At 67.1% G+C, this 55,901-nt stretch carries 54 protein-coding genes (1 of these 54 running past the window's edge); 25 read left to right on the plus strand and 29 right to left on the minus strand.

Features of this window, described 5'->3' with window-relative positions:
• Positions 1-42: 42 nt before the first annotated feature.
• The 6 genes from ftsY to DBV10_RS21770 all read left to right on the plus strand — a co-directional run bounded on the left by ftsY (position 43) and on the right by DBV10_RS21770 (position 8,376).
• Positions 43-1,188, plus strand: coding sequence for a signal recognition particle-docking protein FtsY (gene ftsY / locus DBV10_RS21745; protein WP_370451208.1), 1,146 nt, complete (start codon positions 43-45; stop codon positions 1,186-1,188).
• 153 nt (positions 1,189-1,341) lie between these two features.
• A complete protein-coding gene (locus DBV10_RS21750; protein WP_124515638.1) occupies positions 1,342-3,996 on the plus strand; it encodes an EAL domain-containing protein in 2,655 nt (884 codons plus the stop codon).
• A 102-nt stretch (positions 3,997-4,098) separates the two neighbouring features.
• Complete coding sequence (locus DBV10_RS21755; RefSeq protein ID WP_124515639.1) at positions 4,099-5,175, plus strand: hypothetical protein; 1,077 nt, start codon at positions 4,099-4,101, stop codon at positions 5,173-5,175.
• 266 nt (positions 5,176-5,441) lie between these two features.
• Positions 5,442-6,383, plus strand: coding sequence for an RNA polymerase sigma factor RpoH (rpoH, locus tag DBV10_RS21760; RefSeq protein ID WP_124515640.1), 942 nt, complete (start codon positions 5,442-5,444; stop codon positions 6,381-6,383).
• A 117-nt stretch (positions 6,384-6,500) separates the two neighbouring features.
• The gene (locus tag DBV10_RS21765) at positions 6,501-7,532 is read left to right on the plus strand and encodes a tripartite tricarboxylate transporter substrate binding protein (RefSeq protein ID WP_124515641.1); all 1,032 of its coding nucleotides are present in this window, start codon (positions 6,501-6,503) and stop codon (positions 7,530-7,532) included.
• Between the two features lie 139 nt (positions 7,533-7,671).
• Entirely contained in the window at positions 7,672-8,376 is a 705-nt protein-coding gene (locus tag DBV10_RS21770; protein WP_124515642.1) for a Crp/Fnr family transcriptional regulator, read from the plus strand.
• A 3-nt stretch (positions 8,377-8,379) separates the two neighbouring features.
• Here DBV10_RS21770 and DBV10_RS21775 read toward each other — a convergent pair whose 3' ends face one another.
• From DBV10_RS21775 to DBV10_RS21805, 7 genes are all read right to left on the minus strand, one after another.
• On the minus strand, positions 8,380-10,083 hold the full coding sequence (locus DBV10_RS21775) for a putative bifunctional diguanylate cyclase/phosphodiesterase (protein WP_370451206.1): 1,704 nt from the start codon (positions 10,081-10,083) through the stop codon (positions 8,380-8,382).
• A gap of 95 nt (positions 10,084-10,178) precedes the next feature.
• Positions 10,179-11,753 (minus strand): PAS domain-containing methyl-accepting chemotaxis protein, encoded by a 1,575-nt coding sequence (locus DBV10_RS23350; protein WP_124515644.1) that lies wholly within the window; start codon positions 11,751-11,753, stop codon positions 10,179-10,181.
• A gap of 340 nt (positions 11,754-12,093) precedes the next feature.
• A complete protein-coding gene (locus DBV10_RS21785) occupies positions 12,094-12,705 on the minus strand; it encodes an SCO family protein (RefSeq protein WP_124515645.1) in 612 nt (203 codons plus the stop codon).
• A 5-nt stretch (positions 12,706-12,710) separates the two neighbouring features.
• Positions 12,711-13,613: a heme o synthase gene (cyoE, locus tag DBV10_RS21790; protein ID WP_124515646.1), complete on the minus strand. Its 903-nt coding sequence runs from the start codon at positions 13,611-13,613 to the stop codon at positions 12,711-12,713.
• Complete coding sequence (locus DBV10_RS21795; protein WP_124515647.1) at positions 13,610-14,791, minus strand: heme A synthase; 1,182 nt, start codon at positions 14,789-14,791, stop codon at positions 13,610-13,612. Before DBV10_RS21795 ends, cyoE begins: the two co-directional genes overlap by 4 nt.
• Entirely contained in the window at positions 14,788-15,543 is a 756-nt protein-coding gene (locus tag DBV10_RS21800) for a hypothetical protein (RefSeq protein ID WP_124515648.1), read from the minus strand. The genes DBV10_RS21795 and DBV10_RS21800 overlap by 4 nt, the downstream gene beginning before the upstream one ends.
• The gene (locus DBV10_RS21805) at positions 15,485-16,291 is read right to left on the minus strand and encodes an SURF1 family protein (protein ID WP_124515649.1); all 807 of its coding nucleotides are present in this window, start codon (positions 16,289-16,291) and stop codon (positions 15,485-15,487) included. Before DBV10_RS21805 ends, DBV10_RS21800 begins: the two co-directional genes overlap by 59 nt.
• A 15-nt stretch (positions 16,292-16,306) precedes the next feature.
• Here DBV10_RS21805 and DBV10_RS21810 point away from each other — a divergent pair, with 15 nt between their 5' ends.
• Positions 16,307-16,528, plus strand: coding sequence for a twin transmembrane helix small protein (locus tag DBV10_RS21810; protein ID WP_124515650.1), 222 nt, complete (start codon positions 16,307-16,309; stop codon positions 16,526-16,528).
• A gap of 121 nt (positions 16,529-16,649) precedes the next feature.
• On the opposite strand, the gene DBV10_RS21815 is transcribed toward DBV10_RS21810, so the two are convergent.
• From DBV10_RS21815 to DBV10_RS21845, 8 genes are all read right to left on the minus strand, one after another.
• Positions 16,650-17,531 (minus strand): cytochrome c oxidase subunit 3, encoded by an 882-nt coding sequence (locus tag DBV10_RS21815; protein WP_124515651.1) that lies wholly within the window; start codon positions 17,529-17,531, stop codon positions 16,650-16,652.
• 64 nt (positions 17,532-17,595) lie between these two features.
• Positions 17,596-17,823 (minus strand): DUF2970 domain-containing protein, encoded by a 228-nt coding sequence (locus tag DBV10_RS21820; protein ID WP_124515652.1) that lies wholly within the window; start codon positions 17,821-17,823, stop codon positions 17,596-17,598.
• A complete protein-coding gene (locus tag DBV10_RS21825; protein WP_124515653.1) occupies positions 17,820-18,446 on the minus strand; it encodes a cytochrome c oxidase assembly protein in 627 nt (208 codons plus the stop codon). The genes DBV10_RS21820 and DBV10_RS21825 overlap by 4 nt, the downstream gene beginning before the upstream one ends.
• Before the next feature lie 13 nt (positions 18,447-18,459).
• Positions 18,460-18,570, minus strand: coding sequence for a cytochrome oxidase small assembly protein (locus DBV10_RS23235; RefSeq protein WP_233590025.1), 111 nt, complete (start codon positions 18,568-18,570; stop codon positions 18,460-18,462).
• A gap of 11 nt (positions 18,571-18,581) precedes the next feature.
• The gene (ctaD, locus tag DBV10_RS21830; protein WP_124515654.1) at positions 18,582-20,213 is read right to left on the minus strand and encodes a cytochrome c oxidase subunit I; all 1,632 of its coding nucleotides are present in this window, start codon (positions 20,211-20,213) and stop codon (positions 18,582-18,584) included.
• Between the two features lie 30 nt (positions 20,214-20,243).
• Positions 20,244-21,413 (minus strand): cytochrome c oxidase subunit II, encoded by a 1,170-nt coding sequence (gene coxB / locus DBV10_RS21835; RefSeq protein WP_124515655.1) that lies wholly within the window; start codon positions 21,411-21,413, stop codon positions 20,244-20,246.
• A gap of 59 nt (positions 21,414-21,472) precedes the next feature.
• Positions 21,473-21,949: a DUF2244 domain-containing protein gene (locus tag DBV10_RS21840; protein ID WP_124515656.1), complete on the minus strand. Its 477-nt coding sequence runs from the start codon at positions 21,947-21,949 to the stop codon at positions 21,473-21,475.
• A 151-nt stretch (positions 21,950-22,100) separates the two neighbouring features.
• Entirely contained in the window at positions 22,101-23,003 is a 903-nt protein-coding gene (locus DBV10_RS21845; RefSeq protein WP_124515657.1) for a methyltransferase domain-containing protein, read from the minus strand.
• Positions 23,004-23,037: 34 nt separating this feature from the next.
• On the opposite strand from DBV10_RS21845, the gene DBV10_RS21850 reads away from it, so the two are divergent.
• Both DBV10_RS21850 and DBV10_RS21855 read left to right on the plus strand, forming a co-directional pair.
• Entirely contained in the window at positions 23,038-23,769 is a 732-nt protein-coding gene (locus DBV10_RS21850) for a ComF family protein (RefSeq protein WP_124515658.1), read from the plus strand.
• 99 nt (positions 23,770-23,868) lie between these two features.
• A complete protein-coding gene (locus DBV10_RS21855) occupies positions 23,869-24,399 on the plus strand; it encodes a tRNA (cytidine(34)-2'-O)-methyltransferase (RefSeq protein WP_124515659.1) in 531 nt (176 codons plus the stop codon).
• A 435-nt stretch (positions 24,400-24,834) separates the two neighbouring features.
• Here the strand turns inward: DBV10_RS21855 and DBV10_RS21860 are convergent, their stop codons facing one another.
• The 4 genes from DBV10_RS21860 to DBV10_RS21875 form a co-directional block, all read right to left on the minus strand.
• Positions 24,835-25,767: a LysR family transcriptional regulator gene (locus DBV10_RS21860; protein WP_124515660.1), complete on the minus strand. Its 933-nt coding sequence runs from the start codon at positions 25,765-25,767 to the stop codon at positions 24,835-24,837.
• A 32-nt stretch (positions 25,768-25,799) separates the two neighbouring features.
• Entirely contained in the window at positions 25,800-26,264 is a 465-nt protein-coding gene (locus DBV10_RS21865) for a MaoC family dehydratase (RefSeq protein ID WP_124515661.1), read from the minus strand.
• 96 nt (positions 26,265-26,360) lie between these two features.
• Entirely contained in the window at positions 26,361-26,978 is a 618-nt protein-coding gene (locus DBV10_RS21870; RefSeq protein ID WP_124515662.1) for a ParA family protein, read from the minus strand.
• A gap of 120 nt (positions 26,979-27,098) precedes the next feature.
• On the minus strand, positions 27,099-27,737 hold the full coding sequence (locus DBV10_RS21875; RefSeq protein ID WP_124515663.1) for a LysE family translocator: 639 nt from the start codon (positions 27,735-27,737) through the stop codon (positions 27,099-27,101).
• Between the two features lie 248 nt (positions 27,738-27,985).
• On the opposite strand from DBV10_RS21875, the gene kefC reads away from it, so the two are divergent.
• The 6 genes from kefC to DBV10_RS21905 all read left to right on the plus strand — a co-directional run bounded on the left by kefC (position 27,986) and on the right by DBV10_RS21905 (position 36,221).
• Positions 27,986-29,896 carry a glutathione-regulated potassium-efflux system protein KefC gene (gene kefC, locus DBV10_RS21880; protein WP_124515664.1) on the plus strand — a complete coding sequence of 637 codons (1,911 nt, stop codon included), beginning with the start codon at positions 27,986-27,988 and terminating at the stop codon, positions 29,894-29,896.
• 526 nt (positions 29,897-30,422) lie between these two features.
• Entirely contained in the window at positions 30,423-32,615 is a 2,193-nt protein-coding gene (locus DBV10_RS21885) for a TonB-dependent siderophore receptor (protein WP_370451207.1), read from the plus strand.
• A gap of 224 nt (positions 32,616-32,839) precedes the next feature.
• The gene (locus DBV10_RS21890) at positions 32,840-33,484 is read left to right on the plus strand and encodes a trimeric intracellular cation channel family protein (protein ID WP_124515665.1); all 645 of its coding nucleotides are present in this window, start codon (positions 32,840-32,842) and stop codon (positions 33,482-33,484) included.
• A gap of 124 nt (positions 33,485-33,608) precedes the next feature.
• Positions 33,609-34,070, plus strand: coding sequence for a PaaI family thioesterase (locus tag DBV10_RS21895; protein WP_124515666.1), 462 nt, complete (start codon positions 33,609-33,611; stop codon positions 34,068-34,070).
• A gap of 286 nt (positions 34,071-34,356) precedes the next feature.
• A complete protein-coding gene (locus tag DBV10_RS23240) occupies positions 34,357-34,935 on the plus strand; it encodes a helix-turn-helix transcriptional regulator (RefSeq protein ID WP_233590021.1) in 579 nt (192 codons plus the stop codon).
• Positions 34,932-36,221, plus strand: coding sequence for a type II toxin-antitoxin system HipA family toxin (locus DBV10_RS21905; RefSeq protein WP_124515667.1), 1,290 nt, complete (start codon positions 34,932-34,934; stop codon positions 36,219-36,221). The genes DBV10_RS23240 and DBV10_RS21905 overlap by 4 nt, the downstream gene beginning before the upstream one ends.
• A 30-nt stretch (positions 36,222-36,251) precedes the next feature.
• On the opposite strand, the gene DBV10_RS21910 is transcribed toward DBV10_RS21905, so the two are convergent.
• Entirely contained in the window at positions 36,252-37,145 is an 894-nt protein-coding gene (locus DBV10_RS21910) for a LysR family transcriptional regulator (RefSeq protein WP_124515668.1), read from the minus strand.
• Positions 37,146-37,276: 131 nt separating this feature from the next.
• Here DBV10_RS21910 and DBV10_RS21915 point away from each other — a divergent pair, with 131 nt between their 5' ends.
• Positions 37,277-37,882: a short chain dehydrogenase gene (locus DBV10_RS21915; protein WP_124515669.1), complete on the plus strand. Its 606-nt coding sequence runs from the start codon at positions 37,277-37,279 to the stop codon at positions 37,880-37,882.
• 72 nt (positions 37,883-37,954) lie between these two features.
• Here DBV10_RS21915 and DBV10_RS21920 read toward each other — a convergent pair whose 3' ends face one another.
• The gene (locus DBV10_RS21920) at positions 37,955-39,451 is read right to left on the minus strand and encodes a PLP-dependent aminotransferase family protein (protein WP_124515670.1); all 1,497 of its coding nucleotides are present in this window, start codon (positions 39,449-39,451) and stop codon (positions 37,955-37,957) included.
• A gap of 66 nt (positions 39,452-39,517) precedes the next feature.
• Here DBV10_RS21920 and DBV10_RS21925 point away from each other — a divergent pair, with 66 nt between their 5' ends.
• Positions 39,518-40,852 carry a benzoate/H(+) symporter BenE family transporter gene (locus DBV10_RS21925; RefSeq protein ID WP_124515671.1) on the plus strand — a complete coding sequence of 445 codons (1,335 nt, stop codon included), beginning with the start codon at positions 39,518-39,520 and terminating at the stop codon, positions 40,850-40,852.
• 10 nt (positions 40,853-40,862) lie between these two features.
• On the opposite strand, the gene DBV10_RS21930 is transcribed toward DBV10_RS21925, so the two are convergent.
• From DBV10_RS21930 to DBV10_RS21950, 5 genes are all read right to left on the minus strand, one after another.
• Positions 40,863-41,867 (minus strand): tripartite tricarboxylate transporter substrate binding protein, encoded by a 1,005-nt coding sequence (locus tag DBV10_RS21930; RefSeq protein WP_124515672.1) that lies wholly within the window; start codon positions 41,865-41,867, stop codon positions 40,863-40,865.
• Between the two features lie 147 nt (positions 41,868-42,014).
• On the minus strand, positions 42,015-42,758 hold the full coding sequence (locus DBV10_RS21935) for an SDR family NAD(P)-dependent oxidoreductase (protein WP_124515673.1): 744 nt from the start codon (positions 42,756-42,758) through the stop codon (positions 42,015-42,017).
• On the minus strand, positions 42,755-43,966 hold the full coding sequence (gene pcaF, locus DBV10_RS21940; protein ID WP_124515674.1) for a 3-oxoadipyl-CoA thiolase: 1,212 nt from the start codon (positions 43,964-43,966) through the stop codon (positions 42,755-42,757). The genes DBV10_RS21935 and pcaF overlap by 4 nt, the downstream gene beginning before the upstream one ends.
• Positions 43,967-43,997: 31 nt before the next feature.
• Positions 43,998-44,648 carry a 3-oxoacid CoA-transferase subunit B gene (locus DBV10_RS21945; protein ID WP_124515675.1) on the minus strand — a complete coding sequence of 217 codons (651 nt, stop codon included), beginning with the start codon at positions 44,646-44,648 and terminating at the stop codon, positions 43,998-44,000.
• A gap of 29 nt (positions 44,649-44,677) precedes the next feature.
• On the minus strand, positions 44,678-45,379 hold the full coding sequence (locus DBV10_RS21950; protein WP_124515676.1) for a 3-oxoacid CoA-transferase subunit A: 702 nt from the start codon (positions 45,377-45,379) through the stop codon (positions 44,678-44,680).
• 92 nt (positions 45,380-45,471) lie between these two features.
• Here DBV10_RS21950 and DBV10_RS21955 point away from each other — a divergent pair, with 92 nt between their 5' ends.
• Positions 45,472-46,275, plus strand: coding sequence for an IclR family transcriptional regulator C-terminal domain-containing protein (locus DBV10_RS21955; RefSeq protein ID WP_124515677.1), 804 nt, complete (start codon positions 45,472-45,474; stop codon positions 46,273-46,275).
• A gap of 52 nt (positions 46,276-46,327) precedes the next feature.
• On the opposite strand, the gene DBV10_RS21960 is transcribed toward DBV10_RS21955, so the two are convergent.
• Entirely contained in the window at positions 46,328-48,115 is a 1,788-nt protein-coding gene (locus DBV10_RS21960; RefSeq protein WP_124515678.1) for an amidohydrolase, read from the minus strand.
• A gap of 131 nt (positions 48,116-48,246) precedes the next feature.
• Between DBV10_RS21960 and DBV10_RS21965 the strand changes: the two genes are divergently transcribed.
• Together DBV10_RS21965 and DBV10_RS21970 are read left to right on the plus strand one after the other, a co-directional pair.
• Positions 48,247-49,212, plus strand: coding sequence for a LysR family transcriptional regulator (locus tag DBV10_RS21965; protein ID WP_158616842.1), 966 nt, complete (start codon positions 48,247-48,249; stop codon positions 49,210-49,212).
• Between the two features lie 96 nt (positions 49,213-49,308).
• Complete coding sequence (locus tag DBV10_RS21970; RefSeq protein WP_124515680.1) at positions 49,309-49,743, plus strand: DUF1841 family protein; 435 nt, start codon at positions 49,309-49,311, stop codon at positions 49,741-49,743.
• Positions 49,744-49,767: 24 nt separating this feature from the next.
• Here the strand turns inward: DBV10_RS21970 and DBV10_RS21975 are convergent, their stop codons facing one another.
• Entirely contained in the window at positions 49,768-51,030 is a 1,263-nt protein-coding gene (locus tag DBV10_RS21975) for a putative Na+/H+ antiporter (protein ID WP_124515681.1), read from the minus strand.
• Positions 51,031-51,243: 213 nt separating this feature from the next.
• The gene (locus DBV10_RS21980; RefSeq protein ID WP_124515682.1) at positions 51,244-51,906 is read right to left on the minus strand and encodes a cytochrome c; all 663 of its coding nucleotides are present in this window, start codon (positions 51,904-51,906) and stop codon (positions 51,244-51,246) included.
• A 106-nt stretch (positions 51,907-52,012) separates the two neighbouring features.
• Between DBV10_RS21980 and DBV10_RS21985 the strand changes: the two genes are divergently transcribed.
• The 5 genes from DBV10_RS21985 to DBV10_RS22005 all read left to right on the plus strand — a co-directional run.
• Entirely contained in the window at positions 52,013-52,867 is an 855-nt protein-coding gene (locus tag DBV10_RS21985) for a MoxR family ATPase (protein ID WP_124515683.1), read from the plus strand.
• 19 nt (positions 52,868-52,886) lie between these two features.
• Positions 52,887-53,120, plus strand: coding sequence for a hypothetical protein (locus DBV10_RS21990; protein WP_124515684.1), 234 nt, complete (start codon positions 52,887-52,889; stop codon positions 53,118-53,120).
• A gap of 22 nt (positions 53,121-53,142) precedes the next feature.
• Positions 53,143-53,745 (plus strand): GNAT family N-acetyltransferase, encoded by a 603-nt coding sequence (locus DBV10_RS21995; RefSeq protein WP_124515685.1) that lies wholly within the window; start codon positions 53,143-53,145, stop codon positions 53,743-53,745.
• An 18-nt stretch (positions 53,746-53,763) separates the two neighbouring features.
• Positions 53,764-54,951: a VWA domain-containing protein gene (locus DBV10_RS22000; protein WP_124515686.1), complete on the plus strand. Its 1,188-nt coding sequence runs from the start codon at positions 53,764-53,766 to the stop codon at positions 54,949-54,951.
• Positions 54,952-55,075: 124 nt separating this feature from the next.
• On the plus strand, positions 55,076-55,901 hold part of the coding region annotated (locus tag DBV10_RS22005; RefSeq protein ID WP_124515687.1) for an autotransporter assembly complex family protein (this coding region is incomplete at its 3' end). 914 nt of the annotated region lie beyond the right edge of the window; 826 of 1,740 annotated nt are visible.

Raw genomic sequence — 55,901 nt, forward strand, 5'->3', positions numbered from 1 at the left:
GCCGCTGCCGCGCCTGCTGCGGTGCCCGTGAGCCCGGCGGCGATACCGCCCGCTGTCACGCCGGTGGCAACGCCCGTGGCACCCACGGCAGTTGCACCGGCCACGACACCGGTCACGGCGCCCGTGGTGGCGACCCCGGTTGCCACGCCGGCAGCCCCCGTCCCGCCAGCACCGGCACCGGCGGCACCCGTGCCCGTTGCCCCCCCTGCCCCTGTGGCCTCCTCAGCGGCCCCGGTGCCTGCGCCGCCACCGCCCCTCTCCCCGCCCGCCCCGGCCCCCGTGGCGGCCGAGCGCAAGGGTTGGCTCGACCGCCTCAAGGCCGGCCTGCGCAAGACCGGCAGCAGCATCGCCACCGTGTTCACCGGCACGCAGATCGACGATGCGCTGTATGAAGAGCTGGAGGAAGCCCTGCTCATGGCCGACACCGGCGTCAAGGCCACGGCGCACCTGCTGGCCGACCTCAAGCGCCGCGTGAAGGAGGCCAAGGCCACCGACCCCGCCGCCGTCAAGGGCCTGCTGGCCGACGCGCTGGCCGACCTGCTGCGCCCGCTCGAAAAAGCGCTGGTGATTGGCGAACACACGCCCACCGTGATCATGGTGGCGGGCGTCAATGGTGCGGGCAAAACCACGTCGATCGGCAAGCTCACCAAGCATCTGGCAGACGAAGGCGCCGCCGTGCTGCTGGCGGCGGCCGACACCTTCCGCGCCGCCGCGCGCGAGCAGCTCGGCGTGTGGGCCGACCGCAACACCGTCGAGATCGTGAGCCAGGAGGGCGGCGACCCCGCCGCCGTGAGCTTTGATGCCGTCACCGCCGGCAAGGCGCGCGGCAAGGACGTGGTGCTGGTGGACACGGCCGGCCGCCTGCCCACGCAGCTGCACCTGATGGAAGAGCTGAAAAAGATCCGCCGCGTGGTGACCAAGGCCGACGCCACCGCCCCGCACGAGGTGCTGCTGGTGATCGACGGCAACACCGGCCAGAACGCGCTGGCCCAGGTACGGTCGTTCGACGACGCGCTGCAGCTCACCGGCCTCATCGTGACCAAGCTCGACGGCACGGCCAAGGGCGGCGTGCTGGCCGCGATTGCACAGGAGCGCCCCATCCCCGTGTACTTCATCGGCGTGGGTGAAAAACTCGAAGACCTGGAAACCTTCAGCGCCCGCGAGTTTGCCCAGGCCCTGCTGGCCTGACGGGGCCGGCCACCGCGCCCGACCACCCCACGGACCGGCGGACCCACGCGCCGCCCGGTTCGCCCCGGCATGGCCCCACCGGGGCCATTTCCGATTTACGGATCGCCGCAATTCCCCCATGATGGGCCTTCCCCAGGAAAAGCACGGAGGCCCATGTTCATTGAGCTGGTCAAAGGCGTTGCCTTGCTGTTGGCACTGTGCTTTCTGCACGGTTTCAACATCCGCCTGTGGCGCCAGCGCCCGCGGGTGGGCCAGGCTTTTTCGGGGCTGATCTTCGGCGGCATCTGCGTGGTGGGCATGCTCACCCCCGTGGTGCTGATGCCCGGCGTGATCTTTGATGCGCGCTCGGTCGTGCTCAGCATGGCCGGGCTGTTTGGCGGGCCCCTGGTGGCCTGCATCGCGGCGGCCATGGCGGCCACGGGCCGCCTGTGGCTGGGCGGCGCGGGGGCCGAGGTGGGCCTGATGGTGATCGCGCTGTGCACCGTGCTGGGCCTGGCCTACCGCACGGCCCGCGCGCACGGGCGGCTGGGGGTGCGGCCCGTGCCGCTGGCGCTGTTCGGGCTGCTGCTGCACACCGCCGTGCTGGCGATCTTCCAGCTGCTGCCCGCCGAGGCCGTGCACCGCATCAACCAGACCCTGGCCCTGCCCTTTTTGCTCACCTTCACCCCCGCCACCGTGGTGCTGGGCCTGCTGCTGCGCGACGTGGAAGAGCGAATGGCCACCGAGCACCAGCTCACCGGCATGGCGGCGCGCCTGCACGCGATCGCCCAGGCCATCCCCGACGTGCTGCTGGTGCTGGATGCGCGGGGGCGCTATGTGGAAGTGCTCTCGCCCGACGACACCGCGCTGGTCGCCGCCGCGCCCCAGCTCATCGGCAAGCGGCTGCACGAGGTGCTGCCCGCCGAGCAGGCCGACCGCTTCATGGTGCTGATCCATGACACCCTGCGGTCCGGCCAGACCAACACCATCGAGTACGAGATGCAGACCCTGTCGGGGCTGCGCCAGTTCGAGGGGCGCACCCAGCCCCTGGGCGTGCAGGTGGGCGGCCAGGCCGCCGTGGTGTTCCTGGCGCGTGACATCACCAAGCGCAAGCAGGCCGAGAGCGCGCTGCGCGAGTCGGAGCTGCGGTTTCGCTCGCTGCTGCGCAACATCCCGTCCATCTCGGTCCAGGGCTACCTGGAAGACGGCACCACCAGCTACTGGAACCAGGCCTCCGAGCAGCTTTACGGCTACACCGCCGACGAAGCGCTGGGCGCCAACCTGCTGCAGCTCATCATCCCGCCCCCCATGCGCGAGGCCGTGCGCAGCCATGTGCAGCACATGTTTGCCACGGGCGAGGTCATCCCCGCCGGCGAGCTGCAGTTGCAGCGCAAGGACGGGTCGCCGGTCCATGTGTTTTCCAGCCACGCCTACATCCAGGTGCCCGGCCACCCGCCCGAGATGTTCTGCATCGACATCGACATCTCGGGCCGCAAGGCCGCCGAGGACGAGGCGCGCTACCTGGCGTTCTACGACGCGCTCACCCAGTTGCCCAACCGCCGCCTGCTGGTGGACCGGCTGCAGCAGGTGCTGGTCAACGGCCTGCGCTCGGGCCTGACCACGGCCGTGCTGTTCGTGGACCTGGACAACTTCAAGACCCTGAACGACACCCGGGGCCACGAAGTGGGCGACCTGCTGCTCAAGGAAGTGGCCGACCGCCTGCGCGGCTGTGTGCGCGAGCAGGACACCGTGGCCCGCCTGGGCGGCGACGAGTTCGTGGTCGTGCTGCAGAATTTGGGCAGCGAGGCCCCCGAGGCCGCCGCCCAGACCCGCACCCTGGGCGAACTGATCCTGGCCCAGCTGCGCCTGCCCTACGACCTGGCCGGACACGAGCACCATTTTTCGGCCAGCATTGGCGCCACGCTGCTGCGCCAGCACCGTGGCTCGGTGGACGAGGTGCTCAAGCAGGCCGACATGGCCATGTACCGCGCCAAGGACGCGGGGCGCAACACACTGCGCTTCTTCGACCCCGACATGCAGCAGGCCGTGAACCGCCGCGCGCTGCTGGAGACCGAGCTGCACAACGGCCTGCGCCAGTCGCAGTTCCTGCTGCTGTACCAGCCCCAGGTAGACCGCCAGGGCCGCATCACCGGCGCCGAGGCCCTGGTGCGCTGGCGCCACCCCGTGCAGGGCATGGTCTCGCCCGCCGAATTCATCCCGCTGGCCGAAGAATCCGGCCTGATCCTGCCCCTGGGCCACTGGGTCATGGAAACCGCACTGCGCCAGCAGGCCCAGTGGCGGCAAGACCCGCAGTTTGCCCACCTGAGCCTCGCCATCAACGTGAGCGCCCGCCAGTTCCTGCAGGAGGACTTTGTGGCGCAGGTGCTGGCGCTGCTGCAACGCACCGGCGCCGCCCCCGCACAGATCAAGCTGGAGCTGACCGAAAGCCTGCTGCTGGACAACGTGGATGGCGTGATCGCCACCATGCACGACCTCAAGGCCCATGGCCTGGGCTTTTCGCTGGACGACTTCGGCACGGGCTACTCGTCGCTCAGCTACCTCAAGCGCCTGCCGCTCGACCAGATCAAGATCGACCAGGGCTTTGTGCGCGACGTGCTGCTCGACCCAAGCGACGCCGCCATCGCGCGCTCCATCATCGCGCTGGCCGGCAGCCTGGGCCTGGATGTGATCGCCGAAGGGGTGGAAACCGCTGAGCACCACCAGTTCCTGCTCTCGCACGGCTGCCTGGCCTTCCAGGGCTACCTGTTTGGCCGGCCCCTAGCACTGGAAGACTTCGAGCGCCAGGTTCAGCACGGCGCAAAGGCATAGCACCAAGGCGCGGCCCTCCCCACGGCCCTGCCCGCACCAGGGGCAATCAAGTTCTGCCGCCCGCTGGCCGATATCTCCATGTGGAAGCCGCGGAGGTGCCCCATGAAGATCGAATCATCCGCCCTGCAGATGCAGGCCCAGCATGCCGCCACGCGCATGCACACGCAAAGCAGCCGCCTCGAAGCCTGGGTGGGCGACCGCCGCCCGGCCAGTGCCCCCCATCCCGCCCGAGCGGCCCCCGCCGTCCAGATCTCCAGCGCCGCCCGCCTGGCCCAGGCCGCCCAGATGGCCAGCACCGCAGCCGCCGAGGCCCCCGCCGCCACGCGCGATGCCGAGGCCGACGAAGGCCTGACGCCCCAGCTGGCCCTGATCCGCGACCTCATCGCACTCATGACCGGTGTGCGGGTGCGCGTCTACACCGGGCCCGAAGCCTCGGCCGAAGCGCCCACTCTGCCCCAGCGCCCCGCCCAGGCCCCAGCAGACGCGCCCCCCGGGCGCCAGCGCGCCGGCTTTGGCCTGGCCTATGAACAGCACGAAGTCACCGAAGAAACCGAACGCACCCAGTTCGCCGCCCAGGGCGTGGTGCGCACGGCCGACGGGCGCGAGATCCGCTTCACCCTGCAGCTGGACATGCAGCGCAGCTACCGCCAGGAATCCTCGTTCAGCCTGCGCCTGGGCGATGCGGTGGCGGTGGACCCGCTGGTGATCAATTTCGACGGCACTGCCGCCCAATTGCAAGACCAGCGCTTTGCCTTCGACCTGAACGGCGATGGCCAGACCGAAGACGTGCCCCTGCTGGCCGGCAACCGGGGCTACCTGGCGCTGGACACCAACCAGAACGCCCGCATCGACAACGGCCTGGAACTCTTCGGCCCCGGCACCGGCAACGGCTTTGCCGAACTGGCCCGGCACGACAGCGATGGCAACGGCTGGATCGACGAAGCCGACCCCATCTACCAGCAACTGCGCGTGTGGACCCCGAGTGCCGACGGCACCGGCCGCCTGCAAACCCTGGCCGAACTCGGGGTGGGCGCCGTGCAGACCGCCGCATCGGCGGCTACCCCGTTTGCCCTGCGCACCACCGACAACACCCACCTTGGCGCCGTTCGCTCCACGAGCGTGTACCTGCGCGAGGATGGGGGGGTGGGGACGGTGCAGCAGATTGATTTGAGCGTGTAGGGCCGCCGGAGCTGGCGATCCCAGGTGCTTGGCACCGAGGACCACCTGCGCCCTGCCGCTTCCATGGCGCCGGTGGGCGAAACGCCTATAACAGGCCCATTAGCTACAAAATCAATAGCATCATTCGTATTCCAGGCAATAGATTGATGCCAATTTCATCCAAAGTCTAGAAAATCAACACCGCCAACAACCCAACGGGAACTCCGGGCTTAGCACTCAATCAGAGAGAGTGCTAACATCTTGGCTTAGAGGAAAGGATTCCTGGAATGAACATTCAGTCTGGAACCGCGACGATGACCCTGGCGTCCGCCAACCCCTGGGCGCTGGTGCCTGCCTTGGGCAACCTGGACGCCTACATTTCGGCCGTCAACCGCCTGCCCCTGCTCACGCACGACGAAGAGCAGACCTATGCACGCCAGCTCAAGGACAACAACGATGTGGACGCCGCCGGCCGGCTGGTCATGTCGCACCTGCGCCTGGTGGTCTCGATTTCACGCCAGTACCTGGGCTATGGCCTGCCCCACGGCGACCTGATCCAGGAGGGCAACGTGGGCCTGATGAAGGCCGTCAAGCGCTTCGACCCAGACCAAGGCGTGCGCCTGGTGAGCTATGCCATGCACTGGATCAAGGCCGAGATCCACGAATACATCCTGAAGAACTGGCGCATGGTGAAGGTGGCGACCACCAAGGCCCAGCGCAAACTGTTCTTCAACCTGCGCTCCATGAAGCAGGGCTTCAAGGCCGATGCGGCAGCAGCGGACGCTGCCACGCACCGCGACACGCTGTCGGACCGCGAGATCGACTCCGTGGCCGCGCAGCTCAATGTGAAGCGCGAGGAAGTCATCGAGATGGAAACCCGCATGTCGGGTGGCGATGTGCTGCTGGACCCCAGCCCTTCGGACGACGGCGAGCAGGCCTTTGGCCCCATCGCCTACCTGGCCGATGGTTCGCACGAACCCACGGCCATGATCGAGTCGCGCCAGCGCGACGCACTGGCCACGGATGGCATCGCCACGGCGCTGGCCAGCCTGGACGACCGCAGCCGCCGCATCGTGGAGGAGCGCTGGCTCAAGGTCAACGATGACGGCACGGGCGGCATGACGCTGCACGAGCTGGCGGCGGTGTACGGCGTGAGCGCCGAGCGCATCCGCCAGATCGAGGTGGCCGCGATGAAGAAGATGAAAAAGGCCCTGGCCGAGTACGCCTGAGCCTGTGCGGCGGCGGGGTTAACATCCCCGGCTGCAGAAGAAGTTGCCTCACGGGGCCCCAGTTCTGGGGCCCCGTGTCGTTTTGGCCCCTGAATATTCCTGAGGAGTTCCCGCCCCATGTTGTCACGCCCTGTTGTTTCGCGCCGTGCTGCACTGCTGATCGCGCTGGCTGCCACGTCCCCCTGGGCCCTGGCCCAGAACAATGCCAAGACCGCCGCTGCGGCTGCGGCGGCGCCCCTGGCATGGCCCACCAAGCCCCTGAAGATCATCGTGGGCTTCCCTGCCGGCTCGTCGCCCGACCTCACGGCCCGCACGTTCTCGGAGCCCCTGTCCAAGGCCCTGGGCCAGCCCGTGATCGTGGACAACAAGGTGGGCGCGGGCGGCAACATCGGTGCCGACGCGGTGGCCAAGGCGCGCGACGACCACACCATCGGCCTGATGATCAATGGCAACATGACCATTGCCAAGCTGCTGAACCCCGCCGTGCCCTATGACCCGATCAAGGACCTGGCCCCGCTCAGCCTCATCGGCACCTCGCCCCTGATCCTGACCGCGCCGGTCAGCCAAACGGGCGTCCCCGCCGGTGGCAGCGCCCGCGACTTCTTTGTGGCGGCGCGCAATGGGGGCGACAAGTGGAGCTATGGCACGCCCGGCGTGGGCACGGTGGGCCACATCGGCACCGAGCTGCTCAAGTCGCGCAGCAACATCAACCCGGTGCATGTGCCCTACCCGGGCTACCCCCAGGTGGCCAACGCCATGCTGGGCGGCCAGCTGCAGATGGCGCTGCTGCCCCCGGCCCTGGCCCAGGCCCAGGTGCGGGCGGGCAAGCTGCGTGCAATTGGCGTGACCTCTTCCGGCCGCAGCCCGCTGGCGCCCGAGGTGCCCAGCCTGACCGAAGCCGGCATCAGCAACTTCAACCTGGAAATCTGGAACGCCTTTGCCGCGCCCTCGACCATGCCCAAGCCCATCCAGGCCAAGCTGGCCGCGCTGATCAGCGAGATTGCGCGCAGCGATGAGGTGCGCAGCAAGCTGTTCCAGCAAGGCTGGCAGACCGTGGGCTCGTCGCCCGAGGGGCTGGCCAACCGCATCAAGGCCGACACCAATCTGCTGGGCGGGGTGATTGCCATGCGCGGCATCAAGGCGGAGTAAACCGCACGGGGCCTGCGGCATACATTTTGTTGCACTGCGCCACAAACCCGGGTAAGGTCTGAACACCTGCCCGGGTTTTTTCATTCCGGGCTCACTGACTGCCCCATCCCCTGGGGTGAATGCCCATTGCCACCGCTCCATGAAATCTGAACCCCTCGCCCGCAGCGGCGGGTGCACGCTGTGCGTGGGCCGGCAGGACTGCCTTCTGGGCCGGCAAAACGAGGAACGCCGCAACCACTGGGCCCCCCTGGTGGTGGAGCGGCCCATGTGCAAGGGCGAACTGCTTTTGCGGCAGGGCGAAACGCCGCACACCTTCCGGATTGTCAAAACGGGCACGGTCATGCTGCTGTGCAGCGGCGAAGACCGGGTGGAACGGCCCGTCGGGCTGTTCGGCCCAGGGCAGCCGCTGGGCACCACGGGGCTGGTCCAGCAGGCCGCCGCCGTGTCCTGCCGCGCGCTGACCGCCGGGCGGCTGTGCGAAGTCCCCATCGCGGCCGCCAGCCAGCAAGGTTTGCTTGACGCGGTGTTCATGCGGGGGCTGGCGCAAAGCTATGCGCAAACCAATGCCTGGCTGGCCGAATGGGCCCGCATCGTGCGCATCCGGGGCGTGGCGGGCCAGTTGGCGGCCACCTTGCTGCAGCTCGCCCGCATTCAGCGCAGCAGCCTGGTGCGCCTGCCCAGCCACGTGGTGCTGGCCGACCTGCTCTCGACCACGCGCGAGACCATTGCCCGCGCCCTGCGCCAGCTGGCGCTGCAGCAGGGGCTGGTGCGCCACGACCGCTGGCACTGCGAGATCCAGCGCGAGGTCCTGCTGGGCCTGGCCGGCGGGCACCGGCCGGCCTGACCTTCAGGCGGGCGCGATGGCCACGCCCAGCGGCGCAGGCCCCTGCCCTGCCAGCGTGCCCAGGGGCGCCTGCGCTGCCTGCAGCAGCTGCACCACATGGCCAGGCGCCACCGCGCGCGAGAACAACCAGCCCTGGTAGGCGTTGCAACCAAAGTCCGCCAGCAGGCGCAGTTGCTCGGCGGACTCCACGCCCTCGGCCACCACATGCAGGCCCAGGGTCTGCGCCAGCACGATGATGGCCTGTACCAGGGTGGCGTCGGCGCTGGTGCGCAGCAGGGGGCGCACGAACTCGCGGTCGATCTTGATGCGGGAAATGGGCAGCTGCTTCAGATACGCCAGCGAGGAATGGCCCGTGCCAAAGTCATCGAGTGCAATGCAAACGCCCAGCGCCTGCAGGCTGCACAGCACGCGCCGGGCCTGCTCGGGGTCGGCCATGGCCTCGGACTCGGTCACTTCGATCTCCAGCAGGTCAGGCCGGGCGCCGTGCAGGGCCAGGCTGCGCTCGATCTGCTCCACCAGGTCGGTTTGCCGCAGTTGCTGCGCAGACAGGTTGACGGCCACCCGCAGCGGCATGCCGGCATCAGTCCACTGGGCGATCTGGCGGCAGGCGGTGTCGATCACCCAGGCCCCCAGCGCCAGGATCAGGCCGGTGGCCTCGGCCACGGGCACGAAGCGGTCCGGCGGGATTTCGCCAAGCTGGGGGTCGGTCCAGCGCAGCAGGGCCTCGACGCCCTGCATGCGGCCGGTGGCCACGTCCACCTGGGGCTGGTAGTGCAGGGCCAGCCCCCCATAGGCCAGCGCCATCTTGAGGCGCTCGTGCAGCTGCAGCTTCTCGGCCATGCGGATGCCCATGGGCGGCGCATAGAAGGCGTAGTGCGCGCGGCCCGACTCCTTGGCGTGGTACATGGCCATGTCGGCGTAGCGCATCAGGGTGGCCGCGTCCTGCGCGTCGCCGGGGTACAGCGCAATCCCCAGGCTGGCCCCGAAATCCAGCTCGAAGCCATGCATCTGGTAGGGCCGGCACAGCGCATCCAGCAGCTTGGCGGCGGCCTGCTCGGCATCCTGCGCATGGGCGATCTGCGGCAGCAGCACCGTGAACTCGTCCCCGCCCAGCCGGGCCAGCGCGTCGCCTGCGCGCAGCACGCTCTTGAGCCGGCGCGCCACCTCCAGCAGCACCTGGTCGCCCGCGGCATGGCCATAGCCGTCATTCACCGCCTTGAAGTCGTCCAGGTCCAGCAGCAGCAGTGCAAAGGACTGGCCCGAACGGGCCGACTCGGCAATCGCCTGTTCGAGCCGCTGGCCAAACTGCCAGCGGTTGATCAGGCCGGTCAGCGTGTCGTGGGTGGCCTGGAAGTGCATGCGGGCCTCCAGCCGGCGCACCTCCGAGATGTCGCGCACAAAGGCCACGGCCGTGCCGCCGCGTGCGTCCGTGTGCCCCAGCGCGATGTCCACGGGCAGGGAGCTGCCGTCCTTGCGCATGATCCACAGGTCGCGCCCCATCCCCATGGGCCGGCGCGAGGGGCCCTGAAAGTAGCCCTCCAGGTGCCGGGCATGCGCCTCGCGCAGGTCCGGCGGCAGGAAGATGCTGACCGACTGGCCGCACAGTTCGTCGGCCGAATAGCCGGAGATGGTCTGCATCGCGGCATTGGCCATCACGATGCGGCCGGCGCGGTCCACCAGCAGGATGCCGTCCGGCGCTGCGTTCATGGCGGCCAGGATCAAGGAGGCGTTCTCAGCACCGGGTGGTTGCCGATCAAAGGAAGAGGGAGCCCCGGAAAAGTGCGGCCCCAGGCCGGCGGACCTCATCGCACCAGGCCCTGGGGCTGGAACACGGACGCGGCCTCGTCCAGGTGCCGCGCCTGCTGGGCGAGCGCACCGCTGAGCTCGGCACTGCGGCGCACCAGCACGGCGTTTTGCTGCGTCATCTGCTCCAGCTGGGCCACCGCGCTGTTGATCTGGCCCACGCCCAGGGCCTGCTCGCGGCTGGCCTGCTGAATGTCCTGCACCAGCTCGCTAAGCCCCTGCACCGATTGCACCGCGCTGTCCATGGTCCGGGCTGCCGCCACGGCGGCCTCGGTGCCGCTGCGCACCTCGGCCAGCGACGCGTCGATCAGCGCCTTGATGTCGCGCGCGGCGCGGGCGCTTTTTTGTGACAGGGCACGCACCTCGGTCGCCACCACGGCAAAGCCCTTGCCATGCTCGCCGGCGCGCGCGGCCTCCACAGCGGCGTTGAGCGCCAGCAGGTTGGTCTGGAACGCAATGCCGTCGATCAGCGTGCTGATCTCGGCCACGCGCTGGCTGGCGCTGGCGATGCCCTGCATGGTGTGCTGCACGCGCTGCACGGTGCCGGCCCCCTGCGTGGCCGCCTGCGCACCCAGGCCAGCGCGCTGTGCGGCGAGCGCGGCCTTGTCGCTGTTGGCACGGATGGCGGCGGTGAGTTCGTCCAGCGCGGTGGCGGCCTCTTCCAGGCTGCTGGCGGCTTCTTCGGTGCGCTCGGACAGGTGCGTGTTGCCGTCCTGCAGTTCGGTGGCGCATGTGCGCACCTGCAGGGCCTTGCCCTGGATGTCGCTCACCAGGGACATCATGTTGAGCCCGGCCTGCTGCACGCTGCGCATGAGCCCGCCGATCTCGTCCACGCGCTGCAGCATCAGGGCCTCGGCCTTCTGCCCGCTGGCCACGGCGCGTGCCTGGGCCAGCACCTCGCGCAAGGGTTGCACCACCCCGGCCTGCAGCCACCAGGCCGCAGCGGCGCCCGCACCACACCAGGCCGCCAGGCCCGCCAGCCACCACCCCGCCGGGGCGGCCTGCGCGCCGGCCCCCGCCACCAAGGCCACCGCACCGCCCAGCAGCAGCAAGCCCAGCGCCCCGTGCAAACGCGCGCCCAGCGACACAAAGCGCAGCCGCGCCCCCCAAGCGGCCAAGCCATGCACGCCCACCACCAACCCACGGTGCACCTTGAGGTGGCGGGCCCCGGCATTGATGCGCTGGTAGAGCGTTTCGTGGGCGCGGATCTCCTCATCGGAGGCCTTGGTGCGCACCGACAGAAAGCCGACCACGGCGCCATCCTGGCGGATGGGACTGGCGTTGGCGCGCACCCAGTAGTGGTCTCCGTCCTTGCGCCGGTTCTTGACCAGCGACGACCATGGGAGCCCGCCACGGATCGTGGTCCACATGTCCTCAAATGCGGCCGGGGGCATGTCGGGATGCCGCACCACGTTGTGGGCCTTGCCATACAGTTCGTCGCGCCCGAAGCCGCTGACCTTGATGAAGGCATCGTTGGCGTACACGATGCGCCCCTTGAGGTCGGTAGTGGAGAGCAAGGTGTCGCCCTCGGACAGCGGGTAGTCACGCTGGGTTACATGCCGGTTCAAACGCATGGAGGCCTGGGTCCTTCTTCACAGAGTGGGCGGGTCGGGGCGCGGGCGCGGCTTGCAGCCGCATCCAGCGCATACGGACGCCACCTGCCCGGCGCACCGGAGCAAATGGCTGGAACCACTCTAGGGAATCAGGTCGCAATCGGCATCAAGGAAGCCCCGGCAAGCGCCGGCAACTTGATGCGAATGTGATGCGCATCACATTCTTTCCCCCGCCTTGAGGCAAATCTGCGACAGCCGCTGCGAGCCCCCCGGGGCCACAGGGGCGGAGCGCCCGGCATGGCGGGACATGACGGACCGGCGCTGCCCGGGCCCGCACAGGCCGGCGGGCAGCCTGCCAGGCTCAGCCCGCTTCGGCGAGCAAGGCCTTCACATCCGCCGCCAGGGCCTGGGCGCCGCTGCCGTAGCGGTTGTAGACGCGCAGGCGCCCTGCGGGGTCGTACACGTAGCTGCCGGCCGAATGGTCCATGGTGTAGCTCGTGGGCGTCTTGCCATCGACCTTCTTGAAATAGATCTTGAAGTCCTTGGCCACGGCCGCGAGCTGCTCGGGCGTGCCGTGCAGCGCGAGAAAGCTGGGGTCGAAGTTGGCCATGTAGGCCTTGAGCACCTCGGGCGTGTCGCGCTCCGGGTCCACGGTCACGAAGATGCCCTGCAGGCGATCGCCGTCCTTGCCCAGCATCTGCTTGACCTCGGCCAGCTCTTGCATGGACGTGGGGCACACGTCCGGGCACTGCGTGTAGCCAAAGAACACCACCACCACCTTGCCCGCAAAGTCCTTGAGATGGCGCGCCTGGCCGTTGTGGTCGGTCAGCGGGATGTCGCGGGCATAGTCCGCCCCCGTCACGTCGACGCCACGGAACTCGGCCTTCTTCTCAGAACAAGCAACAAAAAGGCCTGCAGCGCCTACCGATAAAGCGCTAACAGCTATTGTTTTAAGAGCATTTCGTTTGAGCATGGTTCTCACAGCACGTAGTGGTCCACCAGCAGGGCGGCAAACAGCACGCTCAGGTGGATCAGGGAAAAGCGGAAGGTCTTGCGCGCCAGCGCGTCCGAGTAGCTGCGCCACAGCGCAAAGCCGTAGCCACAGAAGCCCGCGGAGAGCAGCACCGCCGCCACCAGGTAGATCCACGAACTCATGCCGTAGATGAACGGCATCAGGCAGCCCGCGAACAGGATCAGGGTGTAGAGGAACACCTGCAGCCGCGTGAACTCGTTGCCGTGCGTGACCGGCAGCATGGGCAGGCCGGACTTGCGGTAGTCCTCCACGCGGTACAGCGCCAGCGCCCAGAAATGCGGTGGCGTCCACAGGAAGATGATGAGGAACAAGATCAGCGCCTCAGGGCCCACATCGCCCGTCATGGCCGCCCAGCCCAGCACCGGCGGCATGGCGCCGGAGGCCCCGCCGATCACGATGTTCTGCGGCGTGAGCGGTTTCAGGATCACGGTGTAGACCACCGCATAGCCCACAAAGGTCGCAAAGGTGAGCCACATGGTCAGCGGGTTCACCCAGATGTACAACAGGGCCGACCCTGCGGCGCACAGCACGGCCGAGAACAGCAGCGTCTGGGCGTTGGACAGCTCGCCCTTGGCCGTGGGGCGCCAGGCGGTGCGCTTCATCTTGGCGTCTATGCCCTGCTCCACGATGCAGTTGAAGGCGGCCGCAGCCCCCGCCACCAGCCACACCCCGGCGCTGGCCAGTGCCATGTGGCCCAACTGCGCGGCCGTGGGCAGGCCAGGCACGGCCAGCACCATGCCGATCAGGGCACAGAAAACAATGAGCTGCACCACGCGGGGCTTGGTCAGTGCGTAAAACTGCTGCAGGCGCGAGGGCGGAACAGCAACGGCAGGGGGAGCGACACTCATGCAGATACTCTCGATGCGCCCGAGGGCGCGGAAAACTCTTGGGGCGCGGACGCCGCGCGGCTGGACACCAGGGCCCAGGTCAACACCACCACCAGGGCCGCAGCGCCGCCGGTGTGCAACACAGCGGCCAGCAGGGGCCAGTCCAGCACCACGTTCGACAGGCCGGTGGCCAACTGCAGCACCGACAGGCCCGCCAGCCACCGCGTGGGTGCGGGCAGCGCGCCGCTGCGTTGCAAGCGCCAGGCCAGCCATGCGAGCGCCGCCAGCACCGCATAGGCCATCAGGCGGTGGGCGTAGTGGATGGCCGTGAGGCCCGCAAAGCTGATGTGGCTGCCGTCCTGCAGCATGCCCAGCTTGCGCCAGACCTGGAAACCCTGGGCAAAGTCCATCGCAGGCCACCAGCTGCCCTGGCAGGTGGGGAAGGTGGTGCAGGCCAGCACGGCGTAGTTGGTGCTGACCCAGCCGCCCAGCACCACCTGCAGCGCCAGCAACAGCCCCGTCCAGACCAGGCCCTGGCGCAATGCGGGCGAGACCACAGCGAGCGAGCGGCCTTGCGCCGCATGGGTGTGGCGCACCGCCTGCACGCACAGCAGCGCCAGCAACACCAGCCCGCCGACCAGGTGCAACGTGACGATGGCGGGAAAGAGCTTCATCGTCACGGTGAGCGCGCCAAACGCCCCCTGCAGGCACACCCACAGCAGCGTCACCGTGGGCCACCAGGGGCTCAGGGGCGGCGCCTCGGCCGCGCCCCGCAGGGCCCGGCGCTGCTGCACCCACGACGACACCGTGAGCACGATGATGAGCACGCCCACGCTGGTGGCCAGGTAGCGGTGGATCATCTCCACCCAGGCCTTACCATGCGTGACCGGGCCGGTGGGCATGGCCTCTTGCGCCGCCGAGATTTCTGCGCGCGCGCCCACCGGGCTTGCGCTGCCGTAGCAGCCGGGCCAATCGGGACAGCCCAGGCCCGAGTCGGTGAGCCGCGTGAAGGCACCAAACAGCACCAGGTCAAAGGTCAGGAACAGGGTCAGCACCGTGAGCGCCTGCAGGCGCCGCAGGGACGAGCTGCGGCGGTTGCGCACCCACACCCAGGCCAGCGGCCCCAGCGCAATCACCAGGCCCAGGAGCATCAGCTCCAGCATGGGCGCCAGGTCGTACAGCGGTTGTGGTTCGCTCATGGCTTGCCCGGCCGCCCCGCCTCATCCCACGACGAGGAGGCCCGCAGCAGGCGCTCCAGGTCGCGCTTGGCCTTGGCAGCCCCGCTGGCGTCCATGGCAGCGGGGAACCGCATCATCCAGTTGCCCATGGGGTCTACCACGTACAGGTGCTCGGCCTGCTGATGGCCTTCGGCGGGCGCAAGCCAGGCATTGAGCGCTGCGCCATCCACGCGCAGCACGGTGGCCTTTTGCAGGGCCGGTGCCAGCGCATCGGGCACGGCCGCGCCGTCGTTGACCAGCCAGACCCAGTCCAGGCGGTCTTTCTCCTTGCCCAGGCTTTCGCGCAGCTGCCGCTGCAGGTACAGGTGCTTCTGGCACTGCGCATCGCAATCGCCCCCTGCCACGCTCACCAGCAGCCACTGGCCCTTGAGCGAGGCCAGGGGCACCGGGGCGCCATCCGGCGTGGTGGCCGTGAGGTCGGGCACGGTGCGCTGGGGGTCGATCAGTTCCCCATAGTTGCGGCGGCCTTCGGGGCGGATCACGTAGTACGTGAAATACGAGGCAATCACCGGTGCGGCACAGATCGCCAGCACACCCAGCATCTTCCAGCGGCCATGGCGCGCGCGCTGCGCGGTGGCCACCGCGTCACCGGCCTCGGGCAGGGTGTGCACGGTCAGCCCCAGCGGATGCGCGGCACGGGCAGTGGCCTGGGAATCAGGCGGCAGGCTGGCTGCGCGGGCGAATGAACCGTCGGACGATTTGGAACCAGACATAAAGAAGTGCCATCAGGCCGCAGAGCCCGAACCATTGAAATGCGTAACCGTAGTGTTTGTCGACGCCTGCGCCCACCACGGGCCAGTCGCGTTGCAGGCCATCGCCCGCATCCCCCGCTTCGCCCACCTGCAACACCGTGAGGGGTGCGAGCGCCAGGCCGGTTTCGGAACGAAACGCGGCCAGGTCGAGATTTTGCCGGATGCGGGAAGACCCCTGGGCGCCGTTGCCGCCATCGCCACCCTGGCCCCCACCGAACTCGTACAGGCGCGAAGGTGCGGCGGCCACGCGCCCCGCCACCCGCACCACCGCATCCTGCGGGGTGTGCACCTGCGGCAGCTGGGTGCGGTCCTGAAAGTTGCGTGGCACCCAGCCGCGCTGCACCAGCACCACGCCCGCAGGCATGCCCGCCAGCTGCAGGGGCGTGAGCACAAAGAAACCCGGCCGGCCGTTCATCTGGCGGTTGTCGAGGTACACCGTGTGCTCTGGCAGCCAGCGCCCCTCCAGCACCACTGCGCGGTGCACCAGGGCCTGGACCTCGTCGGCCGAGGCCGCTGCCAGGGGCAGCAGCACACGGCCCTCCAGGGCGGGCATCTGGCCGCGCGCGTCCAGCATGGCCTGCAGGGCCACCTTCTGCGCCGCGCGCGACAGCTGCCAGCGCCCCAGCGAGGCCGTGACCAGCATGCCCGCCACAGCGGCCAGCGTGATGAGCCAGAAACGCAGGCCCAGGGGGCGGCGGAAAGTGCTCACGGGATAATGTGCTCCATGAAATACCTCGTAGTGCTGGCGTTCATCGCCATTGTGGCCAGCCTGGCGTCGGCCTTGTTCTTCATGATGCGCAACGGCCAGGGCGACAAGAGCAAAGGCAGCCGCATGGCCAAGGCACTGGCGGTGCGGGTGGGGCTTTCCATCGCGCTGTTCCTGTGCATCCTGCTGGCCTGGCAGCTGGGCTACATCCAGCCCACCGGCCTGCCGGCGAGCCGCTGACCGGGCCCGCTTCCGGCGGCGCCTTCACCACCGCGGCAAGGGCCCATCCCGGACGGCACCCTGCCCTGCCTCCAACAAAAAAAGCGCCTGGTGGCGCTTTTTTTTGGGTGCCGTGCGCTGCTTACATCCAGTACACCAGCACGTACAGGCCCAGCCACACCACGTCCACAAAGTGCCAGTACCAGGCAGCACCTTCGAAGCCGAAATGCTTGTCGGCCGTGAAGTGGCCCTTTTGCAGGCGCAGCGTGATCACCAGCAGCATCAGCATGCCCAGGAACACGTGGAAGCCATGGAAGCCCGTCAGCATGAAGAAGGTGGAACCGAACACGCCCGAGTTGAGCTTGAGGTTCAGGTCGGTGTACAGGTGGAAATATTCGTAGCCCTGCACCAGCAGGAAGACGAAGCCCAGCAGCACCGTGGCCCACATGAAGCCGATGGTCTTGCCGCGATGGTTCTCGCGCAGTGCATGGTGGGCGATGGTCAGCGTCACGCCCGAGGTCAACAGCAGTGCGGTGTTGATGGTGGGCAGCCAGAAGGGGCCCACGGTCTGGAAGGGCTCAACGATGCCAGCGGGCGATGCCGTGACACCTGCCGCCACGCTGGGCCACACGGCCTTGAAGTCGGGCCAGAGCAGTGCGTTGTCCAGGCTGCCCAGTGCGGGCACCGAGTGTGCGCGGGCCCACCACAGGGCCGTGAAAAACGCGCCGAAGAACATCACCTCGGAGAAGATGAACCAGCTCATGCTCCAGCGGTACGACAGGTCGATCTTGTGGCCGTAGAGCCCACCCTGGCTTTCGCGGATGGCATCGCCAAACCACTGGTACAGCGTGAACAGCCACCACACCAGGCCCACGGCCAGGGAATACTTGCCCCAGTCATGGCCGTTGATCCACTGGCCTGCGCCAAGGATGACGAAGAACAGGCCGATGGCCGCCATCACCGGGTGACGCGACTCGGCAGGCACGTAGTAGTAAGGGGTTCCGCCGTGGGTTGATGCACTCATTTCAGCTCCTGAATCTCAAAATCTTTGTTTTCAGCTTTGTTGTTGATACGGTCCAACAACCGATTCACACTACCCAATTCACTAACGCAATCAGCCCCATCACCAGCAGAAAAACCGCCACCAGCCCCACCACGATGATGTGCAAGGGGTTGAGCTTTTCGACATCCTGCTGGTACTCACTGCCCTTGCGCAGGCCAATGAGCGACCAAGCCACCGCACGCACCGTGCGCAGCAGCGAGCCCTTGCGCTCCAGTGGCTTTGCCACGGGCGGCTGCTCCAGGGGGGTGTTCATGATCCGGCTCCTGGCAGGGCTACAGCCGGCAGTGCCACTGCCGCCGTGGATTCGGGGGCTGCGGGGGTCTTGCCCCCCACCTCGAAGAAGGTGTAGGACAGCGTGATGGTCGTCACGTCCTTGGACAGACGCGGATCGATCACGAAGGCCACGGGCCATTCCTTCTTTTCGCCGGGCTCCAGCGTGTACTGGTTGAAGCAGAAACACTCCAGCTTGTTGAAGTGCGCGGCGGCCTGGCGGGGCGCATAGCTCGGAATGGCTTGCGCGGCCATGCGGCGGTTCTGCACGTTCTGGAACTCGTACATCACCGTGGTCAGCTCGCCGGGGTGCACCTGCACCGAGCGCTGCGCGGGCTTGAAGTCCCAGGGGCCGCGCGCATTGGCGTCGAACTCGACGGTGATGGTGCGGCTCTTGTCTACCTGCGTGTTGGCCGGCAGCTTCACGTCTTTGCCCGCCACACCGTTGCCCGGCACCTGGCGCTCGGAGAGCGACAGGATGTTGATGCCCGTCATCTCGCAGATGTGCTTGTAGATGGGGATCAGCACATAGCCAAAGGCGAACATGCCGGCCGCAATCACAAGCAGCTTGCCGACCATCTTGGCGTTTTCGCGGTGCAGGCTCATGGCAGCAGCGGACTCAGCGGGACAGCAGGGCCACCTTGACCATGAACCCGACAAAGAACACCGCCGCCACAGACGCCAGGATCAGCGCCAGCCGCAGGTTGTTCTTCTTTTGCTCGGGGGTCATGGGCATGGCGATCAACCAATCACGCGGGTTGCGGTGGCGTCCAGCTTGGGCGGGGTTTCAAAGGTGTGGAACGGTGCGGGCGATGGCACTTCCCATTCCAGGCCTTCGGCGCCGTCCCATGGCTTGGCAGGGGCCTTGGCACCCTTGCCACGCATGGCGGGCACGACCACGGCCAGGAAGAAGTACACCTGCATCAGACCGAAACCAAACGCACCCACCGAGGCAATCGCATTGAAGTCAGCAAATTGCATGGGGTAGTCGGCATACCGGCGGGGCATGCCGGCCAGGCCCAGGAAGTGCATCGGGAAGAAGGTGACGTTGAACGTGATCAGCGAACCCCAGAAGTGGATCTGGCCGCGCGTTTCGGAGTACATGTGGCCGGTCCACTTGGGCAGCCAGTAGTACACGCCAGCAAACATCGAGAACAACGAGCCGGCCACCAGCACATAGTGGAAGTGGGCCACCACGTAGTAGGTGTCCTGCAGCTGGATGTCGATGGGCGCCATGGCCAGGATCAGGCCGGTGAAGCCGCCCATGGTGAACACGAAGATGAAGCCCACAGCGAACAGCATGGGGGTTTCGAACGTCATGGAGCCGCGCCACATCGTGGCGATCCAGTTGAAGATCTTCACGGCCGTGGGCACGGAGATCAGCATGGTGGCGTACATGAAGAACAGCTGGCCGGTCACGGGCATGCCGGTCGTGAACATGTGGTGGGCCCACACAATGAACGACAGGATGGCGATCGACGAGGTCGCATACACCATGGAGGCGTAGCCGAACAGCTTCTTGCGCGCAAAGGCGGGCACGATCTGGCTGATGATGCCGAAGGCCGGCAAGATCATGATGTACACCTCGGGGTGGCCGAAGAACCAGAAGATGTGCTGGTACATCACCGGGTCACCGCCGCCGGCGGGGTTGAAGAAGCTGGTGCCAAAGTGGCGGTCCGTCAGCGTCATGGTGATCGCACCGGCCAACACGGGCATCACGGCGATCAGCAGGTAGGCGGTGATGAGCCAGGTCCAGGCGAACATGGGCATCTTCATCAGCGTCATGCCGGGGGCGCGCATGTTCAGGATGGTCACGATGATGTTGATCGAGCCCATGATGGACGAGGCGCCCAGGATGTGCATGGCGAAGATGCCAGCGTCCATGGAGGGGCCCATCTGCAGCGTCAGCGGTGCATACAGCGTCCAGCCGGCAGCGGGCGCGCCACCAGGCATGAAGAACGAGGTCACGAGCATGATGGCCGCAGGGATCATCAGCCAGAAGCTGAAGTTGTTCATGCGGGCAAAGGCCATGTCGGATGCGCCGATCTGCAGCGGGATCATCCAGTTCGCAAAGCCCACGAAGGCCGGCATGATGGCGCCGAACACCATGATCAGGCCGTGCATGGTGGTGAGCTGGTTGAACAGCTCGGGGTTGACCAGCTGCAGGCCGGGCTGGAACAGCTCGGCGCGGATCAGCAGCGCCAGAACACCGCCCACCATGAGCATGGTGAAGGCGAACAACAGGTACAGCGTACCGATGTCCTTGTGGTTGGTGGCATACACCCAGCGGCGCCAGCCGGTGGGGCCATGGTGGCCATGGTCGTCGTGTGCGTGGTCGCCCGCGTGACCGTGGTTGTCGAGAACTGCGCTCATGTTGGATTCCTCAATACGATGGGGCGATGATTACTTGCCACGCAGGGCCACGATTTCAGCAGGCTGCACCAGCTGGCCGGTCTTGTTGGACCAGTTGTTCTTGGTGTAGCTGACCACGGCAGCGATGTCGGTGTCGCTCAGCTGGGCCCATGCGGGCATGGCACCGTTGGCTGCACCCTTGAGCACCACCTGGATCTGCTTGGCGTGGTCGGTATCGAGCACGATGGCCGAGCCATCCAGGGGCTTGATCGGGCCGGCGCCCTTGCCGTTGGCCTGGTGGCAGGCAGCGCAGTTGGCGGCATAGACCTTCTCGCCGCGCTTGAGGATGTCGTCCAGCGTCCAGACCTTGGACGGATCGTCGAGCTTGGCGGCGGCCTTCTTCTTCTGGTCACCCACCCAGGCCGAGTAGTCCTCGGCAGACACCACCTTCACGTGGATGGGCATGTAGGCGTGTTCCTTGCCACACAGTTCGGCGCACTGGCCGTAGTAGTCGCCGATCTTTTCGGCGCGGAACCAGGTGTCGCGCACGAAGCCGGGAATCGCATCCTGCTTGATGCCGAAGGCCGGCACCATGAAGGCGTGGATCACGTCGTTGGCCGTGGTGATGATGCGGATCTTCTTGCCCACGGGCACGACCATGGGATTGTCGACCTTGAGCAGGTAGTCGGCCGGGGCGTCCTTGACGTTGCCGCTGTCGGACATCACACGGTGGCTGCTGTCCAGCGTGGAGATGAAGCTCAGGCCTTCGCCTTCGCCGGTGATGTAGTCGTAGCCCCACTTCCACTGGTAGCCCGTGGTCTTGATGGTGAGGTCGGCATTGGTAGTGTCCTTCTGCGCGACCAGCACCTTGGTGGCCGGCAGGGCCATCAGGATCACGATGATGAAGGGGATGATGGTCCAGATCACTTCGACGGTGACGGACTCATGGAAATTGGCCGACTTGGCACCCTTGGAGCGGCGGTGCTTCCAAATCGAGTAGAACATCACGGAGAACACTGCCACGAAGATCACCGTGCAGATGATCAGCATCATCCAGTGCAGAAAATGCTGCTCTTCTGCGATCTTGGTGACGGGCGGCGCCAGGTTCAGCTGGTTGACTGCAGGGCCGCCAGGCAGGTCCTGAACGGCATGGGCTGCGGAGCCCACCCATGCACCGGCAATCAGCAGCAGAGAAGCCAGCTTGTTGGAAATGCTCTTCATAGTTCTCACTTACTTCTAAGCCTCAATTTAACCAATCCCTTGTGCGTGCCTGCGTGGGGTCAGGCGGCGCGCAAGGCCATGCGGATCTCCGATGCCAGGGCCGGTCGAAGTTCGGGGCGCACGTAGCGCCCCACTTCAACGGATCGGCCCTGCGCAGACAGCATGATGAGCGAGCGGTCTCCGGTCTTGGGCTCTACACGAACCCGGCTCCGGTCAAACTCTGCGCGCTCCAGGCGGCCTGCCGTCTCCCGTTCCACCACAAGGCGCGAGCCTTGCAATGAAATCCTCTCGCCATCCGCCGCATGGCGACCGTACATGGCGAATGCAATTCCTACAGCCAAGATTTCGAGCCACGCAAAGGGCATCACCAGGTGGGCGCCGAGCATCCAGAAGCACGTTGCGATCCCCAGGGACACCAGACACAAGGACAGATACATCCACCCCAACTGTGCCGGCGTGACCGAGCAATTGCGGGCAAGACGCCAGTCAATGCGCTGACCCGACACCGTGGCAAAACGAAAAACCAAGCCCGTCACCGGTCATGCTCACAACACTGCTGGCGCACCGTGCGTGGAGCCTTCGGCACCACAGGCGCAGCCCGCAAATTTGCGCGGGAAGATGCCCGAAATCTCAATAACCCTGAATTGTAGCGTGCCTTGTTCCAAGTCATTGACATGGAGTTACAGGTCAGTTTTCTTTGCTGCCCTTGCGCAACATCAAACGCATGTCCTGCAGCGAAACCGTGCTGCTGGAGTCCATGCGCACCCGTGGCGCAGGCTTGAAAGCGTGGCCATAAATGATTTCAAACGTCAGTGCCAACTGGCCTCCCTGCTGTGGATCGGCCAGCCGCTCGGCCAGCACGGCATAGAGCTTGTCGCGCCAGCGCCGTCCGCGCAATGAGGGAAAGCGATCAGGGTGCAAATTGCAACCCAGCTCGCGCAGCTCCTGCACCAGCCGCTCGGGGGTGGCAAAGGTGAGCGTGATGCGCTCCATGTCCATCACCGGCTCGGCAAAACCGGCGTGCACCAGCATGTCGCCCCAGTCGTGCATGTCGGTGAACGCATGGCCCGCCGGGGGCCAGCCCAGGGCCGCATAGACCCCGTGCAGCTCCCGCAGCGTGTCAGGCCCCAGGCACGAGAACATCAAGTAGCCATCCACCGCCAGCGCGCGGTGCCACTGCGCGATCAGGGCCTGCGGATCGGCTGCCGTGTGCAGGGCCATGTTGGCCCAGAGCATCTGCACGCTGGCATCGGCGCGCGGGCCCCACTGGGGGCTGGCGGCGCTCCAGCGCGAGAGGCTCCACCAGGGCTTGGCCAGCGCCTGCCGCGCCACCGGCTCGCAGCGCGCAGCAGATTCAACCACCTGGCAACGCGCCTCGGGATAGCGGGCGCTCACCAGCGCATGCGCCTGGAGCCCGCCGCGCAGCGCATCCCAGTGGCACCAGGAGGCCGGGGCCTGCCGAATCCATTGCAGGCGGTCCTCCATGCGGCGGGCGACCTCTTCGTGGAGCCAGGGTGACAGGGCGGGGGCGGCCGCCTGCCAGCGGGCGGCGGCGACGGGATCAATGGTGGGGGGGCGCTCGGAGGGCATGGCAGTTCACAAGGACGCGCGAGTATATTGATTCATGCTCTTTCAAGGATTGCCAGGGTTTTCGCGCCGGCTGCAGGGCCTGGCAGGCCTGCTGGGCCGCGTACCCAGCCAGTGTGCCGCCTGCCACGCCTGGCCGTCGCAGCGCATCTGCAATGCCTGCGTGGCCCGGTTTGCCCAACCCGCCAGCCGTTGCCAGCGCTGCGCGCTGCGGGTGCCCGCAGGCGTGGCCGTGTGCGGGGCCTGCCAGCAGCACCCGCCGGCCTTCGATGCCTGCCTGGCGGCCGTGGACTACGCCTACCCCTGGGCCGGGGCGCTGGCGGACTTCAAGTTCCGGGCCGACCCGGGATGGGCCGGCACGCTGGCCACCCTGCTGCGCAGCACCCCGTGGGTAGAGCCCGCGATCGAGGCGGCCGACCGGGTGCTGCCCGTGCCGCTGTCCGCCGAGCGCCTGCGCGAGCGCGGCTTCAACCAGGCCGCCCTGCTGGCGCGTCACCTGGCGGGCGCCCGGGCCGATGCGCACAGCCTGCTGCGCCTGCATGCCACCGAAGCCCAGAGCAGCCTGCCGCGCGCCCAGCGGCTACGCAACCTGCAGGGCGCGTTTGCCATCGAACCCGCACGCGCTGCCGCCCTGCACGGGCAGCGCGTGGTGCTGCTGGACGACGTGATGACCACGGGCGCCACCGTGCACGCCGCCACGCTGGCCCTGCGCGAGGCCGGGGTGGCGCATGTGACGGTGGTGGTGCTGGCGCGCACGGCGATGGAGTGATGCGACGGGCCCCACATCGGCACCCACGCCTGTCGAAAGGGATACTTTTGATTACGAGCGGTTGCTCAACTCACATCCGGGGCGAAGACAATAGCGGGCATGTTCCACATCGTCCTCGTCGAACCCGAAATCCCGCCCAACACCGGCAACATCATCCGCCTGGCGGCCAACACGGGTTGCACGCTGCACCTGATCGAGCCCCTGGGGTTCTCGATGGAAGACCGGCTGATGCGCCGCGCGGGGCTGGACTACCACGAATACACCCGGGTGCTGCGCCACAACGGCTGGACGGCTTTTTTGCGGGACGCACAGCCCGACGCCACGCGCATGTTCGCCATGACCACGCACGCCTCGCAGCCGGTGCACTCCACCTGCTTCCTGCCGGGCGACTGGCTGGTGTTTGGCGCCGAAACCCGGGGGCTGCCCGCCGAGTTGCGTGAGAGTTTCCCCCCCGCCCAGCGCCTGCGCCTGCCCATGGTGGCGGGCCAGCGCAGCCTCAACCTGTCGAATGCGGTGGCGGTGACGGTGTTCGAAGCCTGGCGCCAGAACAGCTTTGCCATGCCCGACGGGCAGATCGCGGTCGAGCCCGAGGGCACGATCATCAGCGGGTTCGCGCAGCTCAGCGGATAAAGCCGTTCACGCCGGGCCGGCCAAAGTGCCGCGCAAGGCTTAGAACCTGTTCAAGATCTTTTCGGGGATCGCATTGGAGTGCCATCGTGATGAAGTGGATGCTTCGGATGCGCCGCATGGGCTCGTGCCCATGCAAGCAGCTGGGGCGTCCAATCACCCGATTTCACTCCAACCCTTCGGGCAAGTGCCTTGCCGGGCGGTCTGCGGCGTTGCGGCGCTTGCCAATAGCCGAGCTATTGGCTGCGCACCGCGCCTAGCATCCCATCCCGGCAAGGTACTTGTGCGACCCCGAAAAAATCTTGAACAGGTTCTTAGGCAGACCCCGCCCGAACGGTTTTGCCAACGGCCTTGCCCATTGAACAAATGCCGCTGGGCGCAAGGGAGCGCGGGGGCGGCATGCGGAAGCGCGAGGGCGCCACGCCCCCTAGCAACGGCCTATCGGCCCTGCTCGGCCAGGGACACGCGCACCCGCTCGGTCAGAAAGTCCAGAAACACCTTGGTGCGCGCAGGCAGCATGCGGCCCGACGGCAATGCGGCATAGATGGTGTAGCGGGAATAGATCCACTCCGGCAGGACATGCACCAGCTCGCCCCGCGCCAGATGCTCCTCGGCCAACAAGCGCGAGGTAACGGCCACCCCGGCACCATCCACGGCCGCACGCAGCAGCAGCTCGGTGCTGACGGACTGCATCACCGCAGGCGCGTCCACCTCCTGCACCGGCAGCCGGCCGTCGAGCGACTGCAGGCGCAACCGGCGCGCCGGCCCGGTCTGCGAGCGCGCGGCCACGCCAGAGTCGCGCAGGTAGTCGTGCTGCACCAGGTCGTGCGGCTCCCGCGGGGTGCCACGGCGGCTCAGGTACTGGGGGGACGCCACCACAATGGCCTCGCCCTGCAGCAACGGGCGCGCAACGATGTTGGCATCAAAGTCCTCGCCCGCCACCATGACGGTCACATCGAACTCGTCCACGCGGTCCGAGGCAAACGCGTCGATGTTGATGTCCAACTGCAGCTTGGGGAAATTCTCGTGCCAGACCGCCACCATGGGCGCCAAAAAATTGGTGGCCAGCACCGGCGCCGCCACGATGCGGATGGTGCCGCGCAGGTCGCGCGTGCTGGCAGCGGCGGCGGCCTCGGCGTCGTCGATCTCGTGCAGGATGGCGCGCACGCGCTGCAGGTAGGACTCGCCCGCATCGGTCAGGGCCAGCTTGCGGGTCGTGCGCTGCAGCAGGCGCGTGCCCAGGTGCTGCTCCAGTTCGGCCACCATGCGGGTGACCACGGGGGGCGACATGTCCATGGCGCGGGCGGCGGCGGCAAAGCCGCCCTCCTCCACCACGCGCTCGAACACCTTCATGGCTTGCAGGCGGTCCATGGCTCAGGCCCCCCGCCCGGGCACAGCCGGGCTCAGGCCGGAGCGCCGAAATTGCGCGCCAGCGACTCGGCCACACACACGGGCTTGTCGCTGCCCTCGCGCTCCACCGTCACCAGCCAGGTCATCTGCATGCCATCGGGCGCCACCGGCTCGGCGGCCTGCAGCGTGAGGCGCGCGCGCAAGCGGCTGCCCACCGGCACGGGGGCCGTGAAGCGCACCTTGTTGAGCCCGTAGTTCACGCCCATGCGCGCCCCCTCGATGCTCAGGCCCGCCTCGAAGAACTGCGGGATCAGCGACAGCGTGAGAAAGCCATGCGCAATGGGCGCGCCAAACGGTCCGGCCTTGGCGCGCTCCGGGTCCACATGGATCCACTGGTGGTCGCCCGTGGCCTGGGCAAACAGGTTGACCTGTTCCTGCGTGATGGTGATCCAGTCGGTCACGGCGACCTCCTGGCCCACACAGGCGCTGACTTCGGAGTAGGAGCGGAAGATTTTCATCGCCCCAATGTAGCCCCGCGTCCCGGCGCGCCTTGTCTGCCGGGTGACAGGTGTTTTCCCGGGGGGCTGGTTGTACGTTCTGCTTCACGCTGTCCTTCAAGAGTTGAGCCAAGCACAGATCCCCTGCCACTGCTCCAGATCCCGCGCCACGCGGCCCGGCGCCACGTCGAACAACGTGAGGCCATGTGCCGCCAGGTGCACATAGTTCTGCGTGTCGCGCAGGTAGCCCAGCACCGGAAAGCCCAGGCTGTCCACGAAGTGGTGCAACTGCTCGGCCGCCTTGGTGCGGGCGTCCACGCGCATGCCGACGATGCCCACCTGCACACCCGCCGCGTGGCGGTGCTCGGCCAGCTGGTCCAGAAAACTGCGCGTGGCGAAAATGTCGAACACGCTGGGCTGCAGCGGCACGATGATCCTGTCGGCCAGCTTGAGCACATCATTCAGGCGCCAGCCGTGCAGGCCGGCCGGGGTGTCGAGCACCGCATGCGTGGTCCCCTTGGGCGGGCGGCTGATCACGTCCGAGCTGGTGTCCCAGCCGCCAATCGCGCTCGCAGCGGGCGGGCGCAGGCCCAGCCAGAGCCGGGCGGATTCCTGCCGGTCGGTGTCGCCCAGGATCACGGGATGGCCCTGGCTGGCAAAGTAACCCGCGATGTTGGTGGACAGCGTGGACTTGCCCACACCGCCTTTCGGATTGGCGACAACAACTACTGGCATGACAACCTCCCTGGAATCTGCAGGCCCATGAATAACCCAGCCCAATCAGCCCTTGGCGCCTGGTGGACAAGCGCCAGCAGCTATCAAAATCAAAGCACTCCCACCATCACCACCGCCCCATCAAGCGTGCTGCCCGCCGCGCTTGACGAAGAACAGCCCGGCGCCCACCGCCATCAGCAAGCCGCCAAACACGCGGTTCTGTGCACGCACGGCCCGGGCGCTGCGCATCAGGCGGCGCAACGCGCTGGCGCCAAAAGCGTAGCCGTGCATCACCACCACATCCACCGTGACGGTGGTGGCGGCCATCACCAGCAGCTGCGTCCACAGCGGGCGCGTGTCGGTCATGAACTGCGGCAGCACGGCCACCATGAAGATGATGCCCTTGGGGTTGGTGGCGTTGGTCAAGAAGCCCGTGAGGCAGCGCTTTTGCCAGGGGCCGGCGGCCTCCTGTGCATCGCCCTGCGCGATGGGCGCGTCGCCCGCCCGCCACTGGTTGAAACCCACATAGATCAGGTAGCAGGCCCCCAGCACCTTGACGGTGCTGAACGCCACCTCGGACGCCAGCAGCAGCGAGCCCACGCCCGCCCCGGCGATCAGCAGGATCAGCAGCAGGCCCAGCTGCAGGCCCAGGATGGTGGCGCCCGTCTTGCGCACGCCGAACGACAGGCCATGGCTCATCGACAGCACGGCCCCCGAACCCGGCGACACCGCAATCAGGCACGATGCCGCAAAAAAAGCCAGCCAAGTCTGCAGGTCCATGAGTCACCAAGCCCGTGTGCGAAGAAGGGCCCGCATCTTAACAACGCCCCTGCAGGGCCGCCATGATCTGCATAAAACCGGCCGCCAGCGCTCAACCATCACGCGCCAAAAGCTATCAAAAATGAAGCACCCCAAGGGCATGTCCGGCAGCCCCACCCGCATCGCTGCGGCAATGCCAGAATCCTGACACGCCCACGCCCGCACCCCTGCGACATCGCCCCCAACGCCACCGCCCGCATCGCCCCTCTATGGAACACGCCCCCACCTGGCTCACCTACGGCTTTCTCTACCTCACGGCGGCGGTGCTGGCCGTGCCCATCGCCAAGGCGCTGGGCCTGGGCGCCATCATTGGCTACCTGGCCGCGGGCATCGCCATCGGGCCCTGGGGCCTGGGGCTGGTGAGCAACGTGCAGGACATCCTGCACTTCGCCGAGTTCGGCGTGGTGCTCATGCTGTTCCTGGTCGGGCTGGAGCTGCAGCCCAGCCGCCTGTGGGCGTTGCGCCGCCCCATTTTCGGCACCGGCACGGCCCAGGTGCTGGGCTGCGCGGCCGTGCTGTTTGCGCTGGGCGCGCTGGCCGGCCTGCCCTGGCGCGTGAGCCTGGTCGGTGCCCTCGGCCTGGCGCTGTCGTCCACCGCCATTGCGCTGCAGTCGCTGACCGAGCGCAACCTGCTGCGCACGCAAAGCGGCCAGGCCGGCTTTTCCATCCTGCTGTTCCAGGACGTGGCCGCCATTCCCATCCTGGCCATGCTGCCGGTGCTGGGCGCCGCAGCCGGCGAAGGCGCGGGCCACACGCCCGGCGATGTGGTGCTGGAGGCGCTCAAGATCGTGGGCGTGATCGCCGCCATCATCCTGGGCGGGCGCCTGCTGCTGCGCCCCGTGCTGCGCTGGATCGCCAAGAGCAACACCCCCGAAATCTTCACCGCCGCCGCGCTGCTGCTGGTGGTGGGCATTGCCTACCTGATGGTGCTGGTGGGCCTGTCGATGGCGCTGGGCGCCTTCCTCGCCGGCGTGCTGCTGGCCGACAGCGAGTACCGGCGCGAGCTGGAGGCCGACATCGAGCCCTTCAAGGGCCTGCTGCTCGGCCTGTTCTTCATCGCCGTGGGCATGAGCATCGACTTTGGCGTGATCCTGCGCTCGCCCGGGCTCATGGCCGCCATCCTGGTCGGCTTCCTCGCGGCCAAGGCCATCGCCATCTACACCCTGGCCAAGATCGTCAACATCCCCTACCAGGAGCGCCCGGTGTTCACCCTGCTGCTGGCCCAGGGCGGCGAGTTTGCGTTTGTGGTGTTCCAGGCCGCCGCCGGTGCCAGCGTGTTCCCGGCCGAAACCGCCTCGCTGCTCATCGGCGCCGTGGCGCTGTCGATGCTCGTCAGCCCGCTGCTGCTGGTGGTGCTGGACCGCGTGCTGCTGCGCCGCTACGCCCAGCTCAAGACCGCCACCCCCCAGGCCGAGGAAATCTCCGAACCGCAAGAGGCGCCCATCATCATCGCGGGCTTCGGCCGCTACGGGCAGATCGTCTCGCGCGTGCTGCTGGCCCAGGGCATCCCCACCACCGTGCTGGACCACAGCGTGGAGATGCTGGAGGTGGCGCGCATCTTCGGCTACCGCGTGTTCTATGGCGACGCCACGCGGCTGGACCTGCTGCGCATCGCCGGCGCCGAACATGCCCGCATCCTGGTGGTGGCAGTGGACGACGCCGAACAGTCGCTGCAGATCGCCAAGCTCGCGCGCGAGCATTTCCCCCACCTGCAGGTGGTCGCCCGCGCCCGCGACATCACCCACTGGAACAAGCTGCGCGATCTGGGCGTGACCCGGGTGCAGCGCGAGCTGTTCGAGTCCAGCCTGCAAAGCGCGCACACGGTGCTGGAGCTGATGGGCCTGTCCCCCACCGAAGCCACCACCTTCACGGACCGCTTCCGCACCCACAACATCGCGCTGGCCGACCGCATGTACCCGCACCACAAAGACCAGGCCAAATACATCGCCGTGGCGCGCGAAGGGCGCAACCAGCTGGCCGAACAAATGGCCAAGGAGCGGCAGGAGCGGGATGTGCTGGATGCGGTGGGGATGGCGTACCCAGGGTATGGCGGGGAAGAGGATGCAGAGGGAGCCGGTGGGGCGGACCGCACCCAGGATTTGGATAAAAACAGGCCGTAGCGCCTATCTATCTGGCGCAAGCAGCTCTATTTTTCATAGCAAACAGACAACCCATTCCATGTGGATGGGCTCTGACGCGAAAGCGCCTTGCTATGACGTGCAAAACTGCTTTCGCGACAGTAAATTTGTCGCGCAAAGTCTTTCGCGACACAAACTCCCCGGCCTGTCGGACAGGCGACCGAGCGCATGGATGTTCTGGATGCCTATGAGGTCCTTCATCATGTCCTTGATGGGATGTTCTCTGGTAAGGCTGATCGTTTGAAACGCTTAGTTGACCAAGTCAACATACAAAAAGGCCCGTCAACCGGCGAGTTCCCCTTTGAATGCAATTCCCATGCATCGAATGCGATTCGATATTGGAAGGTTCCGCGCGGTCTCAGCGCCGTAGTCTTCGCGGTGCGATTTCAACGGCAAAAAAAACGATAACCATTCGCATTAAAATCCACAATCCTGCCAGCCAACGTCCCCCTGCCACGTGAGCCAGCGCCCCCGCGTCTGTTCTCCGCTCACCTTCATCGGGACCCCCATGCCTTCTCTGCCCCTGCGCTCCGCGCACGCCCCGCGCTTCTCGTTGTCTGCGCGCTCGTCCTTGCCATCGGCCCGCAAAGCCCACCTCTTCTTCGCCCTGACTCCACTGGCGCTGTGCCTGGCGCAGGCCGCCATGGCGCAGCAAGCCGCAACACCGTCCTCCGGCGAGGCTGCCGGCACCGCAGCCCCCCAGCTCCAGGAAGTCCGCATCAACGCCAGCACCGAAAAAGACATGGGCTTTGCGCCTGTGGAAGCGCAGACGGCCGGCAAGGCGCCCATGCGACGGCTGGAGACGCCGCAGTCCGTCAGCGTGGTCACGCGCGAGCAGATGGAGTCGCGCCAGATCGTGAACGTGCAGCAGGCGCTGCAGACCGTGGCGGGCGTGAGCCCGGTCAACTTTGGGCGCCGAGGGTTCGACGACATCAACATCCGGGGCTTTCGTTCCTCCGAATCCATCCTGGTCGATGGCCTGGTGCAAAGCCCGGGCATGTGGGCCAAGATGCAGCCCTATGGTTACGAGCGCTTCGAGGTGCTCAAGGGCTCGGCCTCGGTGCTCTATGGCCAGGTGCAGCCCGGCGGCATCGTCAACGCGGTGAGCAAGCGGCCCAAGAAAGAGGCGTTGAACGAAGCGGGTATCGAGGTGGGCAGCTTCGGCCAGCGCACACTGCAGGCCGATGTGAACCGGCCGCTGTCCGAATCGGGGAAGACGGCGCTGCGCATCAATGCGCAGGTGTCTGAATCGGACGACCCCACGCAGTTCGTCTACCGCAAGGACCGGTGGTTTGCGCCGTCGCTCTCCATCGACCTGGGCGCGCAAACCGACCTGGTGCTGTTTGCCACCTACGGCCGCAGCGAGTGGCTGCGCCAGCAGGGCATCACGCCCTATGGCACGGTGCTGCCCAACCGCAATGGCACGCTGTCACGCACGATGTTCACGGGCGATCCGGCCTTTGGCCCCTACAACGTCGAAACCACCTCGCTGGGTTATGCGCTGGAGCACCAGCTGTCGGATGCGATGACCTTCCGCCAGAACCTGCGCTACGAGACCGAGAAAGGCACGGGCAACTTTGTCTCCAACCTGGCGCTGCAGGCCAACCAGCGGTTGCAGAACCGGCAAGCGTCGCGCCAGACCATGGACTACGACCTGCTGGCCACCGACACCTCGCTGCTCACGCGCTTCGAGGCGCTGGGCGCCAGGCACCAACTGGTGACGGGCCTGGATGTGCGCAGCGGCCACAGCCTGCTGGCCAGCCGCACCTGCCGCATCGGCGCGCTGGACCTGTTCGCCCCTGTCTACGGCATGCAGGCCGTCTGCCCCGAGGCACTGACCAGCGATGCGCCCGCCAAGCTCACGGTGGCCGGCCTCTATGCGCAGGACCAGATCAAGTTCGGCGAGGGCTGGACGGCCCTGGTGGGCCTGCGCCGCGACTGGTCGACCAACGACACCCACAACCGCGTGGCCAACACGCAGACGCGCCAGAAAGACAGCGCCACCACGCTGTCGGCGGGCCTGGTGTATGAGTTCAAGCCCGGCTGGGCGGCGTATGGCAGCTATGGCGAATCGTTCTTGCCCGTGTCGGGGCTCACGTTCGGCGGCTCGCCCTTTGTGCCCGAAACCGGCAAGCAGTGGGAGGCGGGCGTGAAGTACGAGTCACCCGGCGGCCAGATCACCGGCGCACTCGCCGTCTTTAACTTGGTGCGCGAGAACGTGAACACCGCCGACCCGGTGAACACGGGTTTTAGCGTGCAGACCGGCCAGCAGCGCGCACGCGGGCTGGAAGTGGAGCTGGGCGCGGACCTGAAGAACGGCTGGAAGCTCACCAGCGCCTACACCTACACGCAGACCCAGGTCACGCGCGACAACAACGCCGCCATCGTGGGCCTGCCGCTCCTTCTCACGCCGCGCCACACGCTCACGGCCTGGGCCACCTACAAGCTGCCGCAGTACCAGCGCATCACGCTGGGCGTGGGCGGGCGCTACGTGAGCGAGCAGATCGGCTCGTACCCGTTCACGCTGCCGTCCTACGTGGTGGCCGATGCCTCCATCAGCTACGCAGGCGACAACTACCGCGTGACGGCGGGCGTGAAGAACCTGTTCAACAAGGCGTACTACGACGGCGCAATCAACGCCAACGTGGTGTCGCCTGCGCTGCCGCGCAACTTCAGCATCGGGCTGACGTACTTCTTCTGACCGCCTGACCGCCGTGCAAGAGCCCCGGGCCCATCGAAGGGCGGGCTCCCGGGCCATCCCCCGGCTTTGACGGGCTCATCCCGAACGCGGGAGGCGCAAACCCTGTTTGAATCCAATCGGGGCTCAGCGCCTTCCTGTAAAGCGCAAGCAGCTATACCTTCAATAGCAAATTCATTCCACGCCGGTGCCGTGCCGCCTGGTGGCGCCACGGCACAATCGCGCCCATGGACCCTTTGCTCGACGCCCCCTGGGTGCACACCCTGCGCTTTCTCCTCGAAGTGGCCGCCACGGTCGCGTTTGCGCTGTCGGGCGTGATCGCCGCAGCACGCAAGCGGCTTGATGTCGTGGGCGTGTGTGTGGTGGCCTTCGTGGCGGCCTTTGGCGGGGGCACGCTGCGCGACCTGCTGCTGGACCAGCGCCCCTTCTTCTGGGTACGCCACACGGGTTTTGTCTGGGGCATCCTGGCGCTGTGCGTGGGCGCCATGCTGTTCATGCGCCAGCGTCACTTCAAGCCCACCGAACGCGCCATGCTGCTGCCCGACGCCATCGGCCTGGGCCTGTTCGCGGCCGTGGGCGTGGACATTGCCACCGCCATCGGCATGCCCCCCATCATCAGCGTGATGATGGGCGTGACCACCGGCGTGTTCGGCGGCGTGCTGCGCGACGTGCTGTGCAACGAGGTGCCCCAGGCCTTCAGCGACCACCGCCCCTATGCCCTGTGCGCGTTTGCCGGCGGCTGGGCCGACGTGGCCCTGCGCCACCTGCACACCCCCGATTGGGCTCCGCTCGTGGCCTGCGTGCTGCTCACGGCCGGGTTGCGCGGGCTGGCGCTGTGGCGCAACTGGGAGCTGCCGGCGTGGCGGGTGTAGCCCCGGCATGGCGCCGGCACCACACGCGACAGCCATCCCCCTGGCGCACCCGTGACAGCTGGGCGCCCCCCATGCCCGCACACTGGGGGCTGGGCCGCCACACCGCAGCAAGAGACACCCCCCCATGACGACAACCGATCACCCCCCCGCCGCCACCGGCACCCCCGCAGGCTTTGCGCCCCTGCAGGCCGGCGGCCCCTACATCCAGCACAACGGCCCGCTGTATCTGCTGCACCAGGGCGACGTGGTGAAGTTCGGCTTTCGCGTGGAGCCGCGCCACACCAACCCCATGGGCAACCTGCACGGCGGCATGATGGCCAGCTTCTGCGACATGCTGCTGCCGCTGTCGGTGCACCGCAAGAGCGACCAGGTGGCCGACCGCTTTTTGCCCACCATCAGCCTGCAGATCGACTACCTGGCCCCCGCCCCGCTGGGCGCCTGGGTGGAGGGCGAGGCCGAGCCGCTGCGCGTCACGCGTTCGCTGGTGTTTGCGCAAGGCTTGGTCACGGCCGATGGCGTGCCCTGCGCGCGCGTGAGCGGGGTGTTCAAGATCGGGCCTGCGGTGCCCAGCAGCGCCGTGGAGTGAACCCTGTGGGCCCGGCATGGCGGCGCGCGGCCGCACGCCCTTGTACGGAGTGCCCCGTGGTTGCATGGCCATGCTGGCTATTCAGCGCAAGTTAATTCATAGATGTCATTTTTTACATAATTTACATACATCTATGAATGATTTTTCCATTCAAATCTTGTTCTCGCGCATCTTCAGACTTAATTCATAGATGTTCAAAAATCCGTTCTTAAACTAACATCTATGAATGCCATCCCAAAACACCAAGCCCGCTGACTACCCCCAGGCGGTTCTTCAGCAGATCGCGTTGCTTGCGCAGAACATCGTGATTGCACGCAAGCGCCGCAAGGAAACGCAGGCCCAGTGGGCCCAGCGGTTGGGCGTGTCGCAGCCCACCATGGCGCGCATTGAGCGAGGCGACCCATCGGTGTCGATGGCGTCGTATGTGATGTGCATGTGGCTCATCAACCAGGCCCAGGGGCTGGCCGATCTGATTGCGCCGCAGAACGACCTGGCATCGCTGGAGCAGGAGGTGGCCAGAGCCCGGCCCGCTGCACGGGCCACGGCGCAGAAAGGCGCAAAAACGGCAGCCAGCAACACCAGGCCTGCGGCCTTGTCACCCCTTGCAAGCGCCCAGGTGCCTAGCCGCTCTGGAGCCGCACACCTTGCGAGAGAGGCGGAAGGTTCCTTTCTCGGAGCAGATCCTTCTGACGCCAAAAACAAGGCCACTCAGAAGACCGTTAAGAAGGCCACTGGCTTGGGTCAAGAGGAACAGATCCAACAAGCCCTGCAGATCGCTGGCCTCGGCACGCCCGAGCGCCAACCCAACAACACCGCCGCAGGCCTGGCCGCACTGATATCGGGTCAGAAGAAAGCGCGGCCATGAGCCAGCAGCCCCACGCGCAGCAGGTCACGCCGCGCTCCTATGTGCCGCAAGACACGCTCTATGTCTGGACGCTGATCAACCCCGCCCAGCCCGTGCTGACCGGGTCTGTGGGCCTGTCGCAGCTGGTGCCCAACTGCGCCACCTTCCGCTACGCCGCAGACTGGTGGCAGTTTGCGCTGAGCGAAGACCTGCCCCTGATCGCAGGCCAGATGTTCAGCACAGGCCACAAGGACAGCGCGCCCGGTGCCATCGACGATGCGCGGCCAGACCGGTGGGGCGAGCGCATCATCCGCCACATCGACCGCCCCGCGCGCCTGTCGATCCTGGAGATGCTGCTGTTCGCCGGTGACGACCGCTTTGGCGCCTTGGGCGTCTCCACATCGGCAGACCACTACATCCCGCGCCGCATCGGGCCGTATCCGCAACTGCGCGATCTGGAGGCCATGGTGCGGGCGGTGGAAGACGTGCAGTCGCAAGCCCCGGTCACGCCAGAGATCCAGCGCCTGGTGCAGCCCGGCGTGACGCTGGGCGGGGCCCGGCCCAAGGCGCTGCTACAAACCGACGGCGGGCCTTGCGTCATCAAGTTCAGCGAGCTGGACGACGCGGTGGACACGCCCCTCATCGAGCACGCCACCATGACGCTGGCGGCCCGGGCGGGCATCCAGGTGGCCACCACGGGCGTGCTGCCCATTGCATCGCGGCGGGGCCAGGGGCCGCAGCGCCATGCACTGACGATCCAGCGGTTTGACCGGGTGCAGATGGACACCCTGAGCCTGCGCGTGCACTGCATCTCGGCCAAAACGGCGCTGGCGGCAGCGGGACTGGCCGAAAGCTACGGCGCACTGGCCACCGTGCTGCTGCGCCAAGCGCACCCCGACCGGCACAAGGCGCAACGCGAAGAATTGTTTCGGCGCATGGTGTTCAACATCCTCATGGACAACACCGACGACCACGAGCGCAACCACTGCCTGCGCCTGGGCTTTGATGGTTACTACGACCTGGCCCCCGCGTTCGACGTGGTGCCCACGCTGCAAAACATGGGCTACCAGGCGATGGTGGTGGGCCAACACGGCGCACAGTCCACGCTGGACAACGCGCTGACCGAGTTGAGCGAGTTCGGCATCACCCGGGCCCGGGCCATGGAGCTGATTCAGGAAGTCGCCCAGACGGTGGAGCAATGGCCTCGGCATTTTGCGCAGCACGGCGTTTGCGCCGCAGACATGGAGCAGTTGGCGGCCAGCATCGACCGCGATGCACTCCGGCAACAGCGCCAGGCGTTCTGCTAAGCCCGCCGCTGCCGCCAGCTTCAACGCATTTCAGCGCCCTTCCACCCCCAAACTCTCCACCACGCACTCCACAAACCGCGCCAGCTTGGGCAGCTGCCGCCGGTCGGGTGCGTAGACCAGGTGCATGGGCCGCTGCGCGGGCAGGCAGTGCTGCATCACGGGCACCAGGGCGCCACTGGCCAGGTCGCCGGCCAACAGCACCTCGGGCTGCATGACCAGGCCCAGGCTGCGCAGCGCGGCCTGGCGCAGGCCGTCGCCCTGGTTGCACACAAAGCGCGCATTGCCGGGCCACAAAAATTCCTCATCCCCGTCGCGCAGCGTCCATTCCACACGGCGCTGCCACACCGAGTGGCTCAGGCACTGGTGGCGGTCCAGGTCGGCCGCGCCCTGGGGCGTGCCTTGGCGCGCCAGGTAGGCCGGCGTGGCGGCGATCACCATGCGGTAAGGCCGCAGCGGGCGCGCCACCAGGCCCTCGTCCACCACCTGGCCAATGCGCACGGCCGCGTCGAAGCCCTCGCCCGCCAGGTCCACCACGCTGTCGGTGAGCTGCAGGTCCACACGCACCTGCTCATGGCGCTGCAGGAAGTCGGCCACCAGCGGGGCGATGACGTGGCTGCCCAGGGTGAAGGGCGCGCTCACCCGCAGCAGGCCCTGCGGCACGGCGCGGCTGCGCTCCACGGCGGACTCGGCCCAGCGCACCTGCTCCAGCACGCGCTTGCTGTCTTCGTAGAACGCCGCACCCACCCCGGTCAGGCTGCTGCGGCGCGTGCTGCGCTGGAACAGGCGCGCGCCCAGGTGCGCCTCCAGCTGCTGGATGTGTTTGCCCACCATCACCGCCGAGATCTGCAACTGGCGTGCGGCGGCGGCAAAGCTGCCGGCCTCGACCACGGCCACCATGACCTCCATGTTGCGCAGCTTGTCCATGGCACCCCCAATATTCCTAATCAATAGTTAATGCAAGCATAACTTGCAGGTGCTTTATGCATCGATTGATTAGCAAAAGAATCGGGTTGTCAGCTCCTCATCAACCCCTTTTGACACCCAAGGAAAACACCATGTCCAAAGTTCTTCTCATCGGCGCCAGCGGCACCATCGGCCAGGCCGTGCACGCCAACCTGGGCGCACGCCACGACGTGATCACCGTGGGCCGCAGCAGCGGCACGCACCAGGCCGACCTCGCCCGGCCCGCCTCGCTGGCCGCGTTGTTTGCGGCCGTGGGCAAGGTCGATGCCATCGTGAGCACGGCGGGCAACGTGCACTTCGGCCCGCTGGCCGAAATGACCGCAGAGCAGTTCCACATCGGCCTGCAGGACAAGCTGCTGGGCCAGGTGCAGCTGGCGCTGCTGGGCCAGCGCTACCTGAACGACGGCGGCTCCATCACGCTGATCAGCGGCATCCTGAGCACCGAGCCCATCCGCAACGGCGCCAGCGCCACGGCCGTGAATGCCGCCATCGAGGGCTTTGTGACCGCTGCCGCCATCGAGCTGCCACGCGGCCTGCGCATCAATGCCGTCAGCCCCACGGTGCTGACCGAATCGATGGGCACCTACGCCCCTTTCTTCCCGGGCTTTGAGCCCGTGCCCGCCGCGCGTGCGGCCCTGGCCTACCAGCGCAGCGTGGAAGGCGCGCAGACGGGGCGGGTGTACCGCGTCAACGCCTGATGGATTGCTTCCATTTTCATAGCTGCAAAGGGACGCCTGAATTGCGGTAGCGGCATTTTTACCCAGCGTTGCCTACCGCATGCCTGCCGCCAGCTGCCCCAGTTGGCGCACCGCCTGCTCCAGCTCGCGCGTCCAGGGGCGCGCGATGTTCAGGCGCAGGTAGCTGGCGTACTTGGCGGTGGTGGAGAACAGCGCCCCGGGAGTGAAGGCGATGCCCTGCGCCACCGCCAGCCGCAGCAGCGCGAGTGTGTCCACGGGCTCGGGCAGCTCCAGCCACAGCCACCACCCACCCGCCGGGCTGTGCACCCGCGTGCCGGCCGGAAAGTGCTTGCGCACGGCCTCGGCCGCGCGGGGCGTGGTCTGGGCCAGCCGTTCGCGCAGGCGCCGCAGGTGCGGCTGCAAACCGCCACTGCACAGAAACTCGGCCATCACCGCCTGCTCCAGCCATGGGGCCGCGAGCGAGGTGCTGAGCTTGAGCGACTCCATGCGCGCATGCCAGCGCCCGCCCGACGCCCAGCCCAAGCGGAACGCGGGCGCCAGGCTTTTGCTGCTGCTGCCGCAATAGATCACGCGGCCATGGCGGTCCCAGGCCTTCACGGGCTGGGGCCGGTGTGGCGTGTGCGAGAGGTCGCCGAACACGTCATCCTCGATCAGCGCCAGGTCGTGCTGCTCCACCAGGCGCAGCAGGCGGCGCTTGTTGCGGTCGGGCATCACATGGCCCAGCGGGTTCTGGAAGTTGGGCATGGCGACCACCGCGCGCACACCGCTCTGGTGCTCCAGCGCATATTCCAGCGCTTCCAGGCTCATGCCCTCGCCCGGTGTGCAGGGCAGCTCGATGGCGCGCAGGCCCAGGTTGCCCAGCATCTGCAGCAGGCCGAAATACACGGGCGACTCCACCACCACGGCATCGCCCGGCCGGGTGACGGCGCGCAACGCCACATTCAGGGCCTCGGTGCTTCCGTTGGTCACCAGCAGTTCTTCGGGCTGCAAGTCCAGGCCATAGGTCGCCATCCAGCCTGCCAGCTCGGCGCGCAGCGCGGGCAGGCCGCTGCCGGTGGGGTAGGTGCCCAGCATCTCGGGCTGGCTGCGCAGCAGGCGCTGGGCGATGCGGGCCAGGGCCTCGGTGGGGTACCACGCGGGTGCCGCGTTGGCCAGGTGCAGGCCCCACTGCAAGGGCTGCTGCGTGGTCAGCAAATACAGCTGCGTCATGCGGTGCTCCAGCGACACCAGCCGGTCGAACTCGACGGGCGGCGGCACAGGCCGCGCGCGGGCCTGCAGACCTTGCGCGCCCGAGGTGCCAGCGCCATCCTTCGCGCCTGGCGCAGCGCGGACCGGGGCGGGCTCTGCGACATACATGCCGGACTTGTGCCGCGCCTGCACCACGCCCAGTGCCTCCAGGTGGCGGTAGCAGCGCACCACGGTGGCCACGCTCACACCCTGTGCGGCGGCCAGGGCACGCACCGAGGGCAGGCGCTCGCCCGGCGCATAGCGGCGCTGGGCCATGTCGCGGCGCAGCTGCTGTGCAAGCTGCAGGTAACTGTGCTGCAGTACAGATGAAGATGGGGCCATCTGTACAGCATAAACCCAGGGCGGACTGTGCCCGCCCGGAACCCGGTCGGCGGGCACCATGGCAGCATGACGATGCACTCCCACCCCCGCCCCCATCCTGTGCCAGTGCCTGCCCCGGCCCACTCCGCCGCCGGCCCAGCGCCCGACACCTCCGCCGCTGCACCACGGCAGCCCCGCACCCACGGGATGGCCACGGCCCATGACCTGTTCCCCGCCGTGGTGGCGGGGCTGGTGGCCGTGCTGATCTCGTACGCCGGCCCCCTGCTGCTGGTGCTGCAGGCCGCGCAGGCCGGGCATCTGTCGGCGGCGCAGCTCACCTCGTGGGTGTGGGCCATTTCCATCGGCGCTGGCGTGTGTGGCGTATGGATGAGCTGGCGCCAGCGCGTGCCCGTGGTCTGCGCCTGGAACACCCCCGGCGCAGCGCTGCTGGCCAGCGCGCTGGTGGCACTGCCCTACAGCCAGGTGATTGGCGCCTATTTGGTGGCTGCGGCGGCATTGCTGTTGATCGGGTGGACCGGTGTCTTCGACCGCCTGATGGCGCGCATCCCGCGCAGCCTGTGCGCCGCCATGCTGGCGGGCATCCTGCTCCGTTTTGGCGTGGACGCCTTTGGTGCCGCCCGCAGCACGGTGGAGGGCGCGCCCTGGCTGGTGGGCGCCATGTTTGCGGGCTACCTGCTCTTCAAGCAGCGCTCGGCGCGCTATGCCATTGCCCTCACCTTGCTGCTGGGGGTGGCCCTGTGGCAATGGCTGGGCTGGGGGCAGGTGGCAACACCACCCGCCGCCAGCGCGCTGGGCGCATCGCCCTCGGCCTGGGGGCTGGCGTTGCCGGTGTGGACCACGCCCGAATTGTCGTGGCCCGCTCTGCTGAGCACCGCCGTGCCCCTGGCGCTGCTGTGCCTCACCGGCCAGCAGGTGCCCGGCGTGGCCGTGCTGCGCGCCTCAGGCTACACCGCCCACAACAACCAGCTCATCGCGGGCACGGGGCTGGCCAGCCTGCTGCTGGCGCCGTTCGGTGCGCATGGCATCAACCTCGCGGCCATCACGGCCGCCATCTGCACTGGCGAAGAGGCCCACCCGCTGCCCGAAAAGCGCTGGGTGGCCGGCGTGGCCTGCGGCCTGTTCTATCTGCTGCTGGGCAGCTTCGCGGGCGCCATCACCTTCGCCTTTGCACAGCTGCCCGCCGCGCTGGTGAGCACCGTGGCCGGACTGGCGCTGCTGGGCGCGATCCAGAACGGGCTGATCGGCGCCCTGGCGGAGCCCAGCGAGCGCGAAGCCGCGCTCGTCACCTTTGTGGTCACTGCCTCCAACGTGAGCCTGCTGGGCCTGGGCTCGGCCTGCTGGGGGCTGGCGCTGGGGCTGCTGAGCTGGTGGATGCTCAAGCCCCGCGCCGCCATCCGCTGAACCGCAGGCCTCAGTCCAGGCTGGCGCCCGATTCCTTGACGACCTTGCCCCACTTGATGGATTCGGCCTGGATGAAGGCGGCAAACTGCTCGGGCGTTTCGCTGGTCGTCTCGGCGCCCTGCTCGTTGATCTTCTTCTTCACCTCGGCCTGGTTCAGCACCTTGACCAACGCGGTGTTGAGTCGGGCCAGCACCGGCGCTGGCGTGCCGGTAGGCGCGAACATGCCGAACCACGAGGTGGCCTCGTAGCCCGGCACACCGGCTTCGGCGATGGTGGGCACGTTGGGCAGCTCGGGCGAGCGCTTGGCCGTGGTCACGGCAATGGGCACCAGCTTGCCGCTGCGCACATGCTGGATGGCCGAGGGCATGTTGTCGAACATGATGCCGATCTGGTTGCCCAGCAGGTCGGTGACGGCGGGTGCACTGCCCTTGTAGGGCACATGCACCATGTCCACCTTGGCCAGGCTCTTGAACAGCTCGCCCGACAAGTGGATGGAGCTGCCGTTGCCCGACGAGCCGAAGTTGACCTTGCCGGGGTTGGCCTTGGCGTAGGCGATCAGCTCCTTCACGCTCTTGTAGGGCTGGGCGGGGTTGGCCACCAGCAGGTTGGGCACGTTGGCCACGCGCGTGAGCGGCGCGAAGTCCTTGATCGGATCGAAGGGCATCTTTTTGTACAACGCAGCGTTGATGGCGTGCGTGCCCACCGTGCCCATGAAGAGCGTGTAGCCGTCGGCCGGAGCCTTGGCCGCCATGATGCCGCCAATGTTGCCGCCGGCACCTGCGCGGTTGTCCACGATGACGGACTGGCCGAGTTCCGCGGTCAGCGCCTGGCCGATGATGCGCGCGAGGATGTCGGTGGTGCCGCCGGCGGCGAAGGGCACGACGATGGTGACGGGCTTGCTGGGATAGGCCTGGGCCAGCGCAGCGCTGCTGCCCAGTAGGCCTGCACCGGCGATGGCTGCGCAGGCAGCGGCCGATAGCGCGAAGCGGCGGGTGGTGTGGATGGAACGGGTCATGGTTTGTCTCCTTCAAGAAGGTGGATGAAATGGGTCTCACGAGCGCGGCATCCGGCCGCGCCGTGGCCTCAACCGGGCGCCAAGGCCTCCGGGCGAGAACAGGGGTTGCGCCCTTTTCAGGACTGCAGGGAAGATCCGTTCAGATGGCTAGACAGGCGCCACGCCCAGCGTGGTGCCGCCGCACACGTACAACACCTGCCCGGTCACAAAACCGTTGTCGGGCGAGAGGAAAAACAGCGCCGCGCGCGCCACGTCGTCAGGCGTGCCCATGCGGCCCACGGCAATGCTGTTCAGGATGCGCTGCGTTTGCGGCGCACCGTCGGGGTTGCTTTGACGGAAAAGCTCGGTGGCGATCGGCCCGGGGCCGATGGCGTTGACGGTGATGCCGTCCCGCCCCAGCTCCATGGCCAGCGTGCGCGTCATGCCGATCATTCCAGCCTTGGTGGCTGAGTAGACGATGCGCTCGCCCTTGCCCAGTGCGGCGCGCGAGGACATGTTGACGATGCGGCCCTGGCCGCTGGCGCGCAGCGTGGGCAAAAACGCCTGCACCAACAGCATGGGCGCGCGCAGGTGCAGGCCCACCACGTCATCCAGCTGCGCAGTGGTGGCGGTGTCGATGGTGCCGGGGCGTGTGGCGCCGGCGTTGTTCACCAGCGCGGTCACGTTGTGCTTTTCAGCGATCTCGGCCGCGCGTTCGCGGGTCGATGCCTCGTCGGTCAGATCGCCCTGGTAGGACGTGAGCAGCGGGTGGCTCCAGGTGGGCAGCACGTAGTCCAGGTTGACCACGGCGTGGCCCTGGGCCAGCACGGCTTCGACAATCGCGCGGCCAATGCCGTTGCTGGCGCCCGTAATGACAGTGACCGGGGTGGAGTTGCGCTCGATCACGGTCACACGCGCTCCAGGATGATGGCAATGCCCTGCCCCACGCCAATGCACATGGTGCACAGCGCGTACTGGCCAGCGTGTTCGTGCAGGCGGTTGACGGCGGTGGTGACCAGGCGCGCGCCGCTGGCGCCCAGCGGGTGGCCCAGCGCGATGGCGCCACCCCAGGCGTTCACGCGGGCGTCGTCGTCCTTGATGCCCAGCGCACGCAGCACGGCCAGGCCTTGCGCGGCAAAGGCTTCGTTCAGTTCGATCACGTCCATGTGGTCGATGGTCAGGCCCGTCTGCGCCAGCACCTTCAGGGTGGCAGGCGTGGGGCCAAAGCCCATGATGCGCGGCGCCACACCGGCTACGGCCATGCCCACCACACGGGCGCGGGGCTTGAGGCCATATTTGGCGGCGTTGGCTTCATCGGCCAGCAGCAGCGCGCAGGCGCCGTCATTCACGCCGCTGGCGTTGCCTGCCGTCACCGTGCCATCGGGCCGCACCACACCCTTGAGCTTGGCCAGCGCTTCGATGCTGGTCTCGCGCGGGTGCTCGTCCTGGCTGACGACGATGGCGTCGCCCTTCTTCTGCGGGATGTGCACCGGCACGATCTCGCGCGCCAGGTGGCCGGCCTTGATGGCGGCCACGGCGTTGAGCTGGCTGCGCAGCGCCATCTGGTCCTGGGCTTCTCGCTCGATCTTGAAGTCCGTCGCCACGTTCTCGGCGGTTTCGGGCATGGAGTCCACACCGTACTTTTCCTTCATCAGCTTGTTGATGAAGCGCCAGCCGATGGTCGTGTCGTACACCGCGTTGTTGCGGCTGAAGGCCGACTCTGCCTTGGGCATGACGAAGGGCGCGCGGCTCATGCTCTCCACACCACCGGCAATCATCAGCCCCGCCTCGCCGGACTTGATGGCGCGCGCAGCCGTGCCCACGGCGTCGAGCCCCGAGCCGCACAGGCGGTTGATGGTGGCGCCGGGCACGTCGATGGGCAGGCCCGCCAGCAGGCTGCTCATGTGGGCCACGTTGCGGTTGTCTTCGCCGGCCTGGTTGGCGCAGCCGTAGAGCACGTCGGTCACCGCGGCCCAGTCCACGCCGGGGTTGCGCTCCATCAGCGCCTTGATGGGAATGGCGCCCAGGTCGTCGGTGCGCACGCTGGAGAGGGCGCCGCCGTAGCGGCCGAAGGGGGTGCGGATGGCGTCGCAGATGAAGGCTTGGCGTTGTGGGCTCATGGTTTTGTCTCCTCGTTTCTTGGGGGTGGATTCAGGCGGCGGGGCGGATGGGCAGGCCCACCAGTTGCTCCAGCTCGGCCAGCGTCAGGCCGGGCACGGTGTCGATGAGCTGCAGCCCGGTGGGCGTGCAGGCCAGTGTGCACAGATCGGTGTAGATGCGCTTCACGCAGGCGACACCGGTCAGCGGGTAGGTGCACTGCGTCACGACCTTGCTGGCGCCCTGCTTGGTCAGCAGGTCCATCATCACCCAGGTCTGCTTGGCGCCGATGGCCAGGTCCATCGCGCCGCCCACGGCGGGGATGGCGCCGGGCTCGCCGGTGCTCCAGTTGGCCAGGTCGCCCGTGGCGCTGACCTGGAACGCGCCCAGCACGCAGATGTCGAGGTGGCCGCCGCGCATCATCGCGAAGCTGTCGGCGTGGTGGAAGTACGCGCCACCGGGCAGCAACGTCACGGGCTGCTTGCCGGCGTTGATGAGGTCGTAGTCCTCCAGCCCCGCAGCGGGCGCGGGGCCCATGCCCAGGATGCCGTTTTCGCTTTGCAGGATGACTTCGCGCCCTGCCGGGATGTGGTTGGCCACCAGGGTGGGCTGGCCGATGCCCAGGTTGACGTAGGCGCCGTCGTGGATGTCTTGTGCCACGCGCTTGGCCAGTTCTTCTTTACTACGCTTTTGATAGCTGCTCACGCTTGTTCCTTGTGCGGGACAGGGCAATTTCATGCCGATTTTTTGAAACCGCCCGCCTGCGTGGCCGTGCGCCCGATCTTGACCACGTGGCTCACGTAGATGCCGGGGGTGACGATGGATTCGGGGTCCAGCGTGCCCAGCTCGACCACCTCGTGCACGGTGGCAATGGTGGTCTTGGCAGCGGTGGCCATCACGGGGCCAAAGTTGCGCGCCGACATGCGGTAGGTGAGGTTGCCCCAGCGGTCGCCCTTTTCGGCCTTGATGAGCGCCACGTCGCCGTGGATGGGGTATTCGAGCACGTAGTGCTTGCCATTGATCTCGCGCGTTTCCTTGCCGGCGGCCAGCTCCGTGCCATGGGCCGTGGGGCAGAAGAAGGCGCCAATGCCCGCGCCGGCCGCACGCAGGCGCTCGGCCAGGTTGCCTTGGGGCACGAGTTCGAGTTCGAGCTTGCCGCTGCGGTAGAGCTCGTCGAACACATAGCTGTCGACCTGGCGCGGAAAGCTGCAGATGATCTTGCGCACTTGGCCGGCCTGGAGCAGCGCGGCCAGGCCCTGGTCGGCATTGCCGGCGTTGTTGTTGACCACCGTGAGGTCGCGCGCGCCCTGGGCGATGAGGCCGTCAATCAGTTCACCGGGGATGCCGGCCGTGCCGAACCCGCCTATCAACACCGTGGCACCATCTTTCACCCCTTGCAGGGCCTGGGCCACCGAGTCCGCCAATTTGTTGATCATCGCAACGCTTTCGTGATGTGCTCAGATTTCGGTTTAGAATTTGTTCGCCTACAGAACAAATGTTCGCATAAAGAATTATAGAGGGCCTCCGTATGAATCCCGAAACGCTCCCGACCAAAGACCCCAAACCCAGCGACAGCTATGTGCAGTCGTTCGCGCGCGGGTTGGAGGTGATCCGCTCGTTCAGCGCGCGCACGCCGCAGCAAACACTGAGCGAAGTGGCGGCACAGACCGGCCTGACCCGCGCAGGCGCGCGCCGCATCCTGCTCACGCTGCAGACGCTGGGGTATGTGGAAACGGACGGCAAGCTCTTTCGCCTGAGCCCGCGCATCCTGGACCTGGGCTTTGCCTACCTCTCGTCGCTGCCCATCTGGAACCTGGCCGAGCCGGTGATGGAGGACCTGGTGGAAGAGGTGCGCGAGTCCTCGTCGGCCGCCGTGCTCGACGGCCTGGACATCGTCTATGTGCTGCGGGTGCCCACGCACAAGATCATGCGCACCAACCTGGGCGTGGGCTCGCGCCTGCCCGCGCCGTGGACGTCGATGGGCCGCGTGCTGCTGGCGGGCCTGCCCGATGCGGAGCTGGAAGCGCGCCTGGCCTCGCAGCCCCTCGCGCGCTTCACCGAACACACGGCCACCGACCTGCCCACGCTGCTGGCGCGCATCCGCACGGCACGCCAGCAAGGCTGGTGCCTGGTGAACCAGGAGCTGGAGGAAGGGCTGATCTCCATCGCCGCGCCGCTGACCGACCGCACGGGCCGCACCGTGGCCGCGCTCAACATCAGCGGCCAGGCCAACCGCACCAGCGCGGCCATGATGCAGGAGACGCTGCTGCCCACGCTGCTGGGCGCGGCGCGGACCATCTCGCGCATGATGGGGGCGCCGCGCGCGGGATGACGGGACGGCGCGGGAGCGCAGCGCCCCGCCCAAACACCGTAGCCCTCGGGGCTTACTGGGGCTTGGTGATTTCCGACGTGGGGTACACCTTGCCGCCCACTACCGTGCCCCAGACGGGGATGTCGCGGATGGCGGCGGGCTTGACCGCGTATGGGTCCTTGTCCAGCACGGTGAAGTCGGCCAGCTTGCCGGGCTCCAGCGTGCCCACCTTGTCATCGATGCCCAGCACGTAAGCCGCGTCGGATGTCACCATGCGCAGGGCCGTCTGCAAGCCCACCGCCTGGTGGGAACCCAGGGTGCGGGTGCCGGACTGCCCCAGCCGCGTCATGGCCAGGGTCACCGCCATCAGGGGCTTGGGCTGGCCGATGGGGAAGTCCGAGTGGACGGTGGTGGGAACGCCCTCGCCCACCAGCGTGCCCAGGGGGGCCAGGTCCTCGGCGCGGTCCATGCCGATGTGCTTGGGGTACATCTCGCCACGCAGCCAGATGTAGAAGACATTCACGTTGGCCGACGCGCCCAGCGCCTTCATGGCGCGGATCTGGTCATAGCGCGCCATGCCGAAATGCTCGAACGTGAAACGGTGGTCCGCCCGGGGGTACTGGGCCGACAGCTTGCGCAGCGCCGCGAGGGTCACGTCCTGCGCCTCCACCCCGATGGAGTGCACGAACACCTGCTGCCCATCGCGCCACCACGGCTCGATCAGGCCCGCCAGCTTCTCGGGCGGCGTCACCCAGATGCCTTCCGTGCCGTCGGCAAAGCCGGGGTCACCGGGCTTGAAGGTCAGGCCGTTGAAGCTGTCGTCGGTGAAGAACTTGATGCCCCGGAACAGCAGGCGGTCGGTGCTCTTTTTCTGCAGGTCATGCACGGCATCCATGGCCTTTTCGGGCGATCCGAACTTGGCCAGGTAGCTGTGGAACGCGGGGATGGCCACCAGGCGCTGCGGCGTCTGCGGGTTGTTGTACACCGCGTTGAGCAGGCCCGGCTCGGCATCCACCGAGAAGACACCCAGCGAGTGCTCGGTCGATGTGGTGATGCCGTTGCGGCGGTTCATGTCGATCTGCGACTTCATCATGCGCATCGCCTCGGCAGGCTGCATCTTGTGCGCGATGAGCGGCAGGATCACATAGGACGCCGCCGGGATGCCCAGGAACTGGCCGTTGAACTGGCCATTGGCATCGCGCCCCACGCCCGGCAATTTGATGTCGGCGGGAATCTTCTTTTGCTCGATGACAAAGCTGTTGGTGTAGCCATGGTGCTGCGAGGCATCCCACACCAGCACCGGGCGGGTGGTGGAGATGGCGTCCAGGTCCGCGCGGGTCAGGTGGCGCCCCATGGCAGGCACGTCCCAGCCCCAGATGAGCAGCGGGGCCGTGGGGTCCTTGAGCGCGGCTTCGTACTGGCGGATGCGCGCAAAGGCTTCGGCCTCATCCTTGACGCCGCGAATGTCCGGCCCGTAGGCCTGCACCGTGTCCAGCGAGGCAATCATGGGCAGGCTGGTGGTGATGGAGCCCAGAAAAGGGTGCTGGTGCGGGTCGATGAAACCCGGAAACACGATCTTGTCCTCAAAGCGGCGGTCCACCGTGGTGGGCACCCGGCGGGTCCAGGGCTTCAGGTCGTCCAGCGAACTGGCCACGCTGACGATGCGCTCGTTGCACACCGCCACGGCCTTGCCTTCGGGCCGGCCGGGGTTCATGGTGTAGAACTTCTTCGCCACGTAGACCGTGAGCTGCGCGCAAGGGGGCGCGCTGCTGGTGGCGGTGTGTGAAGCGTCTGCGAGGGCGAAGTTCAAGCCGCCACCGGCCAGCAAGGCCAGGGCCGCCATCAAGGGCTTTTTCCGCATGGTTGTCTCCAGTTATTTTTGAGATTTTTTTGAGAATGCGCCATGGCCACCGGCTAAGACAGCCACCGCTCAGGCAGTCTAGTGAGTCACACTAATGGTGTGAAATGCATAGTTGGTGCAATATTTATGCAATGAACGCAGAAATTGAATTGCGCGACCTGCACCACATCCTGCTGCTGGCCGAGGAAACGAACTTCTCCCGCGCGGCCTTGCGGGCCAACCTTTCGCAGACCGCCTTCAGCCGCAGCATCCAGGCCATTGAGCAGCGCTACGGGTTGCGCCTGTTCGACCGCAGCACACGCCGGGTCAGCCCCACGGCGGCCTGCCGCCAACTGCTGGGCAGCGGGCGCGAGCTGCTGGCGCGCGCCCAGGAGCTGAACCGGGAAATGCTGTTCCTGGCGGGCTCCCTGGGCGGCGAGCTGCGGTTTGGCGCCAGCCTGCTGGGCATTGACTGCTTCTTGCAAGGGCTGCTGCCCGCGCTGCGGCAGCAAAGCCCGCACCTGCGGCTGCAGATCGAAGTGGGGCAGTGGTCCCTGTTGCAGGGGCACCTGGAGGCCGAGCGCATCGAGTTCTTCGTGGCCTACCCGGACACGCTGGCGGACGACCCCCGCTTTCAGGTGACCCCTTTGCCTGCCCAGGCGGCCTCCGTGTTTTGCCGTGCCGACCATCCCATCACCGGCAGCCAGCACCCGCTCCAGTTCAGTGACCTGCTGCCCTATCCCTGGGCCTGCGTTCAGTTTGCGCAGGAGATCAACGAGCAGTTTCGCCGGCTCAGCGGCGTCCAGCGGGTGGAGGATCTGCCGCTGGCGATGGGCTGCGACAACAAAGACCTGCTGCGCGAGATGGCCCTGCACAGCGACCACCTGCTGTTCACCTGGAACCACTGGCTGGTGCAGGACGTGGCGCAAGGCCGGTTGGTGGACCTGAAGGAGCGCATGCTGCCCCACGTGCCAAAGGCCGCCTTCCAGCTCCCCTGCGCCATCGTGCGCCTGGCGGACCGCACACCGTCGCCACTGGCCAAGGCGCTCATCCGGCAAATTGAAACCCGGGCAGCCTTGAACTGCCAGGCAGGTGCAACACCACCCCGTCCGCAATAACGCGAAGCCGGCCCTACGCGAGCCAGGCAGCGCGCTCTCGGTGCATGCCCCTGCGCCAGATCCCGGCACGCCGCGCGTGCTACGCTGCGCCCCATCATGTTCAGCCCCTCCCAAGCCGACGTGCGCCGTTTTCTGTGCGGCGTGCATGCCAAGACCCAGAGCGGCGCTCCCATGGAGGCCATCGAGACGCTGGCCAGCCTGTGGATCGCCGAGCACCCCGAGTACCACGCCGACCTGTCGGATGCCGATGCCGCCGTGGCGCGCAACTACGACGAAACCCCGGGCCAGACCAACCCGTTTTTGCATCTGTCGATGCACCTGTCGATCAGCGAGCAATGCAGCATCGACCAGCCGCGCGGCATCCGCCAGGCGGTGGAGCTGCTGACGGCGCGCCTCGATTCGCTGCACGACGCCCACCACGCCGCCATGGACTGCCTGGGCGAGATGCTGTGGCAAAGCCAGCGCGCAGGCCGCCCGCCCGACGGTGAGGCCTACATCGCCTGCGTGCAGCGCCGCGCCACGCGGGACTGAACCCCCATCGGCCCACAGACCGGCTCACAGCAGCCGGAACGCCAGCACCGCCACCAGCGTGGGCGGCAAGGCGCCCAGCAGCAGGTACAGCGGGTGGACCACACCGCCCGCAAACCGGTCCTTGAGGATGGCCGCGCCAGCGGGGTTCGGGGCGTTGGCGATCACCGTCAGGCCACCGCCTGTGACCGCCCCTGCCACCAGTGCCACCTGAAATTCGTGGCTCAGCCCCTCGACCAGCGAGCCCAAATAGGTCAAAGCCGCGTTGTCGGTGAAGGCGGTGAGCGCAGCCGCCCCAAAGAACACCGCATTCGCATCCATGGCCATCAGGATGGGCTGCAGCCACCACTGCTGCAAGCCGCCCAGCACCACCAACCCCGCCAGGAAGAACGCCACCAGCAGCGCCTCGCGCAGGATCAGCGGGTTCTGGTGGTGCCGGTAGGCCGACGCAAACCCCAGGAAGAACAGGAAGACCCCCAGGAACACCGCCGGGTGGTGGGCAAACAGCACCACCAGTGCCAGAAACACCAGGTGCACGGCCATGACCGACGCAGGCACGGGCACCTCGGGCGCCGCGATCTTGCGGCCCATGTGCCCCACCTGGTTGCGGAAGACAAGCGTGACAACTGCGGCATTGACCAGCACGGCCACCGCCGCCTTCCAGCCAAAATGGGACACCATGAACCCCAGGTCCCAGCCCCACTGGGCAGCCACCATCAGCACCGGCGGCGCGGCGAAGGGCGTGAGCGTGCCGCCGATGGAGATGTTGACGAACAGCACGCCGATGGTCGCGTACTTGAGCCGGCTCGACAGCGGGTGCGAAAACAGCAGGTCCCGCAGCATCAGCGCGGCCAGCGTCATCGCCGCAGGCTCGGTGATGAACGAGCCCAGCAGCGGCACGAACGCCAACACCACAAAGTACATCGCCACGCCGCGCTGCACGGGCAGGCCGCGCGCCAGCAGCCGCACCATGGCGCCCGAGAGTTCCAGGATCGGCCGCGTGGCGGCGATCACCATGATGGCAAACACAAACAGCGGCTCGGTGAAGTTGCGCGAGTCCAGGTAGGCCGTGGCCTGCTGCTTGCCGCTGATGGCAAACATGAACAGCATGAGGACCATGGCCCAGAAGCCGAAGACCACCTCGACCTCGCCCAGCAGGTGCAAGAAGCCCGCATGCCGGGGCCGTGTGTGGGCCAGCCGAATGAAATACTTGGTGGAGAAGGTGTGCAGGATCGCCAGTCCGAACAGGAAGGCGCCCAAGGCCTGGATCAGGGTGGGGGAAGCATGCATGGGGGGTCGCAGTCAAGCCGCGAGGCGGCCCGACCAGCGCATGAACCTGCCGAGCCCCTGCGGCTGCGACACCCACGCACATTGTAAGAACGCAGCCCCCCATCCCTTGTAGGCGCAGGGCGCATTCGGGCCCTTGTGATGGCCTGCGCCCAGACGCAAAAAAGCCCGCCAGGGGCGGGCTCGGGTGCGGGGTGCAACCCCTGCGGCCGCAGATCAGCGGAAGCGCGACTGGGGCACCGTGTGCAGGTCGCCGTCCAGGCTGCCCACGTAGGTCGACAGGGCCTTCAGCTCGGCGTTGGTGAACTGCTTGGCCACGCCACCCATGATGGCGTTGCCACGGCCCACCTTGGTGTTCTTCTCGGCCTTGTAGGACTTGAGGGCCACGAAGAGGTAGTCGGAGTGCTGGCCGGCGATCTTGGGGTACGAAGGGTCGATGGGCTTGGCGAAGTTGTCGCCGTGGCAGGACACGCAAGCGCCCTTCTTCAGCAGCTCGGCCACCTGCACGCTGGGCTCACGGGCGGGCTTGGCAGCCAGCTCGGCGCCGGTCTTGCCGTGCTGTTCGTAGTAGGCCGCCACGTCGGCGATGTCTTTTTCGCTCAGGGACTCTGCGATGCCGCGCATGGTGGGGTGCTTGCGCTCGCCCTTCTGGTAGGCCACCAACGCTGCGGCAATGTACTTGCCGCTCTGGCCCGAGATCATGGGCACCTTGTGAATTTCAGGAAAGCTGGCCTGGTAGCCAACAATGCCGTGGCAACCGATGCACATGGCAATCTTTTGCTTGCCGGCTTCCACGTCGCCTTTGGCTTCCTGGGCGTGGGACAAGGCGGTCACGGAAGCGACAGCCAGGGCAAATAGCGTGGTCAACGTTTTGTTCATTTTGCGCGCACAATCTCGTGGAAGTTCAGCTCTGGGCTCTGATCAGCCGTTGATTATAGCCAGCGCCCTGTCAAGCCCATTCATCAACGATCCGGTGTTTTCCCCCATGAAATTCCAAGGTTCCCAGAACTACGTCGCCACCCAAGACCTGATGCTCGCCGTGAACGCCGCCATCACGCTGCAACGGCCACTGCTGATCAAGGGCGAGCCCGGCACGGGCAAGACGATGCTGGCCGAGGAAGTGGCGCAGGCCCTGGACATGCCCCTGCTGCAGTGGCACATCAAGTCCACCACCAAGGCGCAACAGGGCCTGTATGAATATGACGCAGTGAGCCGCCTGCGCGACAGCCAGCTCAATGATGGCGACAGCGCCGAGCGCGTGAAGAACATCCGCAACTACATCATCCAGGGCGTGCTGTGGCAGGCCTTCACGGCCGACCGCCCTGTGGCGCTGCTGATCGACGAGATCGACAAGGCGGACATCGAATTCCCGAACGACCTGCTGCGCGAAATCGACCGCATGGAGTTCTACTGCTACGAAACGCGCGAACTCATCAAGGCCAAGCACCGCCCGTTGGTGTTCATCACCTCGAACAACGAGAAGGAACTGCCCGACGCCTTCCTGCGCCGCTGCTTCTTCCACTTCATCAAGTTCCCCGAGGCCGACACCATGCGGCAGATCATCAACGTGCACTTTCCCACGCTCAAGAGCGAGCTGCTCGGCGTGGCGATGAAGACGTTTTATGACGTGCGCAACCTGCCCGGCCTCAAGAAGAAGCCTTCCACCAGTGAACTGATCGACTGGCTCAAGCTCTTGGTGGCCGAAGACATTCCGCTCACGGCCCTGCAAAGCGCCGACAACAAGGTGGCCGTGCCCCCGCTGGTGGGCGCGCTGCTCAAGAACGAGCAGGATGTGAGCCTGTTCGAGAAGCTGGTGTTCATGAACCAAAGGAACCGTTGATTCAGAACGGCCCAGAACCATGAGTGCACCCACCCCTTCCCTCACGGACGGCATTGCCGACGCCGTCGGCTTTGTCGGCGGCGCCGTCGCCGGCTTCTGGCTGGGCCAATGGCTCGGCCTGGACATCTTTGCCCCAGGCTACGGCAACAAGGCCCTGCTGGGCATCGCCCTGGTGGGCCTGGGCGGAGGCCTGGGCCTGCATGCCGCCAAGCGCTGGCAGGCCAGCCGCCGCAACAAGCCCTCCCAGGACTGATGCAGCGCCGAGAGCACAACCCATGGCCTTTGTAGAACCCATCACCCTGCGCGACCGTGGCGTGCGCCTGGAGCCCCTGGCGCTCTCGCACGAAGAAGACCTGCGCCTGGCCGCCGCAGACGGCCAGCTGTGGCAGCTGCGTGTGACCTCGGTGCCCGAGCCCCAGGACACCCGCGCCTACATCGAAACCGCGCTGAAGGGCCGCGAAGAAGGCCACCGGTTTGCGTTTGCCGTGGTCGATGAGGCCACCGGCAAGGTGCTGGGCTGCACGAGTTTTCACGACATCCTGCCTGCCGTGCGCCGGGTCGAGATCGGCTACACCTGGTACGGCCAAAGCGTGCAGCGCAGCCATGTCAACACCACCTGCAAACTGCTGCTGTTGCAGCATGCCTTCGACACCCTGGGCTGCAACGTGGTGGGCTGGCGCACCGACAACTACAACTTCGCCTCGCAGCGCGCCATCGAGCGGCTGGGCGCGAAGAAGGACGGCGTGATCCGCGGCCACGCGCTGCGCCGCGACGGCACCATCCGCGACACGGTGATGTACAGCATGCGCGCGGGCGAGTGGCCCGAGGCACGCGCCCAGTTGCTATATCTTTTAGAGCGTCGTGCGCTTGACCAGTAAGCGCTGGAGGCCAAAAACATGCTCATCGACTTTTTCTACACCCTGCGTTCGGCCAAGTTGCCGGTGTCCGTGAAGGAGTACCTCACGCTGCTCGAAGCCCTGCAGGCGGGCGTGGTGGGCCCGCGCTCGGACGATGCCTGGAGCCTGGACGACTTCTACAACCTCTCGCGCCTCACGCTGGTCAAGGACGAGAAGCACTACGACAAGTTCGACCGGGCCTTCGGCGCCTACTTCAAGGGCGTGGAGATGGTGGCCGACTTCACCAAGGAAATCCCGGCCGACTGGCTGCGCAAGATCCTGGAAAACGAGCTCACCCCCGAGCAAAAAGCCGCCATCGAGAAGATGGGCTGGGACGAACTCATGGAGACGCTCAAGAAGCGCCTCGAAGAACAGAAGGAACGCCACGAGGGCGGCAGCAAGTGGATCGGTACGGGCGGCACCAGCCCGTTTGGCCACGGCGGCTACAACCCGCAGGGCGTGCGCATCGGCGGCGCCGGCAAGAACAAGAGCGCCGTGAAGGTGTGGGAGCAGCGCGCCTACAAGGACTACGACGACCAGCAGGAGCTGGGCACGCGCAACATCAAGGTGGCGCTGCGCCGCCTGCGCAAGTTTGCGCGCGAGGGGCATGAGCTGGAGCTCGACCTGCCCGACACCATCCGCAGCACGGCGGCCAATGCGGGCTACCTCGATATCAAGATGGTGCCCGAGCGGCACAACAACGTGAAGGTGCTGCTGCTCATGGACGTGGGCGGCACCATGGACGAACACATCCAGCGCGTGGAAGAACTTTTCAGCGCCGTGAAGACCGAGTTCAAGCACCTGGAGTTCTACTACTTCCACAACTGCGTGTACGACTTCATGTGGAAGAACAACCGCCGCCGCTTTGCCGAGAAGTTCCCCACCTGGGACATCATCCGCAAGTACAACAAGGACTACAAACTGATCTTCGTTGGCGACGCCACCATGAGCCCCTACGAGATCCTGCAGCCCGGCGGCAGCGTGGAGTACAACAACGAGGAAGCGGGCGCCGAGTGGATCCAGCGCCTGACCCACGCCTTCCCCAAACACGCGTGGATCAACCCCGAGCCCCAGGGCGTGTGGCAGTACCGCCAGAGCATCAGCATCATCCAGCAGCTGGTGGGCAACCGCATGCACCCGCTGTCGCTGAAAGGGCTGGAAGAGACCATGCGCCTGCTGTCCAAATAGGGCCGGCGGCGGGCGACGCTGTCTGACACGGGCTGGCAGTTTTTCAGGGCATAGTGGCGGGATTCCTGCCTCGCCACCACCCAACGTGCTTCTTCGCCTTCTGTGCTTGCCCACCGCCACTGTCATGACGCCGGCCTTGCGGCCGGCGTTGCTGCTTCTTGGCGCGCTGGTGCTGCCGGGCTGCAGCCTGCTGCCCTCTGCCAACACGGGCCAGGACGGCACCGCTCCGATCACCGCTGAATCCGCCTCGCCCGCCTTTGCCGTGGCCGTGCATGCGCCCCAGGCCGTGCGCGAATTGCTGGAGCGGCACCTGGAGCTGCAGCGCTTTCGCAGCCTGCCCGACCTGCATGACCATGAACTGGAGCGCCTGCTCGGTGCGGCCGACGCCAACGCGCGCGAGCTGCTGGGCACCCTGGGCTACTTTGCCCCCACCATCACGGTGGAGCTGACAGAAACGCCCGGCTCCAAGGCCACCCCGCGCACCGTGGTGATCACCGTGCAGCCCGGACCGCAGACCCACATTGCCAGCGCACACATCGCCTTCACGGGCGGCCCCACTGGCGACAGCGACGATGCCCAGGCCAGCACACGCCAGCAGCAGCGCGTGCAGCGCAACTGGTCCCTCTCGCCCGGCCAGGCGTTCACGCAGTCGGCCTGGGATGCAGCCAAGACCGAGGGCCTGCGCCAGCTGCAGGCCCGCCGCCACCCCACCGCCCGCATCGCCAGCAGCCGCGCCGAGATCGACGCGGACCGGCACGAAGCCCAGCTCAACGTGACCTATGACCCTGGCCCCGCCTACCGCTTCGGCCCCCTGCGCCTGCAGGGCAGCGAGCGCTACGACGAAGACGGCGCGCGCCGCCTGGCGCGCCTGCCCACGGGCGCCGTGTACGACGAGGCCGAACTGCTGGACGCCCAGCTGCGCCTGGCCAGCAGCGGCTACTACAACGCGG

Origin of the sequence: Acidovorax sp. FJL06 (assembly GCF_003852545.1) — a bacterium.
GTDB lineage: Bacteria > Pseudomonadota > Gammaproteobacteria > Burkholderiales > Burkholderiaceae_C > Acidovorax.

Excerpts from the sequence above, each read along its gene's own strand:
- DBV10_RS21820 (WP_124515652.1), bottom strand. The coding sequence starts at position 17,823 with ATGAACACCCCCCTGGAGCAGCCGCCCGTGGCAAAGCCACTGGAGCGC.
- DBV10_RS21870 (WP_124515662.1), bottom strand. The coding sequence starts at position 26,978 with ATGCCAGTAGTTGTTGTCGCCAATCCGAAAGGCGGTGTGGGCAAGTCC.
- DBV10_RS21845 (WP_124515657.1), bottom strand. The coding sequence starts at position 23,003 with ATGCCCTCCGAGCGCCCCCCCACCATTGATCCCGTCGCCGCCGCCCGC.
- DBV10_RS22000 (WP_124515686.1), top strand. The coding sequence starts at position 53,764 with ATGCTCATCGACTTTTTCTACACCCTGCGTTCGGCCAAGTTGCCGGTG.
- DBV10_RS21985 (WP_124515683.1), top strand. The coding sequence starts at position 52,013 with ATGAAATTCCAAGGTTCCCAGAACTACGTCGCCACCCAAGACCTGATG.
- DBV10_RS21930 (WP_124515672.1), bottom strand. The coding sequence starts at position 41,867 with ATGACCCGTTCCATCCACACCACCCGCCGCTTCGCGCTATCGGCCGCT.
- DBV10_RS21755 (WP_124515639.1), top strand. The coding sequence starts at position 4,099 with ATGAAGATCGAATCATCCGCCCTGCAGATGCAGGCCCAGCATGCCGCC.
- DBV10_RS21800 (WP_124515648.1), bottom strand. The coding sequence starts at position 15,543 with ATGTCTGGTTCCAAATCGTCCGACGGTTCATTCGCCCGCGCAGCCAGC.
- DBV10_RS21955 (WP_124515677.1), top strand. The coding sequence starts at position 45,472 with ATGAATCCCGAAACGCTCCCGACCAAAGACCCCAAACCCAGCGACAGC.
- DBV10_RS21990 (WP_124515684.1), top strand. The coding sequence starts at position 52,887 with ATGAGTGCACCCACCCCTTCCCTCACGGACGGCATTGCCGACGCCGTC.
- DBV10_RS21895 (WP_124515666.1), top strand. The coding sequence starts at position 33,609 with ATGACGACAACCGATCACCCCCCCGCCGCCACCGGCACCCCCGCAGGC.
- DBV10_RS21815 (WP_124515651.1), bottom strand. The coding sequence starts at position 17,531 with ATGAGTGCATCAACCCACGGCGGAACCCCTTACTACTACGTGCCTGCC.
- pcaF (WP_124515674.1), bottom strand. The coding sequence starts at position 43,966 with ATGAGCCCACAACGCCAAGCCTTCATCTGCGACGCCATCCGCACCCCC.
- DBV10_RS21915 (WP_124515669.1), top strand. The coding sequence starts at position 37,277 with ATGTCCAAAGTTCTTCTCATCGGCGCCAGCGGCACCATCGGCCAGGCC.
- kefC (WP_124515664.1), top strand. The coding sequence starts at position 27,986 with ATGGAACACGCCCCCACCTGGCTCACCTACGGCTTTCTCTACCTCACG.
- DBV10_RS21855 (WP_124515659.1), top strand. The coding sequence starts at position 23,869 with ATGTTCCACATCGTCCTCGTCGAACCCGAAATCCCGCCCAACACCGGC.
- DBV10_RS21860 (WP_124515660.1), bottom strand. The coding sequence starts at position 25,767 with ATGGACCGCCTGCAAGCCATGAAGGTGTTCGAGCGCGTGGTGGAGGAG.
- DBV10_RS21950 (WP_124515676.1), bottom strand. The coding sequence starts at position 45,379 with ATGATCAACAAATTGGCGGACTCGGTGGCCCAGGCCCTGCAAGGGGTG.
- DBV10_RS21865 (WP_124515661.1), bottom strand. The coding sequence starts at position 26,264 with ATGAAAATCTTCCGCTCCTACTCCGAAGTCAGCGCCTGTGTGGGCCAG.
- DBV10_RS21885 (WP_370451207.1), top strand. The coding sequence starts at position 30,423 with ATGCCTTCTCTGCCCCTGCGCTCCGCGCACGCCCCGCGCTTCTCGTTG.
- DBV10_RS21875 (WP_124515663.1), bottom strand. The coding sequence starts at position 27,737 with ATGGACCTGCAGACTTGGCTGGCTTTTTTTGCGGCATCGTGCCTGATT.
- DBV10_RS21810 (WP_124515650.1), top strand. The coding sequence starts at position 16,307 with ATGAAATACCTCGTAGTGCTGGCGTTCATCGCCATTGTGGCCAGCCTG.
- DBV10_RS21795 (WP_124515647.1), bottom strand. The coding sequence starts at position 14,791 with ATGAGCGAACCACAACCGCTGTACGACCTGGCGCCCATGCTGGAGCTG.
- DBV10_RS23350 (WP_124515644.1), bottom strand. The coding sequence starts at position 11,753 with ATGCGTTTGAACCGGCATGTAACCCAGCGTGACTACCCGCTGTCCGAG.
- DBV10_RS21965 (WP_158616842.1), top strand. The coding sequence starts at position 48,247 with ATGAACGCAGAAATTGAATTGCGCGACCTGCACCACATCCTGCTGCTG.
- cyoE (WP_124515646.1), bottom strand. The coding sequence starts at position 13,613 with ATGAGTGTCGCTCCCCCTGCCGTTGCTGTTCCGCCCTCGCGCCTGCAG.
- ctaD (WP_124515654.1), bottom strand. The coding sequence starts at position 20,213 with ATGAGCGCAGTTCTCGACAACCACGGTCACGCGGGCGACCACGCACAC.
- DBV10_RS21975 (WP_124515681.1), bottom strand. The coding sequence starts at position 51,030 with ATGCATGCTTCCCCCACCCTGATCCAGGCCTTGGGCGCCTTCCTGTTC.
- DBV10_RS21825 (WP_124515653.1), bottom strand. The coding sequence starts at position 18,446 with ATGAGCCTGCACCGCGAAAACGCCAAGATGGTCGGCAAGCTGCTTGTG.
- DBV10_RS21910 (WP_124515668.1), bottom strand. The coding sequence starts at position 37,145 with ATGGACAAGCTGCGCAACATGGAGGTCATGGTGGCCGTGGTCGAGGCC.
- DBV10_RS21750 (WP_124515638.1), top strand. The coding sequence starts at position 1,342 with ATGTTCATTGAGCTGGTCAAAGGCGTTGCCTTGCTGTTGGCACTGTGC.
- coxB (WP_124515655.1), bottom strand. The coding sequence starts at position 21,413 with ATGAAGAGCATTTCCAACAAGCTGGCTTCTCTGCTGCTGATTGCCGGT.
- DBV10_RS21925 (WP_124515671.1), top strand. The coding sequence starts at position 39,518 with ATGACGATGCACTCCCACCCCCGCCCCCATCCTGTGCCAGTGCCTGCC.
- DBV10_RS21920 (WP_124515670.1), bottom strand. The coding sequence starts at position 39,451 with ATGGCCCCATCTTCATCTGTACTGCAGCACAGTTACCTGCAGCTTGCA.
- DBV10_RS21960 (WP_124515678.1), bottom strand. The coding sequence starts at position 48,115 with ATGCGGAAAAAGCCCTTGATGGCGGCCCTGGCCTTGCTGGCCGGTGGC.
- DBV10_RS21785 (WP_124515645.1), bottom strand. The coding sequence starts at position 12,705 with ATGCTCAAACGAAATGCTCTTAAAACAATAGCTGTTAGCGCTTTATCG.
- DBV10_RS23235 (WP_233590025.1), bottom strand. The coding sequence starts at position 18,570 with ATGACCCCCGAGCAAAAGAAGAACAACCTGCGGCTGGCGCTGATCCTG.
- DBV10_RS21890 (WP_124515665.1), top strand. The coding sequence starts at position 32,840 with ATGGACCCTTTGCTCGACGCCCCCTGGGTGCACACCCTGCGCTTTCTC.
- DBV10_RS21980 (WP_124515682.1), bottom strand. The coding sequence starts at position 51,906 with ATGAACAAAACGTTGACCACGCTATTTGCCCTGGCTGTCGCTTCCGTG.
- DBV10_RS21905 (WP_124515667.1), top strand. The coding sequence starts at position 34,932 with ATGAGCCAGCAGCCCCACGCGCAGCAGGTCACGCCGCGCTCCTATGTG.
- DBV10_RS21765 (WP_124515641.1), top strand. The coding sequence starts at position 6,501 with ATGTTGTCACGCCCTGTTGTTTCGCGCCGTGCTGCACTGCTGATCGCG.
- DBV10_RS21770 (WP_124515642.1), top strand. The coding sequence starts at position 7,672 with ATGAAATCTGAACCCCTCGCCCGCAGCGGCGGGTGCACGCTGTGCGTG.
- DBV10_RS21995 (WP_124515685.1), top strand. The coding sequence starts at position 53,143 with ATGGCCTTTGTAGAACCCATCACCCTGCGCGACCGTGGCGTGCGCCTG.
- DBV10_RS21850 (WP_124515658.1), top strand. The coding sequence starts at position 23,038 with ATGCTCTTTCAAGGATTGCCAGGGTTTTCGCGCCGGCTGCAGGGCCTG.
- DBV10_RS21970 (WP_124515680.1), top strand. The coding sequence starts at position 49,309 with ATGTTCAGCCCCTCCCAAGCCGACGTGCGCCGTTTTCTGTGCGGCGTG.
- DBV10_RS21775 (WP_370451206.1), bottom strand. The coding sequence starts at position 10,083 with ATGAACGCAGCGCCGGACGGCATCCTGCTGGTGGACCGCGCCGGCCGC.
- rpoH (WP_124515640.1), top strand. The coding sequence starts at position 5,442 with ATGAACATTCAGTCTGGAACCGCGACGATGACCCTGGCGTCCGCCAAC.